This is a genomic window from Pseudomonas sp. UMAB-40 (assembly GCF_900095275.1).
In the GTDB taxonomy this organism is placed as follows: domain Bacteria; phylum Pseudomonadota; class Gammaproteobacteria; order Pseudomonadales; family Pseudomonadaceae; genus Aquipseudomonas; species Aquipseudomonas mandelii_B.
In genome coordinates, this window is record NZ_LT607553.1 from 338,622 (window position 1) to 394,824 (window position 56,203).

A 56,203-nucleotide genomic window follows, 5' to 3' on the forward strand; every position below is an offset into this window, starting at 1 on the left:
CATTTTGCTGATGCGCGGCAGAATCAGACGTTTTTCGGAGTCAGCGCCAATGAGTCACAAGCCTCGGGGATTCGGCCGTACAACGCTGGCGGTGGATTGCAGAATGTGGCGTTGACCCAGAGTTTCGAGTTCCCGCTGGCGCCGCAGTGGTCGTTGTTGACGAGTGCGAGCTGGGTTCACCTGACGGGGGCGGCGGCGGATAGCAGCATTGTCAAAGAGGTGGGGGAGACCAACCAGGGGGAAGTGCAGGCGGCACTGGCCTACAAATTCAATTGAAGGTTCTTGGTTGGCCTGTCTGATGCCATCGCGGGCAAGCCCGCTCCCACAGGTTATGCGCCGTCCATGTGGGAGCGGGCTTGCCCGCGATGGGGTCCTTGAGATCACAAAAATCTATGTTTCTTCACCCTCGGCCAACAACGCAATCCCTCCCATAATCACCGCCACCCCCACCCAGTGCAGCACGCTGATCTGCTCCCCCAGCCCCAGCCACGAGCCGAGCAACACCCCGACAAACACCAGCGAACTCAGCGGAAACGCCAGGGACAAACTGCTGCGCCGCAAGATCAGCATCCACACGAAAAACGCGCCGATGTAGCAGGCAATCGCAAACCACACCCCCGGATTCACCGCCACGGCCAGCAGCCATTGCAGGTTGAAATCCATCTGCCCCAGCTGATCCCCACCGACCTTGGTGGCGATCTGGCCGGCACTTTCAAAACCGATCAACAACGCCCACAGCACCACCGTGCCGAGGCGTTCATGCAGCCAGTCGGTCTTGCCTCTGATCATCGCTTGAGCCTCAGACATGGGTGACACACACGAGCATCACGCCCGCCGTAATCACTAAAGTGCCGAGCCAGCGCCGCCGGCTGACGGTCTCGCCGAGGATCAGTTTGCCGGCCAGCACCACGCCGCAATACGCCAGCGCCGCGGCCGGGAACAACAGGCTCAGTGGCGCCCGGGACAGGGCTTCGAGCCAGACGAAAAATTCGATCACGTAGGCGCCGATCCCGCACCACAGCAACGGCGCGTTGAACACCTGGCCCCAGAACGCATTCAGGCGAAACCCGCCTTCGAGCTCCGGTAAACGGTCCAGGCCGAGCTTGAAACAGAGCTGGCCGATGACGTCCAGCACAATGGAAAACGCCACCAGCACAATCACGGTGAAGGTCATGGAAACAACTCCTCGAACAGATCGATCAACGCCTGGTTGGTCGTCGCGTTGCGCAGCAGATCCGCTTCGCTCCAGCGTTCGGCCGGGGGCTGGTCCGACTTGGCTTCCCAGCGCTTGAGGGCGTTGCTGAAGGCCGGTCGGGCGTACTCGCCGCAAATGTCGATGCCAATGATTCGTTTGCTGGCCGCCAAGGCTCGGATGGCTTGCAGCAAGTGGTTCAGGCGCATGCCGCCCTGGTCCCAATTGGTCGCCGCGTCTTGGCTGGCCAACACGTCCTTGTCGATGGTGATCCACACCGCGCGGGTGGGCAGGCTGGCGATCATCTGTTCGAGAAATACCGGCCAGTCGAGCTCCGCCAGATTGCGCCAGTGCAGCAGGTTTTCCTGTTGTTGATGCCCGGCGCCGTCACCGACCCGGCCCCACACTTTCGAGGGCGGGCGTTGCCACGGAAACAGCTGCAACACGCCGCGTTTGAGCGCCCGGACATTGCCGCCCTTGAGCTGCGGATTCTGCAGGTCATCGCTGCACGGACCGAGGGTGACGATGCGCTGGATGTTCGGCAATTTCAGCGCCTGATTGACCCACGAACCGCAATGCCGGCGCGGGGCGAAGCGAACCCAGTCAGGGTGGTTGTCGAAGTGGATCAGGCTCACCGGTTCCGGCAAATCGGTCAGAAACGCCGGGGTCAAGTGGTGGTAATCACCGGAGCCGACGAAGAAGATTTCCGGCTGCGGGCCGCTGTGCCGGGGCCGTTGCTGCAAGCGTTCGGCGAACCGGCGCCAGGTCCGTTCGCTGGACCACAGCCGCAGTTTCGGGCCGAGGTCGAGCAAGTCGAGGCGTTTGGCACGGCCGCTTTCCAGCAGCCGCGAGATGGGCGCCTGGGCCGTCAGGCTGTGGTCGAGATCTAAAATGTTCAAGGTCGCAATTCACCCTTGGCAGACCCTCCCAGACACCGGCTTCATCCATCATGAAGGCCGGCCGAGGGGGCTTTTGGGGTAAATGCAAGGGACGGGCCAGCCACCAATGATCAGACACCACCAATCCCCTGTGGGAGCGAGCTTGCTCCCGCCGGGATTGGCGGTGGTCAGGCGTGCAGGCGGACCCAGACGGTGACGAGGACGGTGGCCGCCATCAGCCACGCCACTGCCGCCACGGCGAGCGACGCTTCAAGTCGCATCCGGTCGACCATCACATACAACGTCGCCAGGTAAACGAAGTACGGAATGATCGACCACATCCCGAACACGATGGTGGTCTTCAAGTCATCCAGCGAACGCCCTTTGCCGACGATGTAATGCGCAATCAGCGCAAACGTCGGAAACAGCGGCACCAGGCCTGCGATGTAATAGTTTTTGGTCTTGGCCAGCGCGGCGAGGATGACGACCACCGCCGCCCCCAGCGCTGCTTTGAGGATCAGGTCCATCAGTGGCTCAGCCCGTACTTTTTCACTTTGTCGAACAGCGTGGTTTTGGCCATCCCGAGTTCCAGGCTGGCCTGGGTCAGGTTGCCGCCGCTGCGTTGCAAGGCGTCGCTGAGCAGGTTGCGTTCGAACGCTTCCACCGCTTCGGCAAACGCCAGACCCTGATTACTGACACTGGCGCCGGATTTCTTGAAGGCCGGCAGGCCGAGGGCAAAACGCTCGGCGACGTTGCGCAGTTCGCGCACGTTGCCCGGCCAGTCGTGGCTCATCAGGTTCGACAGGGTCTGGTTGTCCAGCTCCGGCACCGCGCGGTCGAAGCGCAGGGACGACTGCTGCAGGAAGTGTTCGAACAGTTGCAGGATGTCTTCGCGACGTTCGCGCAACGGCGGCAATTCGAGGGTCACCACGTTCAATCGGTAATACAAGTCGCTGCGAAACTCGCCGGCCTTGCTCGACTCGTCGAGGTCGGACTTGGTCGCCGCAATCACCCGGCAATCCACGGCCACGCTCTGGTTCGAACCCAGGCGTTCGAGGGTGCGTTCCTGCAACACCCGCAGCAGTTTGATCTGCAAGGGCAGGGGCATGCTTTCGACTTCGTCGAGGAACAGCGTGCCGCCGTCGGCGTGTTCGATCTTGCCGATCCGCCGTTTACCGGCGCCGGTGAACGCGTTAGCCTCGTGTCCGAAGATCTCGCTTTCGAACAGGTTCTCCGGCAGGCCGCCGCAGTTCAGCGCGACGAACTGCTTGGTGTGGCGGCGACTGAAGTCGTGCAGGCATCGCGCAACCAGTTCCTTGCCGGTGCCGGTTTCGCCTTCGATCAGCACGTTGGCCGACGTATCGGCGACGTTGGCAATCAGTTCGCGCAGGTTCTGCATGGCTGGCGAGCGGCCAATGATCCGGCCTTCGAGGGAATCGCGCTCCGCCAGTTGCCGACGCAACGAAGACACTTCCCGGGCCAGGCTGCGTTGCTCCAGCGCACGGCGGGCGACATCGACGAGGCGTTCCGGGGAGAAGGGTTTCTCCATGAAGTCGTAAGCGCCTTTCTGCATGGCGCCGACGGCCATGGAAATGTCGCCGTGGCCGGTGATCAGCACCACCGGCAGGCTACGATCGCGGGCCTTGAGCCGGGTCAGCAGTTCCAGGCCGTCGATGCCCGGCAGGCGGATGTCGCTGATGACGATGCCGGCAAAGTTGTCGCCAACTCGCTCCAGCGCTTCTTCGGCGCTGCCCACGCCCACGCAGGGAATGTCTTCCAGGGTCAGCGCCTGTTGGCAGCCGAGCAGCACATGGGGGTCGTCTTCGACGATCAGCACACTAAGGTCGTTGTTCATATTGGCTCGGCGTGAGTGGGGCTTACCAACGGTAAACTGAGGACGAAGGTGGTGCCACCGCTGGCCGGGTGTTCGACACCCAGGTGCCCGCCGGTGGCGGCGGCCAGGCTGGCGGAAAGCGTCAGGCCCAGGCCCAGGCCTTGTTCGCCGGGTTTGGTAGTGAAGAACGGTTCGAACAAATGCTTGCGCGCTTCGGCGTCGATGCCGTGGCCGTTGTCGCGCACGCGCAGGCGATATTTGCCATCGAATGCTTCGCCTTCCAGCCACAGCTCGGGCAACGGTTGTGCCTGCATGGCGTCGAGGGCATTGCCGATCAGGTTGACCAGGATCTGCTCGAGGCGGGTCTGGTCGATCTGCACCTGCACATCTTTGAAGTCACGATGCAGTTGCAGATGGACACTTTCCACGCGACCGCCGAGCAGTTGCAACGCGGCGTCTACCGCTTTGCCAAGGCACGCCTGGCCTTTGTCGTCACCGCGACGGGCGAAGGAACGCAGACTGGCGGTGATCCGGCCCATGCGGTCGATCAATTCGTTGATGGTCTTGAGGTTGGTGCTGGCCACGTCCAGTTGACCGCGCTCTAAAAAGCGCACGGTGTTGCCGGACAAGGTGCGCAGCGCCGCCAGCGGCTGGTTCAGTTCGTGGGCGATGCTGGTCGACATCTGACCGATGGCGGCGAGTTTGCCGGCCTGCACCAGCTCATCCTGGGCGCGGCGCAGTGTCTCTTCAGCCTGACGTCGTTCGCGGATCTGGCCCTTGAGTCGCTCGTTACTGGCGCGCAGGTCGGTGGTGCGTTCGGTAATCCGACGCTCCAGTTGATTATTGGCTTCCTGCAGGGCTTCACGGGCGGCGAGGCGAGTGGCGATCACCTTGCGCCGCTCGTTCCAGGCGATCAGCAGGAATGCCACCAGGGCAAACGCTACCGCCACCAGAATCCCCTGATTGATCGCTTCACGGCGCAAATCCTGGAGCGGCGTGAGCAGGGTGAAGTTCCACGGGGTGTCGCTCAGGGGGCGGGTCTGCGAGAGGTAGCTGATGTCCTCTTCGTCGGACTCCACTTCACTGTTGGCGGGGAAGGTCAGTTTTTCTTCGCCTTCGGCCAGTTGTTCCCGGGCCAGTGGCTGCAATTCGTTCAGCGGGAACCAGTAGTACTGCAGGCTGCGGGCCAGTTTTTCCTTGGTTTCGTCGCTCAGTGGAACCACCGATTTGAGCCGTCGCGCCGGGTCGCTGGAGAGAATGATGATGCCGTTCTCGTCGCTGACGAAGGCTTCGAGGCGCGCGCGCTGCCAGCGTTCTTCCATGGCTTCGAGGCGTACTTTGACCACGGCGACGCCGATGATCTTGCCGTGTTCTTCCAGGCCGTGGGCCAGGTAGTAACCGGGTTCGCCGTTGGTGCTGCCGATCCCGTAGAAGCGTCCCGGCTGACCGCGCACGGCGTTCTGGAAATAGGCGCGAAAGGACAGGTCTTCGCCCAGGTAACTGTCGACATCGCGCCAGTTGCTGGTGGCCATGACGCGGCCGGTGGTGTCCATCACGTAGATGGCCCGACTGCGGCTGCGCCGGTTCAGGCCTTCGAGGTAATCATTGACCGTCTGCCGGAGTTCCGGTGACGGATCGGCCAGCAGTTTTGAAACACTGGATTCAAGTTCCAGCAGGCTGGGCAGGTAGGTGTATTTGCTGATCTCGCTCTCGACAGCGCGGGCGTGCAGTTCGAGCTGACGCTGGCCGTTCTCGCTGAGGCTGCGAATCCCGTAGTGCTCACTGACCCAGAAGCCGAGGTAACCCAATCCGATCATCAGGGCGATGACCAGGGGGGGCAGGAACAGATGGCGAATCAGACGGGGTTTCACGGCGAGTGATGGCGGCGCGGCGCGATAGAGAGTGGGGTCGCATTTCATCACAGATGCCTTGGGTCAACCACAACACAAATCTCAATACCACCACCGATCCAGTGTGGGAGCGGTGTCTTTCTTAGTGCTGCAGAATCTTGTTAAGGAAGTGCTGGGTACGCTCGGCGCGGTGGGTGATGTCGCCGAAGAAGTCCTCTTTCTTGCAGTCTTCGATGATTTTGCCCTGGTCCATGAAGATCACGCGATCCGCCACTTTGCGGGCAAAGCCCATTTCGTGGGTCACGCACATCATGGTCATGCCTTCGTGGGCCAGTTGCACCATCACGTCGAGCACTTCGTTGACCATTTCAGGGTCCAGCGCCGAGGTCGGTTCGTCGAACAGCATGACGATCGGGTCCATCGCCAGCGCACGGGCAATCGCCACACGCTGTTGCTGGCCACCGGAGAGTTGGCCAGGGTGCTTGTGGGCGTGAGCCGAGAGGCCGACGCGCTCAAGCAGTTGCAGGCCTTTCTTGGTGGCTTCTTCCTTGCTGCGGCCCAACACCTTGATCTGCGCAATGGTCAGGTTTTCGGTGATGGTCAGGTGCGGGAACAGTTCGAAATGCTGGAACACCATGCCGACGCGCGAACGCAGTTTCGGCAAGTCGGTCTTCGGGTCGGCGATGGACGTGCCATCGACCACCACGTCGCCTTTCTGGAACGGTTCCAGGGCGTTGACGCATTTGATCAGGGTGGATTTGCCGGAACCGGACGGCCCGCACACCACGATCACTTCGCCTTTTTTGACCTCGGTGCTGCAGTCAGTCAGTACCTGGAAGTCGCCATACCACTTGTTGACATTCTTGATAGAGATCATACGGCAAACCTTTTTTGCAGACGCTTGACCAGCAGCGAGGCGGCAAAGCTGATTGTGAAGTACGTGAGACCCGCGAAGATCAGGAACTCATTGGAGCGACCGATGATGTCGCCACTGGCACGCGAGGCATTGAGGAAGTCCACCAGGCCGACCGCGTAGACCAGCGAAGTATCCTGGAACAGGATGATGCTCTGCTGCAGCAACAGTGGGGTCATCTTGCGGAACGCTTGCGGCAGGATGATCAAACGCATCATCTGGCCATACGTCATGCCCAAAGCCTGGGCAGCGCCCATCTGGCCCTTGGGAATCGACTGCACGCCGGCCCGGACGATTTCGCAGAAGTACGCCGCTTCGAACATCATGAAGGCCACGATGCAGGAGGCGAACGCGCCGATCGGGGTGTCTTCGCCGGTGATCCAGCGCAGCACGAACGGCACCGCCAGGTAGAACCAGGTGATGACCAGCAGCAATGGAATCGAACGGAAGTAGTTGACGTAGGCACCGGCAAGGTTCGACAGCAGTTTGCTGTGGGACAGGCGCATCAGGGCCAGGATCGTGCCGAGAATGATCCCGCCGACGACGCCCAGCACCATCAGTTGCAGGGTCATGACCATGCCGTTCCACAGGCCCGGCAGGGACGGGACGATGCCCGAGAAGTCGAATTCCATCATTTACCCCCTACGGAGATCAGGCCCGGTACGGCGACTTTCTTCTCGACCGCACGCATCAGCAGCATCAGGCTCATGTTCAGGGTGAAGTAGATCAGGGTAGCCAGAGTGAAGGCTTCGAACAGGTTGGCGGAGAACTCGGCGGTCTGTTTGGTCTGCGCGAGCAACTCCATCAGGCCGATCAGCGACGCCACGGAAGAGTTCTTGAACACGTTCAGGAATTCCGAGGTGAGCGGCGGAATGATGATCCGGTAGGCCTGGGGCAGCAGCACGTTCCAGTAGATCTGTGGCAGTTTGAAACCCATGGCGCGAGCGGCCGCTTCCTGGCCACGAGGCAGCGCCTGGATGCCGGTACGCACTTGTTCGCAAACGCGGGCGGCGGTGAACAGGCCCAGGCACACGACAACGCTCAGGTACGCCGAGGTGGTCGGGTTCAGGTCCTGTTTGTACCAGTCCTGCAGGTTTTGCGGCAGCAGATCGGGCACCAGGAAGTACCAGATGAACAGCTGAACCAGCAGCGGCACATTACGGAAGAGTTCGACGTAGCAGGTCGCGATGCCCGATACGATGCGATTCGGCACGGTGCGCATGACACCCAGAATCGAGCCCAGCATGAGGGCAATGATCCAGGCCACGACGGCGATGGCGATGGTCCAGCCCAAACCGGAGAGGTACCAGTCGAAATAAATTTCGCTGCCCACACCGGTGGACTTGAAGAACACGCTCCAGTCCCAGTTGTAATTCATTAGGGTCTCCCCTCAGATCGTTCGATGTACAAATGCCCGCCTGGGGAAGCTCCGTTCCCGCCTGAACTTGACGATCAGGCACACGCGAACGGCTCGACAGCCACCGGTTCGAGTGTTTCCAAAAATGCCAGCAGGGAGTGACTATCCCCTGAAAGGGCAGTGGCCCTCTCAGGAGATAAGGTTAGTCAGAACTCAGGACTTTTTTTCTACAGGTTTGTCGTCAGCCGCTTTATCGGTCGGATTGGCGATCAGGGCCTTGAGCTCGTTGCTCATCGGGAAGTTCAGGTTCAGGTTTTTTGGCGGAATTGGCTGCATGAACCATTTTTCGTAGATCTTGTTGATCTCGCCCGACTTGTAGGTTGCCACGATCGCGTCGTCGACAGCCTTCTTGAACGGCTCGTCGCCCTTGCGAACCATGCAGCCGTAGATTTCGTAGGACTGTGGAGTGCCGGTCACGGCCCAGTCATCCGCCTTCTTGGCCTTGGCCGCTTCACCGGCCAGCAAGGCGTCGTCCATCATGAAAGCCACTGCGCGGCCCGATTCCAGCATCTGGAAGGACTCGCCGTGGTCTTTGGCAGAGATGACGTTCATGCCCATCTGCTTGTCGGCGTTCATCGACTTGAGGATGCGCTCGGACGTGGTGCCCGCGGTGGTCACGACGTTCTTGCCTTTCAGGTCATCGAAATCCTTGTACGCGGAGTCTTTCTTGGAGAGAAGACGCGTACCGATTTCGAAAATGCCGACGGAGAAGGCAACTTGCTGCTGACGTTCCACGTTGTTGGTGGTGGAACCGCACTCGACGTCGACGGTGCCGTTCTGCACCAGCGGAATACGGGTTTGCGAGGTGACCAGGTTGTATTTGACCTGGAGGTTGGGCATGTCCAGGTCTTTCTTGATGGCTTCGACGATTTTCAGCTGGATATCGTGGGAGTAGCCGACTGGTTTGCCGGAAGCATCAGCGATATAGGAAAACGGGATGGAAGCGTCACGATGCCCGAGGGTGATCACACCGGACTCTTTGATCTTCTTCAGTGTGCCGGTGAGCTCGGCAGCGAAAACTGGAGTGCTAATCAGAGCGGCAGCAATGGCTGCGCCCAGGATATGGGGAACGATGCGCATCAAATTTTCCTCGACATTGTTTTTTTTATGGAGCCAGTTCATCGGCCCTTTTGTGCTTCGAATGCCTGACGGCTCCTGAAGTGGGTGCGCAACAGGCATTCGTCCCAGAGTGTAGAGCATGACTCGTGCCAGGCCAGGCGATATAGGTCAAGTTATTGATTTATAAGGGTATTAAATATTTATGGCGCTGATTTCGGCGAAGGAAAATCCGGTTAACCGAATCGGCCGACAGGTCGCGTTCGGAAAACCGAATGGCGTTTGAGACCGCTAGCGCCACACCGGCAACAAATCCAATGAAAACAGCACATGTGAAATCGCGCTGATCACGCCGAAAAACAATATCAGGGCAATCATGGGCTGGCCTCCCCAGACGCGATACCGCGGGCTGCCAAAGCGCTTGCGTGATGCGCTGGCCAGCAATGCCGGGGTAATGACGGCCCAGAGGGTCGCCGCCAGACCGGCGAAACCGATGGCATGGATAAACCCTTCTGGCCACAACAGCCCGCAGAGCATAGGTGGTAGGAATGTGGTGGCTGCGGTTTTCAGGCGACCTCGCGGGCTGTCGTCAAACCCCAGCACATCGGCCAGATAATCGAAGAGCCCCAAGGACACGCCGAGAAAGGAGCAGGCGACGGCGAAGTTGGAAAAAAGGCTGAGGAATACATCGATTTTCGCACTGTTGAGCATCGCCCCCAGCGCGCTGATCAGCACGTCGATATTGCCGCCACGCTGAGTGATGTCCTTGAACCCGTCCCGGGGAATGTTGCCCATGCTGCAAACCATCCAGACAACGTACAGCCCAAGCGCGATGAGGGTGCCGCTGACCAGGCAGGCACGGATACGCTGCGGGTCTTTGCCGAAGTGTTTCATCAGGCTGGGAACGTTGCCGTGAAAACCGAAGGAGGTCAGGCAGAAGGGCAGGGTCATCAGCAGGTAAGGAAGGTAGTGGCTATCCGTGGCGTTTCGATTGAGCAGTGTCGCCGGTTGCACGTGATCGAGCAGCCCGCCGAAGGTCAGGAAGAACGCGATGATCTTTGCACCGAAGATCACTGTGGTCACCCGGCTCACCGCTGCCGTGCTCAGCCACACGATGAGCGCGACCGTCAGGGTGAAATACAAGCCCCCGGCGCGTGCCGACAGATTCACTCCCAATGATTGGGCGCTGTGATGAATCACCGAACCGCTGGCCGAGATGTAGGCGTAGGTCAGCGTGTACAGGACAAAGACGATGCTCAAGCCGTTCAACACATTCCAGCGACGACCCAACAGGTCTTTGGTGATCGTTGAAAAACTGGCACCGGAACGATAGTTAAGGTTGGCCTCAAGAATCATCAGGCCGGAATGCAAGGTGCAGAACCAGGCAAACAACAGGACCGCGACGGAGCCGTAAAACCACAGGCCGGACATGACGACCGGCAGCGAAAACATGCCGGCACCGACGATGGTGCCACCGATCATCATGGCGCCGCCGAGCACCGAGGGCGAACGTTCGAGTGCGACGGGGGGAGCGGAAGTGGACGTAGAAGTGCTGCGCATGGCAAGGCCTGCATTTGAGTTGTTAGAGGGCTGTTCTTTCGGCGGGCCAGGTTGCAGGCGCGCGTGAGAAAGGATCAGCGCCATTCAGTGAATGGCGCCGACAGCGCGTTAACGCATGGCCAGCAAACGGGATAATTGGCGGGATCTCTCCAGCAGCAAGCTGTCCTGCCCGGGCAACGCGTCGAACGAGAGCCCCACCGGCAGCGAGTGTTTTTCCGCTACCGGCACGGTGACACTGGGCGCCGCCAGGTTGCTCGCCGGGTCGGTGTTGCGCACGAAGGTCTCGAAGTTGCTTTCTGCCTCGCACTCCGTGAGCAACGGTGCCGTACAGCTGACGGTAGGGTAGGCAATCACATCCAGTTGATGGGCGTTGAACAGACGGCTGTATTCACGACTCAGCTGCAGTTTGCTCATCAATGCCTGTACATAGTCGGTGTAGGAAATCGCCGGGCTCTCAAGTTGCGCCGTCAGTATTTTCTTGATGCCCGGGTCCCGGATCTGCGCCAGGATGCTCAAAAATTGGTCGCCCCAGCCTTCTTTCATCAAGAAGCGCGGGAAGTCGATAAAGAACTCGTAAATAGGTAATGGGAATTGAATGCTCTCATTGATTTCCCCGATCAACAGGTCATCGACCGGAACCAGCTCCACGCCCCGATCTGCCAACACCTCGATAGCCGCGAAGCAGTCGCGTCGGACTTTTTCGTCGAGGTCGGCCCAGAAGAATTTTTCCGGTATGCCCACCCGTAGGGGTCTGTTGTCGTCCGGGGGCGCTGGGTGGTTCCCGGTCAGGTGATGGTGGATGTACTGACAGTCTTGCAGTGTGCGGGTCAGTAGCCCTGGCGTGTCCTTGGTCTGGGAAACGGGCACGATGCCGTCCACCGGGTAACACCCCGTGGTGGGGCGAAACCCGACGATCCCGCAGAACGCCGCGGGTATGCGCACTGACCCGCCGGTGTCGGTACCCACGGCGCAGGGCACAAGACCGGCTGCGACGGCTGCCGCACAACCACCGCTGCTGCCGCCCGCGCTGTAGCGTTCGTCAGCCGGGTTGACCACGGCGCCGTAAGTTTGGTTGGCCGACGTCACCCCGAACGACAGTTCATGCATGTTGTTCTTGCCAACGACCCTCGCGCCCAGCGTCTTGAAACGCTCGACAATCCCGGCATCGGACAACGGGTAGTAAGCAGCGAGCCCCGGCGTTCCTGCGGTGGTCGGCATACCGCTGACATTGATGTTGTCCTTGAAGGAAACGGGAATGCCATAAAGGCTCGCCTCCCGGTCGGCCCCGAGGGCAACCTCGAACGCCGTCGGGTCGAACGTGATGAAGCTGTTCAGGTGTTGATGATCAAACTGTTTATCGCGCAGGGATTGGTGCCAGGCATCCAGGCAATGGCGACCACTGCGAAATCCGCTGACGAGTTCTTCAATTGAAAGCTGGCTGTACATAAAACGGTCTCGGCGATAGAGAGGAGGCTTGCGATGAAGGCATCAGCAATAGCGGTATTGAGCGTGCAGTCCGTCCAGCGGATTGTCGGCAATCAAGTCGCCACCCAGACTGCTGATCACCGCACAGGCACCGTTGAGTGCTGTTTGAATGGCGCCTTCCGCCCAGCCACCGGTGAAAGAGCAGCCGCACCCGGCGAGGTACAACCCCGTGTCCTGCTGTGGATCGAGGGCCGTTTTGAATTGATAGAACAAGCGTTCCGAGTAGATATCGTCACCCGGAAAGTTGAGTTTGAAGGCGCCCAGCGAATGCTTGTCGGTCAGCCAGTCATACTCCAGGACATAGCGCTGGTAGTTGCCATTGAGCGGTAGAAGGTGGCTGGCAAACTCAGGTGCGCTCATGGCCAGTTCATCGACAAGGCGCAAGCAGCGTTGAACTTTGTCGGTCATAGAAACCATCTTGTGGGAGTCGTCTTCCCAGGTGTAACTGATCAATACCACGCCCCAGGACTCAGGGTCCTGCGGTGCGTAATCGAGGCAATACACGCCCTTCACCAAGGTGTCTGTCTGGATGTTCTGTGGCAGCCCGTGTTTCAACCAGAACTTGTCTTTGGTCAGGATGAACAGCTTGGACGAACCGACCATGTGGGTTTCGTTGATCGCCCGGGCCACGTCACGATTCACGAAGGCCTGGTTCTGTGTGAGCTTCATGTTCACTTGCAGCGCCCGGGTGGTCGTCGTGGTGATCACCCGGTCGCAGGCATAGGTTTCACCATTGCTGCCGGCCAGCAGGATTTCACCGTTATTGCCCTTGTTGATGGACTCGATGCGGGTGCGGCAGATTCGGTCGCGCAGGGGCATGCCGTGGAATGACGTATCGGCAATCAACTCCGACAGCGATGAGATGCCCATCGGCACCAGCCGTTGATTGACTTCGAGGCCATTGACCACGAGCCGCAGAATCTCGGTAAAGGAGGCGCGGTATACCGATTGGAAACCGCCCGAGCCGATCCCCAGTGAACCGAATAGATGAAAGTCTTCGGGTTTGCGCCACGGTTGTCCGCCGGGCGGGTTGCTGCCGGTGAAAATCTGCACCATGGCCGAATAGAACGAGCTGTCGCCGAAGTAATCCAGATAGCGTTGCCATTCCGGCTGCACTTCCGCGTAGTTGTGTTGCTTGAGTAACTCGGTCAGTAACAACGGTGGCGCCAGGCAGGTGCCGTCATCGAAGGTCACGCCCTCTTTCAAAAACGCACTCCAGCCCCGATGGACCGTGCTGAAAATCGCAGGTGGAGGCTGCATGGCCGCCCAGTGATGAGTCTCACCGCGGTAGTGGATTTCGGTGTCCACGACACCGGGGTCGGGAAACGCTTCAGTGGTTTCGATGCCAAACCGGTTCAGGTAGTGAAACAACCCGACCTCGCTGGGAGGAAAGCGCATCGCGCCCATTTCGGCGATGAATTGCGGGTGGTCATCGTCAAAGCGCTGGGTCAGCAAGCGCCCGCCCAAGTGTTCTTCGGCGGCCTCGAACAGCGTGACTTGCTGGGCACCGGCACGGAGCAGTTCGTAGGCGGCGACCAGCCCGGTCAGCCCGGCGCCGACAATGCCGATGTGTTTATTGGCCGCTTCGGGTGGCAAGTAACCGATCGCATCACTGGCATTGCGCAAAAACTGGCCGTAGTCGTACAACAGGTCGACATACGGAAAAGAACCGGGAAATGTGGCTTCGTCGAAGCCGGTAGTCGTAACGTTCACGTGTGATTCTCGATAAATCAGATGATTAACTGCAGGCTTTCAATCGCTCGGGAGGGATTGAGCAGAAGTACTTTTTTGCCTTGGATTTTCCAGGTGCCTTCGACGTTAATCAGTTGATGCTCGACGGTGACCGGGTAATGCCATTCGCTGTCCCCTCGGGCTTCGCAATAGAGCATGTTGGTGCTACTCGATGCGCTCAGTTCGTCGTCTTCCAGACGGATCAACGAACACTGGGCAATATGCAAACTGCGACTCTTGGGCTGTTGCGAGTAGTTGCGCGCGTTGGCCAATCGGTTGATGCGCAGCGTGGTCAGAAACCGGTCTTCATACAGAAGCGAGGACTCATGAAGAGGGCTGGTCTGTTCTCGTCGCAACGGAATCCAGTAGGTGTAGTCGGGGGTCAGCAGTTGTTGCCAGGCACTGAAGTCTTGTTGGTCCAGTAGCTGGATTTCGCTGGCGATCAACTGTTCGATGGCGTGTTTATTGTTCTGATCGAGTTGCATGGTTATCCCGCATCAAGTGCTGCCAGCTGTTGTAAAAATTGCGCATCGCCATTTCGCTGGTGCCCGAAACCACCTGGGTCCGCTCATAGGATTCGGTCGATTCAAAGAGTCGCGCCACGTTGACCCACTCGTTGGAATCACTGCGCAATCCCTCCGTCGCCCGCTCGTACATTTCCACATCGTCGTGGGCGACCATCGAGCAAGGGGAATTGATCAGGTTGTTGTACTGGACGGTTCGTTCCAGCAACTGGATGGGGGCGCCCACCAATTCAAAGATCCACGACTCGACCACCGTCTCCTGAGCGCTGATCGGCTTGATCACCCGCAACGTCTGGATCGGGCCCTTGACCATCAGGTTCGGGAAATAGACGGTGTTGTGTCGGGTGTCTTCGAGAATCTCGGTGGCCTGGCGTTTGCCATAGCTCTGGACCATCAAGTCCCAATAACCCGGAATATCGGCATAGGCTTTATGGATTGAGTTGCTGACGCCGGTATGCCCGTGGCCGTTGGGCCAGATGCGAATACCCATGTCGGCGAAGAACTCGTAGGACGCCATGAACGGTGAAAATAGCTCGACCGCCATGGGCGAAGGGCTGCTCTGGTCGCTGGTTTCCTTCCACAAGCGAATCGCTTCGCCCGCCGAGGACTCATGGGCAATCATCGGGTGACAGGTGTCGGTCTGGTTATCGACCACCATTTTCCAGTTGCAGCGATGGCGGTGCAGGAGCGGCTGGCCAACGACGCGCAACTGGCCCAGGGGCGAGCGCAGCACCATGTTGTCCAGCGTCGATAACGACTCGCCAAAAAAGGTGTTGAAGTCGATGCCTTCTGCCTGGAGGCGGACAAATACAAAACCGCGATAGTTCTCCACCGCCGCGACGGCTTGCATGCCTTTGTGGGCGGAGCACGCGCTGAGGTCGCAATCGTCGTATTCCTTTTTCACCGGAATACTCAGCAGTTCGCCATCGGTCTTGAAGGTCCACGCATGGTAAGGGCAGCGGATAAACCGACCGACATTGCCGCGAGGCTCGGCCAGCACTTTCACGCCTTTGTGCGGGCAGCGGTTGTGCAGGACAACGATGTCGCCATTTTTTTGCCGGACCATTGCCAAGGGTTGCTGTGCAATGTCGGTGGTGAAAAAGTCGCCGGGCTGCGGGATCAGACTGTCGTGCCCCACGTAACTCCAGCTGGCGGCGAAGACGCTGTGTTGTTCCTGGTCGAAGAGCTGTTGATCAAGGTAGAGCGATTTATGCACTTCTCTGCCGTTGAAGTAATTGTCCAAACGGTGTTCCTCGTTAGATCGCCAGCTTCAGGCGTTGGCTTTTGGCCCGGGAGACGCAGGGATAAATCCTTGCGCTGCAGGCAGCTTCTTTTTCGCTCATGATGAAGTCGCGATGGTCGACTTCACCCTCAAGGACCTCCAGCGCGCAGACACCGCACTCACCGCGTCGGCAGTCGTAGAGCGGATCCAGGCCGGCCGCCTCCAGCGCCTCCAGCAAGGTTTGGTCTTGATTGACGTTGACGCTGATACCCGACTCGACGGCGTCAATCACAAAGACCGACGCATCGTCTTCCCGAACCACGTTGAAGATTTCAAAATGGATGCGCTCGCGCGCCAGGCCACTGGCCTCGGCATGGCAAAACACGTCGTTGAGCATCGCCTGCGGACCGCAGACGTAGAGCCGGTCGTGTGGTGCCAGATCTGCGAGCACCTGACTGACAGCGGGGCGGCCATCGGGTTTATTGGAGAAGTGCAAGTGCAGGCGTTCCTGCAACAGTGCCTGCAGGGGCAAGGCATAGGTCGCGTCGTCGTCGTTCCTGGCGAAGTAGTGCAGGTGTGCGCTTCGATTCAATGACGTCAGGTGATGAAGGATCCCGGTCAGCGGCGTAATGCCGATGCCGCCGGCAATCGCAATGTCCCTGCCGACGCCTTCAGTGAGCGGGTAGGTGAACGTATTGAACGGGCCATCGAGCTGCACCGTGTCGTTGATTGCCAGCGAACGAATGTAGCGACTGCTGGCCGAGTCGGCCGTGAGCCGGATGGCAAAGACGACGCTGCCTTGCGCCGTCATGCGGTCCGCCAGTTGTACCGCCGAGTAGTGCCGCCATTCATTCAGTTCGGGGATGAACCATTTGAAATGCGCGCCCGCATCCAGCACGGCATGCCCTGGTGTTTGCGGGCTGACGGTGATTTCTTTGATAGAGGCCGAGAGCATTCGGCAATCAGTGATTGTGTAGTTCATACGAAAATCAGCTTTCCTGGCTTAGCGGCGTTTCATGCAGGTAGATCCATTGGGCGTTGTGGTGATGCAGGCCAATGATCGCCACCGAAATCCGTGAGCTTTCGCGCTGGTCCAGGCGATGGGTTTCCTTGTAGCGGATCGCCACGCTGGCGCCTTCTTGCCACACCGTCTGCAGGTCGCTGATGACGATTTCCAGGCCCGGTTTGGCGCCGATTGCACCCTTGAACATCTGTTCGACCGTCGCCCGGCTGACGATGGCGGCCGAGGTGGTGACCATGGTGAAGTGCTCGGCGAATGCCGACATCAGCGGCTCGAGCGCGGCCTGCCCCTTACCGTTGGCGTCGGTGAACAGGGTGCGGATCAGCTCGTGCACGTGATGAATGCTGTGGTGCGCCTGTTCAACTATTTTGTTGTGCATGACAGTCCTTTTGAGTGTTCAACTGACTCAGTTGAAAGAGTGGGAACAGGCCCACCAGCGCGGCAATGGCGAACGTCACGTGGTAGGCCTGGGTGGTATCGAAATGCTTCAGGAGCAGGTTGAAAACCATCAGGAAGAGGGCGGCGCCGATGCTGAATGACATCTGTCGGTTGATGTTCCAGATGACACTGGCCTTGTGCGTGTCACTGCCCTCGAAATCCATCAACGACGTGGTTTGTGCTGTGTTGGCTCCGATGCCGCCGCCGATCCCCATCAAGCTGTAGGCGATGACAATCACCAGAAGGTCTGAGGGATTGTTCACCAGTAGCAGGGTGGCAATGCCGGCGCTGTGCAACAGCATGCCGAGGGCAAACAGGCGCTTCGCGCCCATCCGGTTGTAGACCCGGCCACAGATCAGCATCGCGATGAACGCGCCGATGGCGTAGAGGATCATGAACATCCCTGTCAGGCGGGCGCTGAAGTGCAGGGTGTTTTGCAGGAAGAAGATGCTCATCAAGTTGACCCCCGTGAACACACCGGGAATCGCGTAATAGATAAAGATGGAGGTGCTGAGTTTTTTGCTTTTGAGCAGGCTCAGTTCAATGATCGGGTTTTTGCAGGTGCGGTAATGCAGCCCGTACAGCACCACGAAAGCAACGCCGGCCATGACGAAGAGGGCGGCCACCCATGCCGGAGCATCGCCGCCGTACAACGACATGCCCATCAGCAGGCTGCCGAGTGCTGCGCTGACCAGCAGCAAGCCCTTGATGTCGGGTCGGGGCAAACTCGTCGGCCGCGCTTCGTTAATCCAGAACCAGGACAGCACTGCCGCGATCAGCGAGAACGGGATGTTGCTGTAGAACACCCAGCGCCAGGAGCTGCTGTCGACGATGACTCCGCCGATGGTTGGTGAAATGGCGGGCGCTATCAGGGCAACGGCCATGACCAAGGTGGATATTTTCGCCCGCTGCTCACCCTTGAACAGGTTGAACGTCAGCGCCTGGCCGACTGGAATCAACAGGCCACCGCCAATCCCCTGGACGAAGCGCCAGATCACCAGCTCGTTGAAACTGTTGGCCAGCCCGCACATCCACACGGAACCTGTGAACACGAGCATCGAGGCGGTGAGGATTTCCCGGCTGCCAAAACGACCGGCCAACCAGGTGCTGACCGGAATGATCAGCGTCAGTCCCAGAATATAAGCATTGGCCACCCAGGCAACGTCTGAAGTACTAACGTGCAGCGCCGCCGATATACTCGGTAATGCGACCGCTGACATAAAGATGTTAATGCAGTCTATAAAAAAGCCGATGAGAAATATCAGTGAAACTTTGTAGCGATAGGTCATGGTGTTTCCCCTTTGCCGCAAAGCATAGGGGCGGTGGACTTGAGCTGTCGATACGACTATCCTTGAAACAATGTTTGACAGGATTTAACAGTGAGCCATATTGCTATGCACACCCATCTTAATCGGGTCCAGACTTTTCTGGCGGTGGTCGATTTTGGTTCTTACACCAAGGCGGCCAATTACCTGAGCATCAGCAAAGCCATGGCCAGCCTGCATGTCAAGGCGCTGGAGGACGTACTGTCAGCGACGCTGTTGATTAGAAATACCCGAAATATATCCCTCACCGAAATCGGTCAGGACTTTTATGAAGAGTTCAAAGGTATTGTCGCGGACATCGATAACGCCTTTGATAATGTATTAAAAGGGCATAACCGAGTTTCCGGGAAGTTGCGCTTCAGTTCCACCAGTGAGTACGGTGAGGCGTATATTCTGCCGTTGATTCCGCAATTCATAGAGCGCTACCCGGAGATAAAACTCTGTTATAACTTTAACTCGTCACTCAATGACCTGGTGGCGGAAAAGTTAGACCTGGTTATCCGTTTGGGCAACTTGGCGGACTCGGCATTCAAGAGCCGTAAACTGGCGGATTATGAAATTGTCCTGGTGGCTACCGAGGCGTTTCTTGCGCGTCACCCGGTGCAAAATCCTCAGGACCTGAATTCGCTGCCGTGGATTGCCAACAGCAACTTGCAGGCACCGACCCAGTGGACGTTGCGCCATCCACAATTGGGGACTGTCGAGATCAACGGGATCAATCAGTATGAATCCAACTCATCCACGGCCATCCGCTCCATGGCGTTGTCGTCGCTGGGTGTTTCGGTGCTGCCCGCTTGGGTGGTCAAGGATGACATCGCCAGCGAGCGGCTGATCCGTCTGTTGCCCGACTATTCGCTGCCCTCGCAGTCCGTCAGCGTGGTGTTCCCCAACAGCCCGCATCTGCCCCACAAATCGAGGGCGTTCATTGATTTCCTGCTGCTGCATCTGGCGCAATGAGCCCCTGCAAAAAAGCCCCTGAATCGTGAGATTCAGGGGCTTTCGTTCAAGCGGATTGCGATCAGGCCGCTTCGATCTTGCTGCGGTTCTGCTCGACCTTGCTCAGGTAGTCCGCCAGTTTCTGCTGTTCAGCCGGGGTGGTGAACAGGCCGAGCTTGCTGCGGCGCCACAGAATGTCATGGGCGGTGGTGGCCCACTCTTCGCTGCACAGGTAATCGACTTCGCGAGTGTAGAGACCGCCGCCGATGTGTTCGCCCAAGTCGCTGAGGTTCTGAACGCCTTCCATCATGCGCCAGGTACGGCTGCCATAGGTGGTCGCCCAGCGGCGTGAGATTTCAGTCGGAACCCAGTCGAACTTGTCGCGAATCAGCGAGCTCAGCGCCTGCGGAGTGGTCATGTCTTCGCCGCCCGGCAGGCTGGCGCTGGCGGTCCAGCTTGGCTTGATGTGCGTGAAGTACGGCGCCAGTTGTGCCAGCGCCGACTCGGCCAGTTTGCGGTAGGTGGTCAGCTTGCCGCCGAACACCGACAGCAACGGCGCTTCTTCGCCGGTGCCCGACAGTGCCAGGGTGTAGTCGCGGGTGACGGCCGACGGGTTGTCGGATTCGTCGTTGCACAGCGGACGAACGCCGGAATAGCTGTGCAGGATATCGTCGCGGCTGATCTGCTTCTTGAAGTGGGCGTTGACCACTTTCAGCAGGTAATCGGTTTCGCCTTCGGTAATCGCCACGTTGGCCGGATCGCCGGTGTACTCGCGGTCGGTGGTGCCGATCAGGGTGAAGTGATTGAGGTACGGAATGGTGAAGACGATGCGCTGATCTTCGTTTTGCAGAATGTGCGCGTGTTCGCCTTCATACAGTTTCGGCACGATCAGGTGGCTGCCCTGAATCAGGCGAATGCCGTAGGGCGATTCCATCTTCAGGTCATCACGAATGAACTTGGCGACCCAAGGGCCGGCGGCATTCACCAGCGCTTTGGCGCGGATCGAAAACAGGCTGCCATCGGCGCGTTCCAGGTGCAAATGCCACAGGCCCTTGGTGCGACGGGCGCTGACGCAGCGGGTCTGGGTGTGAACGTGGGCGCCTTTCTCGCGGGCAGCCATGGCGTTCAGCACCACCAGGCGCGCATCGTCGACCCAGCAATCGGAGTATTCGAAGCCTTTGGTGATTTCGCTTTTCAGCGGGCTGTCCGGACCGAACTTCAGGCTTTTCGAGCCTTCGAGTTTTTCCCGCTTGCCGAGGTGGTCATACAGGAACAGTCCGGCGCGGATCATCCAGGCTGGACGCAGGTGCGGACGGTGCGGCAGCACGAAGCGCATTTGCTTGACGATGTGCGGCGCCTTGGCCAGCAGCACTTCGCGTTCGGCGAGGGCTTCGCGCACCAGGCGGAATTCGTAATGTTCGAGGTAGCGCAAGCCACCGTGGATCAGCTTGCTGCTGGCCGACGAAGTGTGGCTGGCCAGGTCATCTTTTTCGCAAAGGAACACCGAAAGGCCGCGACCGGCGGCATCCGCTGCGATCCCCACGCCATTGATCCCACCACCGATGACGGCGATGTCGTAGACCTCAGCGAGAGGGGGCGTAGGCAAGGTAGAAGTGGGCATCGGCTGGCCTCGGGCACTTTTGATTTTCTGTATTTGAATTCGAACATTAATGTTCATTTGCGAAAATGGTAGCCCATAAAGTCGCCCACAGCCAGTCAACTTCGATTGAAAATACTGATCGAAGGGCCGGGAAAGGAAAATTTACGAACATTTAGATGTGCGGTATGCCGCGGAGGGTGTGTTACCTGTGCGACTGCTATCGCGAGCAAGCTCGCTCCCACAGGGTTATGCGCAATCTCTGTGGGAGCGAGCTTGCTCGCGATGGCATCGGTATGAACGACGAAGATATGAAGGCGTTAAACGACTTCCAGCCGAATCTTGTGCTGACTCAACAGCTGCGCCAACGCTGGCGATGGTTGTTGGTCGGTGACCAGGCAATCAATCAGGCTGATCGGCCCCAGGCGAATCATGGCGTTGCGCCCGAATTTGCTGGAGTCAGCCGCCAGAATCACCTGCCGGGCATTGGCGATGATCGCCTGGGACACCCGCACTTCCTGATAGTCGAAGTCCAGCAAGCTGCCGTCTTCATCGATACCGCTGATGCCGACCAGGGCGAAATCAACCTTGAACTGGTTAATGAAGTCGACACTCGCCTGACCGACCACACCACCGTCGCGCCGCACATTGCCACCGGTCAGCAGAACGTCGAAGTCGTCCTTGGCGCTGAGCATTGAGGCCACGTGCAGGTTGTTGGTGATGATTTTCAGGTGGTTGTGGTTGAGCAGCGCCCGGGCAATCGATTCGGTGGTGGTGCCGATATTGATGAACAGCGAGGCGTGATCCGGGATCTGAGCCGCAATGGCTTCACCGATACGCTGCTTCTCATCGCGCATCTGGTCGGCGCGCATGGCGTAGGCGGTGTTTTCGACACTGGAATCGTAGGCTGCGCCGCCGTGGTAGCGACGCAACAAATTGGCTTCCGCGAGCTGATTGATATCGCGGCGGATGGTTTGCGGTGTAACGACGAACAGCGTAGCCATTTCCTCGATGCTGACATAGCCGCGTTCGCGGACCAGTTCGAGGATTTGCTGCTGACGGGGAGGCAGATTCATGGGGCTTCCTTTGGCTGCCGTGCAAAATTTGCCCATGATGCCGCAGGAATCTGCTCCCGACCAGTTACAACCCTGTTGTTAGCTTATTCAGCGCCTTCATGCGGTTCCCAGTCGCGGGTGCGGCTGACGGCTTTTTTCCAGCCGGCGTAGAGTTTTTCCTTGGCGGTTTCGTCCAGGGTCGGTTCGAATTCGCGTTCGATCACCGCCTTGCCGCGCAGCTCATCCAGGCTGCCCCAGAAACCACACGCCAGGCCTGCCAGGTACGCGGCGCCCAGTGCGGTGGTCTCGCGCATTTGCGGACGCTCGACCTGAGTGCCGAGGATGTCGGCCTGGAACTGCATCAGGAAGTTGTTCGCAACCGCGCCGCCGTCCACGCGCAGGGATTTCAGACGTTCGCCGGAATCCTGTTGCATGGCGTCCAGCACGTCGCGGGTCTGGTAGGCAATCGACTCCAGGGCTGCACGAATAATGTGATCCACACGCACGCCGCGGGTCAGGCCGAACAGAGCGCCACGGGCATACGGGTCCCAGTAGGGCGCGCCGAGGCCGGTGAAGGCTGGCACCAGATACACGCCGTTGCTGTCCTTGACCTTGTTCGCGAAGTATTCGGTGTCGTGGGCGTCGTTGATGATCTTCAGTTCGTCACGCAGCCACTGAACGGTCGAGCCACCGTTGAACACTGCGCCTTCGAGCGCGTAAGCCACTTCGCCACGTGGGCCGCATGCGATGGTGGTGAGCATGCCGTGCTTGGATTTCACGGCTTTGTCGCCCGTGTTCATCAGCAGGAAGCAGCCGGTGCCGTAGGTGTTTTTCGCCTGACCCGGCTCGACGCACATCTGGCCGAAGAGTGCAGCCTGCTGATCGCCGGCAATACCGCCGATGGCGATGCCGCTTTTGGTGTGGCCGTAGATTTCCGACGAGGACTTCACTTCCGGCAGCATCTCGCGCGGAATATCCAGCACCTCCAGCATCTTCGCGTCCCACTCCAGGGTGTGGATGTTGAAGAGCATGGTGCGCGAGGCGTTGGTGTAGTCGGTGACGTGCACCTTGCCGCCGGTAAATTTCCAGATCAGCCAGCTGTCGACGGTGCCGAACAGCAATTCGCCGTTGCGCGCACGCTCGCGGCTGCCTTCGACGTTGTCGAGGATCCACTTGAGTTTGGTGCCGGAGAAGTACGGGTCGGTGACCAGGCCGGTAGTCTCGCTGATGTATTGCTCGTGGCCGTCGCGCTTGAGCTGCTGGCAGATCTCGGTGCTGCGGCGGCACTGCCAGACGATCGCGTTGTAGATCGGGCGGCCAGTGGTCTTGTCCCAGACCACGGTGGTTTCGCGCTGGTTGGTGATGCCGATGGCCGCGACCTGGTCGTGATGCAGGCCGGCTTGAGCCAGGGCCTCGACCATCACGGCGCTTTGGGTGGCGAAGATTTCCATCGGGTCGTGTTCGACCCAACCGGCTTGCGGGTAATGCTGGACGAATTCGCGCTGGGCGGTGCAGACCACGTTCGCGTCGCGGTCGAAAATGATCGCGCGGGAGCTGGTCGTACCCTGATCGAGGGCAATGATGTAGTTCTTATTCTGAGTGTCGGTCATGTCGATTGCCTTGGACGAAAAAAGGGAGAGAGGTCCGGCGCGCGATCTTTTGGGCAGGATCACGCGCCTACGGTATCAAGAAGTTCTTGGTTTGCCGTCAATGGCCGGTGTTGCGTCCTTTGTAGCAGGTATGGCACTGGGCAGATGACGGGCAATCAGCCCGCGATACGCGGCAGCGCCGAGGCAGGCACCGACAATCGGTGCAAAAATCGGAATCAGGAAATATGGGATATCGCGGCCGCCGGTGAGGGAAATTTCACCCCAGCCTGTGAAGAAAGTCATCAGCTTCGGACCGAAATCACGCGCCGGGTTCATCGCGAAACCGGTCAACGGGCCCATCGAGCTGCCAATTACGGCGATCAGCAGACCGATCAGCAGCGGTGCCAGCGGTCCTTTTGGCAGACCATTGTTGTCGTCGGTCAGGGACATGATTACGCCCATCAGGATGGCGGTGATGATCACTTCAACCAGAAAAGCCTGGGCGGTGGACAGGGCCGGGTTGGGGAAGGTGGAGAACACCGACGCCAATTCTAGGCTGGCCTGGGTGCCACGGACCATATGGTGAGTTTGTTCGAAATCGAAGAATAAATTGCTGTACAGCGTGTAGACCAAAAATGCGCCGCAGAACGCGCCAGCTATTTGAGCGAGGATATAGAACGGCAGTTTGCGTTTTTCGAAGTCGGCGAAAATGCTCAGTGCGATGCTCACGGCGGGATTGAGGTGAGCCCCGGACACCCCGGCGGTCAGGTAGATCGCCATGCTCACGCCGACGCCCCAGATGATGCTGATTTCCCACAGGCCAAAGCTGGCACCCGCGACCTTGAGCGCGGCAACACAACCGGTACCGAAAAAGATAAGCAGTGCAGTGCCCAGAAACTCGGCCATGCATTGGCTTGAGAGCGACGGTTGTTGTAAAGCAGTTGTCATTGAAAACCTCGTTTTTGTTGTTGTCTGGCGCTTCTTTCATCATGGCCAAAGCGCGTTTTCCACCGAGGCAGAATCCCCATTCTGTTCTCGGCCTGCTACTGGGTGCTGCGATGACACATTCGTACAGTATTCAGATTCGAAAAAATATAGACAAGAAACGCTGCTGTCAAAGGTCGAAAGTGAACCGTCAGTCACAATTCAACTATTAGTCACGTGAATGATCGTATCGTTCACGCGGCGGGCCGATCACGGACGAGCGGCAGGCGGCGCTGCCAAACCGTTGAAACATTGGTGCAATAGAGCCTTTTACCGATCAATGTCCTAGAATCCAGCGCAGGATTTTTCTACTGCCGCCCAGTCTGGAGCTGCCATGACCCCCGCATTGGATTTGTTGAAAAAAGTTCGAGCCGAACATCGCGTGCACAGTTATGAACATGATCCAAAGGCCGCGTCCTATGGGCTGGAGGCTGCGGAGAAACTGGGGCTGAACCCGGAGCAAGTGTTCAAGACGCTGCTGGCTGCCAGTGAGAAAGGTGAGTTGCTGGTGGCGGTGGTGCCGGTCGTCGGAAGTCTGGACTTGAAGCACCTGGCTCATGCGGCGGGCGTGAAAAAAGTCGAAATGGCCGATCCTGCCGCTGCGCAACGTGCGACGGGTTATCTGTTGGGCGGGATCAGTCCGTTGGGGCAGAAGAAGCGCTTGCGCACGTTTATCGATAATTCCGCTCAGCCCTTTGCGACCATTTTCGTCAGCGCCGGTCGGCGTGGTCTGGAAGTTGAAATGGCGCCGGCGGTGCTGGCCGAGCACACTCAGGCAACGTTCGCCGATATTGGCCGCGCCTGAATCAGGGAGAAGGTTATGCAGCTTGAGTTTCATCAAGTCGATGCGTTCAGTGATCGGCCGTTCAGTGGCAACCCGGCGATGGTGTATCGGCTTGAGGCCTGGCTCGCCGATGAGTTGATGCAGAAGATTGCCGCCGAGCACAACCTCGCCGAAACCGCCTTCGTGGTGCGCGAAGGGCAGGGCTGGCACATTCGCTGGTTCACCCCGACGACTGAAGTGCCGTTGTGCGGTCATGCGACCCTGGCCAGCGCATATGTGTTGTTTGAAATCTATAAGGAGCCCGTCGAGCGCCTGGATTTCATCTGCAAGTCCGGCCCGTTGAGTGTGAGCCGTGAGGGTGGGAGCCTGTGGCTGGATTTCCCGGCCATTGTGCCGTCTGAAGTGGGTGTGACACTGGATGTCGAACGCGCCTTGGGCGTCCAAGTGGTCGATGTGCTGGGTTCAAATGAGTTGTTTGTCGTGCTGGAATCCGAGCAGGCTGTGCTCGATTGTCAGCCAGACATGGTTGCCCTGGCCAAACTGCCGTGGCCTGGCGCAATCGTCACGGCCAAGGGCGGCAAGCATGATTTTGTGTCGCGGTACTTCGCTCCGGCGATCGGTATTAATGAGGACCCGGTGACCGGTTCGACCCATTGCAGTTTGATTCCGTATTGGTCGAGGCGATTGGGCAAGTCGAGCCTCACCGCGTTTCAATGCTCGAAGCGAGGCGGGGAGTTGTTCTGCAGGCTGGAAGGGGATCGGGTGAAGATTGGCGGGAAGGCGACGCTGGTTGCGAGCGGAACGCTGATGCTCGGTTAATCAAAAATCTAATGTGGGAGCGGGCTTGCTCGCGAAGGCATTGTGTCAGTCAATGATGATGTTGACTGACAGACCGCTTTCGCGAGCAAGCCGCTCCCACATTTTTGTCCGCGTCGTATCAGCTGGCGGTGGCGTAGCGGCGGACACCGGACTCTACAGTCGGAATCTGCGCCGCCGTGCTGCCCGATGCCTGGAACAACACAAGGTGTTCAGCCGCGACACGTATGCCAACCTCTGCACCCACCAAATGGTCAGCGTGGCTCGGAAAAATCGACTCCAATTGCGCCCCGGTCGGCAGCTGCAAACGGTACAACGTCGACGCCCCCTGGAACGACTTCCCGACAATCCGCGCCTTCAAACCGCTGTCGGGTGCATAAACAATATCGTCAGGGCGCAGCAACACGTCCACCGCACCGCCCACGGGCCAGGTGTAGGCACGATTGCCGCGTAACTCACCCAATTCAGTCTGCACCGACTCGGGGCTGCTCAGCTGGCCGCGAATGAAATAACCCTGGCCAATGAAGCTGGCCACAAATGGCGTCAGCGGCTCGTGGTACAGGTTGTAGGGCGTGTCCCATTGTTCCAGCCGACCTTCCTTGAACACCCCGACGTGATCGCTCACCGCGAAGGCTTCTTCCTGGTCGTGGGTCACCAGAATCGCGCTGGTGCCACGGGCCTTGAGAATGTCGCGCACCTCATGGCTGAGCTTGCGCCGCAGTTCGCCATCGAGGTTGGAGAAGGGTTCGTCGAGCAACAGCAATTGCGGTTCCGGTGCCAGTGCGCGGGCCAGTGCGACACGCTGCTGCTGACCACCGGACAACTCATGCGGGAAGCGCTTGCCAAGGTTCTTCAGGTTGACCAGTTCCAGCAATTCTTCGGTGACGCGATCCTTTTGCGGGTGCTTGCGGATCCCGAAGGCGATGTTCTCGGCCACGCTCAAGTGCGGAAACAGTGCGTAGTCCTGGAACACCATGCCGATCCGGCGTTTTTCCGGGGCGAGGGTGAAACCGGGGCGTGAGAGGGTCTCGCCCGCCAGTGTGATTTCACCTTCGTGCACCGGTTCGAAACCGGCAATCGCCCGTAGCGTGGTGGTCTTGCCGCAGCCCGAGGAGCCCAGCAGGCAACCGATGTCACCGGCATTCAAATGCAGGTTGAGGTTCTGCACGACGCGCTGGTCTTGATAGCCGCAGGCGAGGTTGCGCAGGTTGAGCAGTAATGGATGGCTCATGCGTGGTGATACGAAGGCGGGACGAGAAACTCGAGCAGGGCCTTTTGTGCGTGAAGACGGTTTTCCGCTTGGTCCCAGGCGACGGAGCGCTTGTCATCAAGCACGTCGAGGCTGATTTCCTCGCCACGGTGGGCCGGCAGGCAGTGCATGAACAGCACATCCTCGGCCGCCAGGTCGAGCAGGGCGCGGGTCACCTGGAACGGCGCGAACAGCTTCAGGCGCTTGGCGGTTTCTTCTTCCTGGCCCATGGAGGTCCAGACGTCGGTGCTTACCAGGTGGGCGCCACGCACGGCGTCCTTCGGATCGCGGACGATGGTCACGCGATCGCCGGCCTTGGCCACAAACTCAGGATTGGGCTCAAAACCTTCAGGGCAAGCGATGCGCAGCTGGAAGTCGAACTGGATCGCCGCTTCTATATAGCTGTTGCACATGTTGTTGCCGTCGCCGATCCAGGCCACGGTCTTGCCCTGGATCGAGCCGCGATGTTCGAGGAACGTCTGCATGTCGGCCAGCAACTGGCATGGGTGCAGGTCATCGGACAGGCCATTGATCACCGGCACGCGTGAATTGGCGGCGAATTCGGTCAGGGTGCTGTGGGCAAAGGTACGTATCATCACGGCGTCGAGCATGCTCGACATCACGATGGCGCAGTCGCCGATCGGCTCGCCACGGCCCAGTTGCGTGTCGCGCGGCGACAGGAAGATGGCCTGGCCGCCGAGCTGGATCATGCCGGCTTCGAACGAAATACGGGTACGGGTCGAGGACTTCTCGAAAATCATTCCGAGTACGCGGTTTTTCAGAGGCTCGAACAGTACGCCGCGGTTACGCAGGTCCTTGAGCTCAACGCCTCGACGGATCACGCTGACCAGCTCTTCGGGCGTGCAATCCATCAGGGAGAGAAAGTGCCTTGCGCTCATCATTGACTACCTTTTGCAACGGACCGCAGATACTCAAAGCCTTGTTTAACTGAAAAACGGGCGAGACCTGCGGCGTAAGCCGCACGGGGCGACGAAATAGGGGGAGGCGCGATATTGACATTAAATGTCGCGTTTTTCCAATAGGAGGCTTTTTTTCGGCTTCCAACATGTTTCAAGCGTTACAACGCGATCCGCGTTGCAAGCTTGAGAGCAGCATTTGTACACGGTGCCGAAGCTCGATTGCAATCAATGCCGTGATCCGGCTCGCTATCCGGCGAAGAATGGAAGACCGGCTGAACTGCGGTCTCCGGGCCCCTTACAAGCTCGCGGAGTTGTTTGCTGTTACGTTTTCGGGTGCCGGGTATCGGACTGCGCTCAGGTATTATCCGCCCCATTGCGGATTCTCGACTGCGTAAAGTCAAACCCTCCCAGGGAGGGAGCGCTGTATGGCGATCAATAAACCCAGACACACTGGCCTGACACGTCTTCGTCGTGTTTCGCCGGCCTTCGACATGGCTGTCATTTCTACGGTCATGGGCTTCGCAATTATTGCAAGCACGATTTACCCAGGTGTTCCGAGCGCAGTGGTTGGCGCCATCGTCGGCGCTTTTATCGGCGTGAAGAATTTCAGGGATGACGCGATTGCAGATTGATTCGACCCAGTTTTTGGTAGTGGGGGGATTGGTCGCAACTGGAATCTACCTGGGGGCTTCGTTGCTCGCGCGATCGACGCCGGACCTGAAGCATGGCGCTGCCCTGGTGGTGGCGTGGTTCACGGTGGTGAGCGTCATTGATATTGCTTTGCAGGTCTATCAAGCCGAGCCTCATCAGTTGGGCATCCTGGCAAACCAGAAAGCTATCATCCTGATCGGGTCCGGCGTGATGCTTTGGCTGGCGGTTGGCGGAATATGGACGGCACTGGCCTCACCGCTTAAAAAGAAGACGTCGAAGATTTCTCAGCCTCAGTGAGCCTGTCTGTGCGGTCGAACGCATGTTTTGACGAGGTCGTTTCGTGTCTTGTCTGTTGTTCAAGGCGCCGGCGGTCACCGTGTCCTGGATGAAACATTTGCTAATGCAAAGTGCTGGGTTATAACTAACTCACGAGTGACGCAGGAAGCCTTCGGAATGGAATCGAAAGAACAGCTGTTAATGGATTTACTTGGCCTCACGGCCCGCTCCTTGACCCACCTCACCGCTTCCATGACGTCGATGTCCTTCGAATTGATGCGCAGTGAAGACGAAGTGACCAAGGCGGCCGGTCGACGCATGATCGATCGCATGGCAACCATCAGCACCGGGCTCGACGAGCACTGGCGACTGATCGGCGAGCTCACCGGCGTACATATCGCCCAGGAACAGATCGAAACCATTCAGGAGATCCAGTTGCAGGCGCCGCCGCCCAGGTTGCCGCCGAACTGATCGTGCGCGGCCATCGGCTGGCCTGATGGTCGCCGATTCACAAGACGAACGTCGCTGGCGCAGTCGCGGGTCACGCGCCATAGTTTTGTTCCCGCGGCCGATATTGCCCGCCCAGAACAAAAGAGACTGGCCATGACCAAGACTCTCCATCACCGTGCCTGCCACCTGTGTGAAGCCATCTGCGGCCTGACCATCGAGACCTCCGAGGTCGAAGGCAATGGCGTGCAGATCACCTCAATCAAGGGCGACCCGCTGGATACGTTCAGCCGTGGGCACATCTGCCCCAAGGCGGTTGCCCTGCAAGACATCCAGAACGATCCGGATCGCCTGCGTCAGCCGATGTTGCGAGTGGGCAGCGAATGGCAGCCTATTGAGTGGGATGACGCCTTCAGCCTTGTCGCCGAACGCCTGGCGGCGATTCAGGAGCATCACGGGCAGAATGCGGTGGCGGTTTATCAAGGCAACCCCAGCGTGCACAACTATGGCTTGATGACCCACAGCAATTATTTCCTGGGCCTGCTGAAAACCCGAAACCGGTTTTCCGCGACCTCGGTCGATCAGTTACCTCATCACCTGACCAGCCATTTGATGTACGGCCACGGTCTGCTGCTGCCGATTCCGGACATCGACCACACCGATTTCATGCTGATCCTCGGTGGCAATCCGCTGGCCTCCAACGGCAGCATCATGACCGTGCCGGATGTGGAGAAGCGCCTGAAGGCGATTCAGGCCAGGGGCGGCAAAGTGGTGGTGGTCGATCCGCGTCGCAGCGAAACAGCAGCGATGGCCGATCAGCATCTGTTCGTGCGCCCCGGTGGCGATGCGGCGCTGTTGTTCGGGCTGCTCAATACCTTGTTCGCCGAAGGCCTGACCCGCGACAGCCATCTGCCGGTAGACGGTCTGGATGAAGTCCGTCAGGCGATCGCCACATTCACTGCCGACACCATGAGCCCCTTGTGTGCGGTGCCGGCAGAACAGATTCGTCAGTTGGCCCGGGATTTCGCGGCGGCGCCGACAGCGGTCTGTTATGGCCGGATGGGCGTCTCGACCCAGGCCTTCGGCACGCTGTGTCATTGGCTGGTGCAACTGATCAACCTGGTCACCGGCAACCTCGACCGCGTCGGCGGTGCGTTGTGCACCGAACCTGCGGTGGATCTGGTGGCCTCGACGTCGGGCGGGCATTTCAATCTGTGGCAAAGCCGCGTGTCCGGGCGTCCTGAATACGGCGGCGAATTGCCGGTGTCGGCCCTGGCGGAAGAGATGCTGACGGGCGGGGAAGGGCAGGTCCGCGCGCTGATCACCGTGGCCGGCAATCCGGTGCTGTCCACACCCAATGGCCGGCAACTGGAGCAGGCGCTGGACGGGCTGGAGTTCATGGTCAGCATCGACCTGTACATCAATGAAACCACGCGCTATGCCGACCTGATCCTGCCGTCGACTTCGGCACTGGAAAACGATCACTACGACACCACGTTCAACATGTTCGCGGTGCGCAACGTCACCCGTTTCAACCGGGCGATTCTGGCGAAACCAGAAGGCGCGTTGCATGACTGGGAGATCTTTGTCGGCCTGGCCCAGGCTTTTGCGGCGAAGACCGGCAAGGAGCTGAAACCGACTATCGCACCGGCGCAGATGATTGATCGTGGGTTGCGGATGGGGCTGTATGGTGATGCCTCGGAGCACAAGCTTTCGTTGGCGACGCTGTTCGATCACCCGCACGGTGTCGATCTGGGCGCGCTCAAATCAAACCTGGCGCCACGCCTGAAAACCGCCAACCAGCGAGTCCAGGCCGCGCCGGCTGCGATTCTCGCCGACCTTGCCCGCTTCGCCGCACTGCAAGCACCGGCTGCCGACGAATTGCTGATGATTGGTCGTCGCCATGTGCGCAGCAACAACTCGTGGATGCACAACTATCACCGGCTGGTGAAGGGCAAGCCGCGCCATCAATTGTTGATGCATCCGGATGACCTGGCTAGCCGTGGACTCGGTGACGGGCAGCGTGTGCGGGTCAGTTCGCGGGTCGGCGTGATCGAAGTGGAAGTGGTCGCCAGCCTGGACATGATGAAAGGCGTGGTCAGCCTTCCTCACGGTTGGGGGCATGCACGCCCAGGCGTGCAGATGACGATCGCCAGTAGTCAACCGGGCTCCAGCGCCAATGACCTGACCGATGAATGTCAGCTCGACGAGTTGTCGGGGAATGCGGCGTTGAACGGTGTTCCGGTGACGGTGGCGGCGGCTTGATTGTGTCTGTCGGGGAGACCGAGCATGGCGCTCGGGTTTCCGTTACAATGCGCCACCGTGCCGACCTCTGAGTCGGAAAGTTCAGCCGAGGTGCTTCATGGATATCATCGAAACGATTAAAGAGCAGATTGCTAACAACACCATTCTGCTTTACATGAAAGGTTCGCCGAATGCCCCGCAGTGTGGCTTCTCCGCGAAAGCCGCGCAGGCCGTGATGGCATGTGGTGAAAAGTTTGCTTACGTGGACATCCTGCAGAACCCGGAAATCCGCGCCAACCTGCCAAAATACGCCAACTGGCCAACCTTCCCGCAGCTGTGGGTCGGTGGTGAGCTGGTCGGCGGTAGCGACATCATGACTGAAATGTCGGCTGATGGTTCGCTGCAAGCCACGATCAAGTCTGCTGTTGAAAAGGCTGCTGCCAACAAGACCGAAGCCTGATTCCGTCTCTGTAGGCATTAAAAAGCCCCGCCTCTGTAAAAGAGTGCGGGGCTTTTTATTGTCTCGAGTTTAGCGGGCGCTAACTTACTCTTCACCCATCTGCGATTGCAGATAGTTCTCAAGACCGATTTTATCGATCAGGCCCAATTGAGTTTCCAGCCAGTCGATGTGTTCTTCTTCGGACTCAAGGATATCTTCGAGCAATTCACGGCTACCGAAGTCACCCACGGTTTCGCAATGAGCGATGGCAACCTTGAGGTCGGCATGACCGGTTTTTTCGATACGCAGGTCGCACTCCAGCATTTCCTGGGTGTGCTCGCCGATCTGCAGCTTGCCCAGGTCCTGGACGTTCGGCAGGCCTTCGAGGAACAGGATGCGCTTGATCAGCTTGTCCGCGTGTTTCATCTCGTCGATGGATTCGTGGTATTCGTGCTTGCCGAGCTTGTTCAGACCCCAATCTTCGTACATGCGCGCATGCAGAAAGTATTGATTGATCGCGACCAGCTCATTGGCAAGGATCTTGTTGAGATGTTGGATGACTGTAATGTCGCCTTTCATGATGGGGTCCTGCCCTGTATTAGCTGTCAATAAGCCAGAGTTTGAGCCGCACAACTAAGAGTGTCAAACCTAAGTTATTGAAACTTAAATGAAAATTAATCGGAATAAGAATGTTTGTGTTCCGCGTCTAGAGCGTAAGCAGTTGATTTCCAGACATAAAAAAACCGGACATCAAGTCCGGTTCTTTGGAATAGGGTAATTACGCGGCAGTAAATTCTACTGGGAACGGAATCGCAGCCTGGGCCGATTGCAATTTGGTCAGGGTTTCACGCACCACTTCCTTGGCAAGGCAGGCGCATTTACCACATTGGCTGGCTACGCCGGTGGCCTGACGAACTTCTTTGTAGCTGCAGCAACCTTCATAGATTGCATCGCGGATTTGACCGTCGGTGACGCCAGTGCAGAGGCAGACATACATAAGCTAAGAACCGTCGCTGGTGGTGACTCAGTTGCGATGGATCTTAATGTTAACGAGAATGATTGTCAAAGTGGTTTCTGAAAGCTTTGCGTTATAAGCGCGTATGACTGACGAACGGTTTTCATCCAGGCATCTGCCATTACCTGCTGCGATGGCCAATTTGTTGCGCCGATGAAAAACCGTTGAGGACAGCTCAAAAACGCCGTGTATGATGGTCGGTCCTTGCGAAGGGGGTCGTGTCACAGGGCTGTCGCCTGAGGGTGGCAGGCTGACGCGAACCCAGTTCTTCACGATATATAGACCAGGAGATATTCCATGAGCGTACTCGTAGGCAAACAAGCCCCCGACTTCACCGTACCTGCCGTCCTCGGCAATGGCGAAATCGTAGACAGCTTCACCCTGTCGTCGGCCATCAAAGGCAAATACGGCCTGGTGTTCTTCTACCCACTGGACTTCACCTTCGTTTGCCCGTCCGAGCTGATTGCTCTGGACAACCGCATGTCTGACTTCAAGGCACGCAACGTTGAAGTGATCGCCGTTTCGATCGACTCGCACTTCACCCACAACGCCTGGCGCAACACCCCGGTCAACAATGGCGGTATCGGCGAAGTCCGTTACACCATGGCTGCCGACATCAAGCACGAAATCGCCAAGGCCTACGACGTTGAGTCCGAAGGCGGCGTGGCTTTCCGTGGCGCGTTCCTGATCGACGACAAAGGCGTTGTCCGTTCGCAGATCATCAACGACCTGCCGCTGGGCCGTAACATTGAAGAGCTGGTCCGTCTGGTCGACGCTCTGCAATTCCACGAAGAGCACGGCGAAGTTTGCCCTGCCAACTGGAAAAAAGGCGACAAAGGCATGACCGCTTCGACCGAAGGCGTCGCGGCTTACCTGACCGAGCACGCTGCTGCGCTGTAAGGCACGTTCGAGGCATAAAAAAACCGGCCGCTGAGGCCGGTTTTTTTATAGGCGGAAGAAACGCAGGTCTCTGTAGGAGCCGGCTCGCTGGCGATGAACGATGACGCGATCTTCATGTTAAACCGCGTCGCCTGCATCGCGAGCAGGCTCGCTCCCACATCAGTCGTTGAAGTCTTCCCAGCCGCCCATTTGTTTCCAGCGATTGACGATGCCGCAGAACAGCTCGGCCGTCTTCTCGGTGTCGTAGCGCGCCGAGTGAGCCTCACGACCGTCGAAGTCGATGTCCGCCGCCTGGCAAGCCTTGGCCAGCACGGTTTGACCGTAAGCCAGGCCAGCGAGGGTCGCGGTATCGAAACTGGAGAAGGGATGAAACGGGTTACGTTTCATGTCCAGGCGCGCGACAGCGGCGTTGAGGAAACCCAGATCGAAGCTGCTGTTGTGCCCGACCAGAATCGCCCGTTTGCAGCCGTTGGCTTTCAGGGCCTTGCGGATGCCACGGAAAATATCGGTCAGGGCCGTTTCTTCGCTCACCGCCATACGCAGCGGGTGATCGAGTTTGATCCCGGTGAATTCCAGCGCAGCCGCTTCAATGTTCGCGCCTTCAAAAGGTTCGACACGGAAGAAATAGGTGTGATCGGGGTACACAAAGCCTTTTTCATCCATGGCGATCGTGGTCGCGGCGATTTCCAGCAGGGCGTCAGTGGCAGAGTTGAAACCGCCGGTTTCAACGTCGACAACAACTGGCAGGTACCCACGGAAGCGCTCAGCCATCGGGTGGCGCGAACCACCTCCGCCGCCTTGACCGTCCTGTTCGTCGTCGAAATGGTCTTCACTCACGCGTGTTCCTCCAGCAGGCGCCAGCGCAGTTTTTCACCGGCGCGCAGCGGGATTACGGTCAGCTCGCCAAATGGCAGGCTGGTTGGGGCGGTCCACTCATCGCGGACCAGGGTGATGCGATCGGTGTTTACCGGCAGGCCATAGAAGCGCGGGCCGTTGAGGCTGGCGAAGGCTTCGAGCTTGTCCAGCGCGTTGCGTTGTTCAAAGGCTTCGGCGTACATCTCGATTGCCGCATAAGCGGTGTAGCAACCGGCACAGCCGCAGGCCGCTTCTTTGGCGTGCTGGGCGTGGGGCGCGGAGTCGGTGCCGAGGAAGAACTTGTCGCTGCCGCTGGTGGCGGCGTCGAGCAGGGCTTCTTGATGGGTGTTGCGCTTGAGGATCGGCAGGCAATAGAAGTGCGGCCGAATCCCGCCCACCAGCATGTGATTGCGGTTGTACAGCAGGTGATGCGCGGTGATGGTTGCGCCAACGTTGGCCGAAGCCTCATTGACGAACTGCACGGCGTCCGCGGTGGTGATGTGTTCGAACACCACTTTGAGCGTCGGGAAACGCTCGACCACACGACGCATGTGCTCATCGATGAAGATTTTTTCGCGGTCGAACACATCGACATCGCCGCGGGTGACTTCACCGTGAATCAGCAAGGGCATCCCGACGTCGGCCATGGCCTCAAGTGCAGGGAAGATCTTGTCGATACTGGTGACACCCGAGTCCGAGTTGGTGGTCGCGCCGGCCGGGTACAGCTTGGCGGCGTAAACGAATCCGCTGGCCTTGGCCTCGCGAATTTCGTCGGGCTGGGTGCGGTCGGTCAGGTACAGCACCATCAACGGTTCGAAACGACTGCCGGCCGGACGTGCAGCGAGAATCCGCTGGCGATAGCCGTCGGCTTCAGCGGCGTTACGCACCGGAGGTACCAGGTTGGGCATGATGATGGCGCGACCAAAGGTGCGCGCGACATCCGCAACGGTATTGGTCAACACAGCACCATCGCGAAGATGAATATGCCAGTCGTCGGGACGCAGCAGGGTCAGGCGGTCGGACATGAGGGGATTCCAGGCGGGTCAAACTCTGGGGAATGCTACCGGAAAAGACTCTCTCAGGCACTCGCTATCAAGTTTTGCAGGAAGCTTCCGATATCCAACAGGTATGCCGGAAATATGTGTGTCGGTCTTTTTGTTGTAGAAGCCAGTGGAGCCTCCCGTGCGCCAGCGTTATTTAGCCTTGCTCAGTGTGTTTGCCAGCCTCCCTGCGATGGCGCTCACTTTCCAGACACGTCTGGAGAGCATCGAGTGGACGGTCGAAGGTGACAAGTTCGAATGCCGCCTGACTCAACCGATCACCGATTTCGGTTCGGGTGAATTCGTGCGCCGCGCCGGCGAACAGGCGACGTTTCGTCTCAAAGCTTACAACGCGATGATCGGCGGCGGTTCAGCGACCCTGCTGGCGGCCGCTGCACCGTGGCAACCGGGACGTGGCGACATCAACCTGGGTTCGGTGAGAATCGGCAGCGGCAACGTGTTGTTCAACAGTTCGCAAGTTCAGGCCGGGCGCCTGATCAGCGGGTTGATGGACGGCCGCAGTCCTGTCATCCGACATTCCTCTGGCGATGGCCGCGTCTCTGAAGTGCGCTTGTTGCCGGTCAAGTTCAGCAAGGCCTTCAACGACTATCAGGGCTGCGTGGCGAAACTGCTGCCGAAGAATTTCGAGCAGGTCAAACAGTCCGAGATCGGCTTCCCGGGTGAAGGCGTTGATCTCGATCCGCAAGCCAAGGCGCAGTTGCAGGTGATGCTGGAGTTCATGAAGGCGGATCCGACGGTCAATCACATTGAACTCGACGGGCACTCCGACAACAGCGGCAACCGCCTGACCAACCGCGAGCTGTCACGCCGCCGGGCGTTGGCGGTGATGGACTATTTCAAGGCCAATGGCATCCAGGAATCGCAGATCACCCTGCGTTTTCACGGTGAGCGCTACCCTGTGGCGCCGAACACCAACGCCAGCAACCGCGCGAAAAATCGCCGGGTCGCCGTGCGCCTGGAACGGGTAGCGCCGACCGAGAAAGTCGCGCCTCAAGTCGCTACGGGCAGCACACCGGCTACTTCCTGACTCGCCGGTCATCGTCGCTCGCTCGACAGAATCTGTCGCTTCGTCGTCATAAGCTGTCGCGCCTCTGTAAATTATTCCGTATGACCGGTAGACTTCACGGCTTTCCGTAGAACCCCGTGGAGTGATGGCATGGCGGACGTAAACAAGGTCGTTCTGGCGTATTCCGGCGGCCTGGACACTTCGGTGATCCTCAAGTGGCTGCAGGATACTTATAACTGTGAAGTGGTGACCTTTACCGCTGACCTGGGTCAGGGCGAAGAGGTCGAACCTGCACGCGCCAAGGCTCAGGCCATGGGCGTGAAAGAGATCTACATCGACGATCTGCGCGAAGAATTCGTGCGCGATTTCGTTTTCCCGATGTTCCGCGCCAACACCGTTTACGAAGGCGAGTACCTGCTGGGTACTTCCATCGCTCGTCCGTTGATCGCCAAACGCCTGATCGAAATCGCCAACGAAACCGGCGCTGACGCCATTTCCCACGGTGCCACCGGCAAGGGTAACGACCAGGTTCGTTTCGAACTGGGCGCCTACGCACTCAAGCCAGGCGTGAAAGTGATCGCCCCTTGGCGTGAATGGGACCTGCTCTCCCGTGAAAAGCTGATGGATTATGCTGAAAAGCACAACATCCCGATCGAGCGCCACGGCAAGAAAAAATCCCCGTATTCGATGGATGCCAACCTGCTGCACATCTCCTATGAAGGCGGCGTGCTGGAAGACACCTGGACTGAGCACGAAGAAGACATGTGGAAATGGACCGTCTCCCCGGAGAAGGCTCCTGACAAGGCGCAGTACCTGGAACTGACCTACCGCAACGGCGACATCGTTGCATTGGACGGCGTCGAAATGACCCCGGCCACCGTGCTGGCGACCCTGAACCGTATCGGTGGCGAACACGGTATCGGCCGTCTCGACATTGTCGAGAACCGTTACGTGGGCATGAAGTCCCGTGGTTGCTACGAAACCCCTGGCGGCACCATCATGCTACGCGCTCACCGTGCGATCGAATCGATCACCCTGGACCGCGAAGTGGCTCACCTCAAAGACGAGCTGATGCCTAAATACGCCAGCCTGATCTACACCGGTTACTGGTGGAGCCCAGAGCGTCTGATGCTGCAACAGATGATCGATGCGTCCCAGGCTCACGTGAACGGCGTTGTGCGCCTGAAGCTGTACAAGGGCAATGTGATCGTCACCGGTCGCAAGTCTGACGAATCGTTGTTCGATGCCAACATCGCGACCTTCGAAGAAGACGGCGGCGCTTACAACCAGGCCGATGCGGCGGGCTTTATCAAGCTCAACGCCTTGCGCATGCGCATTGCTGCGAACAAAGGCCGGAAGCTGTTCTGAGACCTTTGAAGCGGCCACGAAGGTAATGGAAATGTGGCCTTGTCGGTGACAAGGCCACAATTCTGAAAGAGGGATTTTTCCTGCCAGGTATCATGTTTCAACTTTCTTGTTGTTGTTACAAATAAGCTTTCGTCTGCTTTGCTCTCCGATTGCCCTTCGAGAGCTGTCTTCTGCTATTGGCGCTCAAGCCATCGTCGTCATGCCATGTGAGCTCAAATTGTAGGCAACCCAGAACGCAGTGCTGTTGCGTTTCTTTGTTTGTTTCGAATGCTTGTGTGCGCCTTCCTTCAGCAACGCCTCTGAATCAGTACACGTTAGAAACACGATCACGCGCGCAGGGTTTTCCTGTGGTTGCTGGACCTTTTCCATCAAGGTATTGAAATCCATTTTGTTGTTCATCCATCGAGCATCGACAATGTGCAGATCCTTTAGCAACACCGTTGCGCGTAAGGGGGGCTCCAAATGCTCGGGTGTATTGACTTGCGAGTAATCGGCATCGGCCATGGCCTTGATGAAGTGCTTACCTTTCTCAAAATCAGAGGGCGCGTAAAGCGATCGATAGTTGAAGTTGAGTGTGACGAAGAATAGAAAGAGCAAGTAAAAGGGGAAGCTGATAAGAAACCAGATATAGATCTCCCGTTCCTTATTGTCGAGAAAGGGAAGAGAAATAGCAGCTGAAGTTTCAGACAGTGTTGCGAATATCGCAATGATTGTCATGGGGTTGGAAATTCTTGTTTTGAATTTGTTCATGTTGTTTGCTCATGAAAGATTGTCTGTTCTCGATCAATTTATGGAGAGGTTCCGGTTTTTGGTAAGTCGCTGTGTTTGGGAGGGAGGTCTACTGTTTTGGTGGTGTCCTTTTAATGGGTTTGTTAACGGTTATCATAGTAGCTGTATTGTTTGCGTCTCGGGTATTTTTGTTGTTCTTGATTTAATAAGTGCAGGGTTGATTGCTGTTTCTGAAGTGTTGCCTGGTGTAATGGTTTTAGTTGGAAGGTCTGGGTTTTAATGAGCGGGTGTGAATGCTCGCCTGACAATATCGGTTACTTTTTAAGCGTAGTTCAATCGTCAGCGTTTGTCGGATGCTTCGGCCAGCCTCTGGTTTCTTTGATTTCCTGATGTAAATCGATACGAAAACAGGTTTAAAAGCACCGTGCCGACGGGTCGGTAAAATTTAAGACACACAGTACTCGTGTGATTTTTGTAAGACATGTCCTGCTTGTTTGTAGGGAATGTCTCTCGCTGCGGGTGGCCGAGGGGACCGGCATGCCACGGATGAAACGACTAGGCTATTGTGCGGGCTCTAAAAATTCGAACAGCGAAATTGGACTTGCCCATGAATAAAGTGCTGATCGTGGATGATCACCCCGTCATTCGTCTTGCGGTACGTATGCTGATGGAGCGTCATGGCTACGAAGTCATTGCAGAAACAGATAACGGTGTGGATGCGTTACAACTTGCCCGCGAACTTATGCCGGATATTGTCATTCTGGATATTGGAATACCGAAGCTGGACGGGTTGGAAGTCATTGCGCGTCTGACAACAACGGCGATACCTCTTAAAGTGCTGATATTGACTTCTCAGGCCCCCGGACATTTTTCAATGCGTTGCATGCAGTCGGGAGCCGCCGGGTATGTCTGCAAACAACAGGATCTCACTGAGTTGCTCAGTGCGATAAAGGCCGTACTTTCGGGTTACAGCTACTTTCCGAATCAAGCGCTGCACACCGTTCGTTCCAGTCTCGGGAATGCCAGTGAAGCCGATATGGTGGATCGTCTGTCCGGGCGCGAAATGATGGTGTTGCAACAGTTGGCTCGAGGAAAGACAAACAAGGAGATTGCCGATGGAATGTTCCTCAGCAATAAAACCGTCAGTACTTACAAGACACGCCTGTTGTTGAAGCTCAATGCTCGCTCTTTGGTGGATCTGATCGAACTCGCTCAACGCAATGGACTGGTATGAACGCACTGGCGATTGACGAGGCGCGATGAAAGGGCGTTCATCGGGGGGGCGGCACTCAGTAAAAAGCCTCCGTTTCGGGAGGCTTTCAGGTGTCAAAGGTCAAAATCGTAATCGGCCAATTGCTTTTGCAGTCGGCGCTCCTCCAGCAGATTGTCGATGGTGCGGCGTTTGCTCAGGTTGGTCTTTGCCACTTCAACCACCGGTTCAGCGTCATCGGCCTCAACGGGTGTGAAGTCGTCTTCTACGTCCAATTGCTCTTTGCCAGTGCTCATAAAGTCAACTCCAGGCTAAGACTGCCTTTGGCGCTCCTTATATCGACAAACTCCCGGCGGGTAAAAAAGATTTTTTCAATCGATGGATCAATAAATCTAATAGCGCCTCAATCGTCCGAGGTCTTTTGCTTGTATTCGCACAGGTCTTCGATCCGGCAGCTCCCGCAACGAGGCTTGCGGGCCAGGCAAACGTAGCGTCCATGAAGGATCAGCCAATGGTGTGAATCGAGCAGGTATTGCTTGGGGACAAACTTCATCAGCTTCATCTCCACCTCGACCACGTTTTTGCCCGGTGCAATGCCCGTGCGGTTGCTGACCCGAAAAATATGGGTGTCCACGGCCATGGTCAGTTGGCGAAAAGCGGTATTGAGCACCACGTTGGCGGTCTTGCGGCCGACGCCGGGTAGCGCTTCCAACTCCTCGCGGGTCTGCGGAACCTCGCCGCCATGACGCTCCACCAGCAAACGACAGGTTTCGATCACGTTTTTCGCTTTGCTGTTGAACAGGCCGATGGTCTTGATGTATTCCGACAGCCCTTCAACGCCCAAGGCATGAATCGCCGCCGGCGTATTGGCCACCGGGTAGAGTCTGGCGGTGGCCTTGTTCACGCCGACATCGGTCGACTGGGCGGACAGAATGACGGCAATCAGCAATTCGAACGGCGAGGAATAGGCCAGTTCGGTCTTCGGTTCCGGGTTGTCTTCGTGAAACCTGCGGAAAATTTCCAGACGTTTTGCGGCATTCATGGACAGTACGTTTCCTCGAAGTCGGTCAGTGTGAGGGAGTCGGTCGGTGCCAGGCCTGCCAGGCGGCGATCAGCAGGCCCAGAAGGATGAATCCGCCGGGGACCAGCGTAGCGAAGTGCAGGCCGCTGTTGCCGATCAGCTCGCGCACCAGGCCAAGGCCCACCATCAGCGCGCCAAACAGGCCGCAGAGGCGCAAGCGATCAAGCCGCGGTTCCTGGAAAAAACCATTGTGTTCCAGCACCACGCATTGCAGGGCGATCAATCCTGCATAGATCCCCGCGTGCTGATGCCATTGAAGTGAGCCGACCTGCGCAGCCAGTTCCGCGCAACTGGTCAAGGTGGCCGCCAAGAGGATACTCGCAAGCAAGCGGGTGGACGGGATCAGCCGTGATCGCAAGGCGGCCATGCTGACGTCATAGGCATTGATCACCACGAAGAACATCAGCCACAGGCCGAGGGCGGTCAGCCAGGCTTCCGTAGCGCCGATCAGAGGCGCAAGCATCAGAGCGTTTCGCAGTGTCGATGTCTTATTCATGCGCGCTGCTCCCGATCAACTGTTGCGGGTGTTCGTCGAAGAAACGCAACGCGTCATGAACGGCGCTGATCACCGCTCGTGAAGTAATGGTCGCGCCCGCTATCTGATCGAATTGACCCTGATCTTTTTTCAAGGCCCAGCCGGTGTCGCCGGGGTCGTTTCGAGACTTGCCGGTAAACACCTGAAGCCAGGTATTGGGCCAGTCGGCAATCTTGCCGCCCAGCGCGGGGGTTTCCGATTGCTTGAGGGTCTTGACCCCCAGCAGCTTGCCGTTGGCGCCGATGGCGATCAGCAGCTCGATGGAGCCCTCGTAGCCCAGGGTCTGGCTGCGCAGCAACACCGCGCTCGGTTGGCTGGCCTTGGTCGCCAAATAGCCGCCCAGCAGCGTGCTGTTGGGCAGTCGAATATTTTCGAGGACGAGTGGCTGGTCCAGCGGTTGATTGTCGTAGCTGTCTGGCGTTAGCAGGTCAAGCAGGGTGCGACTGTCGATCAAGCGCTGTTGCGCACTGATGCGCGGTTCGCTGGCATGTTGCACGAAGTACGTCACGCCAATTCCCAGCCCGGCCAGCAGCACCAGAATCACAACGCTCGTCGCTCGGTTCATGGGGCAATCTGCTCCTGCCTGGACGCGACTAACCGCTCCAGCGCCGGGACACACAGGTTCATCAGCAACACGGCAAACGCCAAGCCGTCCGGGTAACCGCCCCAGGTACGAATCAGGTAGGTGAGTAATCCCACGCCGGCACCGAACAGCAGTCGGGCACCGGGGCTTTTTGCGCCGGACACCGGTTCGGTGGCTATAAAGAATGCACCCAGCATGGTCGCGCCGGTGAGCAAGTGAAACAGCGGCGAGCCATTGGAGTCGGAACCCGAACCGTTCCAGCACAGCAGGCTGATGATGAACAGACTGGCAAGCATGCCGACCGGTGCATGCCAAGTGAACACCCGCCGTTGCAGAAGAAACGCGCCGCCGGCGAGAAAGGCCAGGTTGACCCATTCCACACCGCGCCCGCCGAAATGACCGAACGCCGGCTTGCTCGAGAAGAGTTCATCCATGGTCAGGCTTTTGTTGATCCGCAGGCTGTCCAGCGCCGTGGCCTGGACCCAGGCATCTGGCGCCTGGCCGAAGCCGAAGACCTGTTGCAAGCCACCGAGCAGATTCATGCCGTGGGCCGACGGCCAGAGGGTCATTTGCTGCGGAAAGGCCACCAGCACCAGGGCAAAACCGAGCATCGCCGGATTGAACGGATTCTTGCCGACGCCACCGTAGAGGTGTTTGCCGAGCAGCGCGAATGTCGCCGCACTGACCGTCAGCCACCACGGGCAATAAGGTGGCAAGGCCAGGGTCAGTAACGTCGCGCTGACCAGAGCGCTGCCGTCGCTCAAGGTCGGTTTGATCGATTGCTTGCGCAGTTGCAATACCGCGGCTTCAACCGCCAATGCGGTCAGGACCGCCAGAAACAGGTTGATCAATACGCCCCAGCCATACAACCAGAACAACGCCAGCATGCCCGGCACCGTGGCCAGCAACACCAGCTTCATGGCCTGCTGAAGGCGTTCGTCCACCGATTCAAGGGGCGACATAGGCATCGACCTGACGCTCGGCGTCCATCACCGCGTGTTCCAGCGCTGCAATCAGTTCAGCCGCAGCTTCGCCGGTTCGCGCCTTGTTGAGTTCGGCGCGGCGCATGGCCAGCTGGATCTTCGCCCGTTTCAGTTCGGCGTCCTTCGCAGGCGCCGCTGGTGCCGGAATTGGCGGCGCGTTGTTTTCCAGCTTCGCCAAGGCTTGCTCCGCCACTTCGAATTGCTGTTGCAGCACGATCAGTTGCGACTGCTGCTCGAAGGTCGGCGGATGCCCGAACGCCTTGAGCGACTTGTTCAGTTGCGCACGACTCATCGCCAGGTCGATCTTGGCTTTTTTCAACGCCGCATCAGCGTTTGCCGCTTTCTGCGCACGCACCCGTTCAAGTGCAGCCTGAACCGGGTCGAGCGTCGGCACCTCGCTGTGCGGCAGGGCGCGTTGAGCGCGGGCCTGGCGTTCGGCGAGCTTCTGCTCTTCCTCACGGCGCAAGCGGGCGTTGCGTTGTTCGAAGCGACGCCGCGCATGATTGCGTTTGGCGGTGCGCGCCCGTTGTTCCTCAAGGCTGAACGCCAGGCCACCGACAATCGGCAGCACCGTGGCCAAGGGCAGTGGCCGCATTTCGATGCAATCCACCGGGCACGGCGCGACACACAGGTCGCAACCGGTGCATTCGTCGACGATCACCGTGTGCATCAATTTTGCCGCGCCGACGATGGCATCCACTGGGCACGCCTGGATGCACTTGGTGCAACCAATACACTCCGCTTCACGAATATAGGCGATCTGCGCCGGTGCCGAGCCGCGACTGACGTCCAGTTCCAGTACCGGCACTTGCAGCAACTCGGCCAGCGCCGAGATGGTTTCGCTGCCCCCTGGCGGGCACTTGTTGATCGGCTCGCCGCTGGCGATGCCTTCGGCGTAAGGCTTGCATCCGGGGTGGCCGCACTTGCCGCATTGGGTCTGCGGCAAGAGGGCGTCGATGCGTTGAATCAGACTCATGTTTTGATCAGCCCGCTGAACCCGAGAAAAACCACTGCGATCAGTCCGGCGCCGATCAGTTCGATCGGCAGGCCACGAAAGGGCAGGGGAACATCGTTATCGAGAGTGCGCTGGCGCAAGTCGCTGAACAGGCTCAGCACCAGCCAGAACCCCAGCCCGGCACCGAGGCACAGGGCAGTGGCGTGAAAGAATCCCTGGTCGTGCGTGGTATTGAGCAATGTCAGCCCCAGCACACCCGCGTTGCCCAGCAGCAACGGCCATAGGCCATCGAATGAACGTTTGGGAAGTAAGCGCGACAGCAGTTTCAACAGTGGACCAATCAGCAGAACGCTCAATGGCAGGAATACGAAAAGGCGCAGCGAAGTCAGCTCCAGCGGCACCAGCAGCCAGTAATAGGCCGAGTAGCCCAGCATGCCGACCATCAGCATCAGGCACGTCGTCGCAATACCCAACGCATGAACCTGATCGCGCTCGCTGCCCAGCAGCGGATCGACGCCCAGCGGCCAGTGCAACACGAGGTTGTTGATCAGGGCAGCGCTGATAAGCGTAAGAAATATCTCGGTCATGATCGTGCCGGTAGAAAGAGGGCTTTTTAACGGAGCGGTCTAAAAAGCTTAGGCATTATCCGGCAAGGACGGAGGGTGGGGCCAGATATGAAAATCCCACAGTCGCACCAGGCACGGCTGTGGGATCGATTTAGCGCAGAAACTTACTTGATGCGCTGACCCGGCCTGGCGCCGCTGTCCGGGCTGAGCAGGTAGATTTCTTCACCGCCAGGGCCCGCCGCCATCACCATGCCTTCGGAGATGCCGAACTTCATTTTCCGTGGCTTGAGGTTGGCGATCATCATGGTCAGACGGCCATTGAGCTTGGATGGATCCGGGTAAGCGCTCTTGATCCCCGAGAACACATTGCGTTGCTCGTCACCGATGTCCAGGGTCAGGCGCAGCAGTTTGTCGGCCCCTTCCACGTGTTCAGCCTTGACGATCAAGGCGACGCGCAAGTCGACAGCGGCAAAGGCGTCGAACTCGATTTCCGGCGACAGCGGATCCTTGGCCAGTTCGCCGTTGCCGGCAGGCGCAGCATTGCCCGTGTCGGTTGCGCTGGCGGTCAGGTCTTCTTTCGATGCATCGCTCATGGCTTGCACTTTTACCGGGTCGATACGGGTCATCAACGGCTTGAACTCGTTCAGTTGATGGTTGCTGAGCAAGGTGGCGTGGTCGTTCCAGGTCAGCGGCGCGACGTTCAGGAATGCCTCGGCGTCGGCGGCCAGCAGCGGCAGTACCGGCTTGAGGAAGATCACCAGTTGGCGGAACAGGTTCACGCCCAGGGCGCAGATGGCCTGGACTTCGTCCTGCTTGCCTTCCTGTTTGTTCAGCGACCACGGCGCCTTGTCGGCGATCCAGGCGTTGGCACGGTCGGCCAGGCCCATGATCTCGCGCATGGCACGGGCGAAGTCGCGCGCCTCGTAGGCCTCGGCAATGCTTGGCGCAGCGGCGAGGAACGCGTCGGTCAGTTCCGGTGCGGCGTTGCCGGCCACCAGCACACCGCCGTTACCCTTGTGGATGAAACCGGCGCAACGGCTGGCAATGTTGACGACTTTACCGACCAGGTCGGAGTTGACCTTCTGCACGAAGTCTTCGAGGTTCAAGTCCAGGTCATCGACGCCACGGCTCAGCTTGGCCGCGTAGTAGTAACGCAGGTATTCCGGCGACAAGTGGTCCAGGTAAGTCCGGGCCTTTATAAAGGTGCCGCGGGACTTGGACATTTTCTGACCATTGACGGTCAGGTAGCCGTGCACGTTGATACCGGTCGGCTTGCGGAAACCGGCGCCTTCGAGCATGGCTGGCCAGAACAGGGCGTGGAAGTTGACGATGTCCTTGCCGATGAAATGGTACAGCTCGGCGGTGGAATCCTTGCCCCAGAACGCGTCGAAATCCAGTTCCGGACGGCGGGCGCAGAGGTTCTTGAAGCTCGCCATGTAGCCGATCGGCGCGTCCAGCCAGACGTAGAAGTATTTGCCCGGCTCGTCGGGGATCTCGAAACCGAAATACGGCGCGTCGCGGGAAATGTCCCACTGTTGCAGGCCGGCATCCAGCCATTCGGCGATCTTGTTCGCCACGGCTTCTTGCAGGGTGCCGCTGCGGGTCCAGGCTTGCAGCATTTCCTGGAAGTCCGGCAGCTTGAAGAAGAAGTGCTGGGAATCCTTGAGCACCGGAGTGGCGCCAGAGATCGCCGACTTCGGATCCTTCAGGTCGGTGGGTGCGTAGGTTGCACCGCATTTTTCGCAGTTGTCGCCGTACTGGTCTTCAGTGCCGCATTTCGGGCACGTGCCTTTGATGAAGCGGTCGGCCAGGAACATTTTCTTTTCCGGGTCGAAGTACTGAGTGATCGAGCGCTGGGCGATGTGCCCGGCGTCGCGCAGCTTCAGGTAGATCTGGCTCGACAGCTCACGGTTTTCTTCGGCGTGAGTGGAGTGGAAGTTGTCGAAGTCCACCAGGAACTCGGCAAAGTCGGCGCTGTGTTCAGCCTGGACGTTGGCGATCAGTTGTTCCGGGGTGATGCCTTCCTTTTCCGCGCGCAGCATGATGGCCGAACCATGGGCGTCGTCGGCGCAGACATAAATGCATTGGTTGCCGCGGTGCTTCTGGAAGCGCACCCACATATCGGTCTGGATGTATTCCAGCATGTGGCCAAGATGGATCGAACCATTGGCATAGGGCAGGGCGCTGGTGACGAGGATCTTGCGTGGCTCGGACATGGGGCTCGGCTACTTGATGAAACGGAGGTCGGCCACTATAAAGCGCCGGCGCATATTTTTCACCCCGTGCGCCTGTTTCCGGTTGCATCGGATGCCCAAACCTGTGAACAGGCAGTTTGAGGGCGAAAGTGCCATTGTGGCGAGGGAGCTTGCTCCCGCTGGGTGGCGAAGCCGCCCCAAACCCTACAACTCGGCTCTGTCAGAAGGATCGCGTCAACCAGATTGCGACTGCTGCGCAGCCGAGCGGGAGCAAGCTCCCTCGCCACAGGAATGTGTTTGCCACAAATCATCGGTGGGCATGCCGTCCATGACCTAGAACGGTTAGGATACCCGCCTGATTTTCCAGTCTTGCTATCGGAGTTGCCCATGAGCGCCGTCAATCGCGCAGCGGTGGAAGCCGTCCTTCGCCAATACACCGACCCTTATCTGAACCAGGACCCGGTCAGCGCCGGGTGCGTGCGCAGCATCGACATCCAGGGCGATCGCGTCAGCGTGCAGCTGGAGCTGGGCTACGCCGCCGGTCTGTTCAAAAGTGGCTGGTCGCAGATGCTGCAAATGGCGATCGAAGGCCTCGACGGCGTGACAAGCGCTCGCGTTGACATCACCAGCGTGATCGCCGCGCACAAGGCCCAGGCGCAGATTCCGGGCCTGGCGAACGTCAAGAACGTGGTCGCCGTGGCGTCCGGCAAGGGCGGCGTGGGCAAATCCACCACCGCCGCCAACCTCGCGCTGGCCCTGGCCCGTGAAGGCGCCAAGGTCGGGATTCTCGACGCGGACATCTACGGCCCGAGCCAGGGCATCATGTTCGGCATCCCTGAAGGCACCCGACCGAAGGTCAAGGATCAGAAATGGTTCGTGCCAATCGAATCCCATGGCGTGGAAGTGATGTCCATGGCGTTCCTGACCGACGACAACACGCCGATGGTCTGGCGCGGGCCGATGGTCTCCGGCGCGCTGTTGCAACTGGTCACGCAAACCGCCTGGGGCGATCTGGATTACCTGGTCATCGACATGCCGCCAGGCACCGGTGACATCCAGCTGACCCTGGCGCAGAAAGTCCCGGTGGCCGGTGCCGTCATCGTCACTACCCCGCAAGATCTGGCGCTGCTGGACGCACGCAAAGGCGTGGAGATGTTCCGCAAGGTCAACATCCCGGTACTGGGCGTGGTGGAAAACATGGCCGTGCACATCTGCTCCAATTGCGGGCATGCCGAGCATCTGTTCGGTGAAGGGGGCGGTGTGAAGCTGGCCAATCAATATGGCGTCGAACTGCTGGCGTCGTTGCCGCTGGCAATGGCCATCCGCGAGCAGGCCGATGGCGGCAAGCCAACGGTGATCGCCGAGCCGGACAGCCCGATTGCGCTGGTGTACCAGGAACTCGCCCGTCACGTCGGCGCGCGGATTGTGTTGCAGGAAGCGGCATCGCCTGCAATGCCGAACATCACCATCAGTGACGATTGATACCCTTCGGATAACACGCAAAACCTGTGGGAGCGAGCTTGCTCGCGATGGGGGTGTCACATTCACCAGTGATGGTGACTGACACACCGCTATCGCGAGCAAGCTCGCTCCCACAGTGGTTTTTGGCAGGTCTTAGATGCGCAACCCGCCATCCATTTCCAGAATCCGGCCGGTGTAATAGTCGTTCTCGAAAATGTACGCCGCCGAATGGGCGATCTCTTCCGGTTTGCCCATGCGCTTGAGTGGAATCCCGGCCGTCATCTTCTCCAGCGCTTCCGGCTTCATGCCCAACGTCATCTCGGTTTCAATAAAACCCGGTGCGATGCCCGCCACGCGAATGCCATAACGCGCCAGTTCCTTGGCCCAGGTCACGGTCGCAGCAGCCACGCCAGCCTTGGCGGCGGAGTAGTTGGTCTGGCCGACGTTGCCGGCGCGGGAGATCGAGGAGATATTGATGATCGCGCCGCTGTTGTTCAGCTCGACCATTTTTGCCGCGACTTCACGGGTGCACAGGAACACACCGGTCAGGTTGACGTCGATGACCGCCTGCCATTGGGCCAGGCTCATCTTGGTCATTTCGCCATCCTTGACCTTCAGCAGCAGGCCGTCGCGCAGGATGCCGGCGTTGTTGATCAGGCCATGAATCGCGCCGAAATCTTCGGCCACCTGGGCGACCATATGCGTCACTTGCTCTTCGTTGGCGACGTTGCACAGGTAAGCCCGAGCCTCTACGCCCTTGGCTTTGCACGCCGCGATGGTGTCGTCGAGCTTTTCCTGGTTCAGGTCCACCAGCGCCAGCTTCGCGCCTTTACCCGCGAAATACTCGGCCATGGAACGGCCTAAACCCTGGCAACCGCCAGTGATAATGATTACTTTGTCAGTGAGTTGCATTCGCATGCCCCAATAGCAGGTTCAGAGTGGTTTCCTTCCTAGAGGGCCTCTCGATCTGCACCTGATGTGGCCTGGTTGCACATGAGAACTGCCCCGATGGCGTACTGGAACTTATCCCCAGGCGCCTGTCCGTTTTTTCGACGAATTCTATATAAGGAGTCATAAATTGAGCGTTGAAGCGGCCAAGAATGCCCGAGAATTGCTTCTCAAGGAATACCGCGGGGTGCTGTCGACGCACTCCAAGTCGATGCCCGGTTTCCCGTTTGGCTCCGTGGTTCCGTATTGCCTGGACGAGCAGGGCCGGCCGCTGATCCTTATCAGCCGCATCGCCCAGCACACCCATAACCTGCAGAAAGATCCGAAATGCTCGTTGTTTGTGGGCGAACGTGAGGCCGACGACGTACAAGCCGTTGGTCGCCTGACTTATCTCGCCGAAGCAGAAAAGCTCGAAGACGAGGCCGCGATCGAAGCCGCAGCCGAGCGTTACTACCGCTATTTCCCGGAGTCGCAGAGCTACCACAAGGCCCACGATTTCGATTTCTGGGTGCTTAAACCTGTGCGTCACCGTTACATTGGCGGTTTCGGCGCGATTCACTGGGTCGATCAGCTGACCCTGGCCAACCCGTTCGCCGGCAAAGCCGAAGTGAGCATGGTCGAGCACATGAATGCCGATCACGCCAAAGCCATCGCCCACTACGTCGACCTGGCGGGGCTGCCGAAAACCGAACCGGCGCAACTGGCCGGTATCGACACAGAAGGCATGCACCTGCGCATTGGTCAGGCCCTGTACTGGCTACCGTTCCAGGCACCCTGTAATACGCCGACACAAGTGCGCGAAGCCTTGGTTTTCCTGGCTCACGCCGAGCAATGGCCGAAAAATGAAGTGGCCGACGCTTGAATTCACGAAGCGGCGACGTCATCTAGGGAAGACTGGCAAGGCATTCTTGCGTTGAGGAACCATTTGATGCGCCCTTTTTTATTGCTCTTTGTACTGTTTCCGGTGTTGGAGCTGTTCGTATTCGTCAAGGTCAGTGGGGCTATCGGGTTTTTCCCGGCCCTGCTGCTGATCATTCTCGGCTCGATGCTCGGCGTGTTCGTGCTGCGCATCGCCGGTCTGGCCACTGCGTTGCGTGCGCGTGAAAGCCTGAACCGCGGCGAGTTGCCGGCCCAGACCATGCTGGAAGGTTTGATGCTGGCCCTGGCCGGCGGTTTGTTGATCCTGCCGGGCTTCGTCACTGACGTGCTGGGCCTGATCATGCTGCTGCCGATCTCCCGTCGACTGCTGGCCAATAAAATGCGCCAGCGCGCCGAAGAGGCCGCGATCCGTCAGCGTGCGTTTGCCGATGATCTTCAACCACGTGGCGGTCCTGCTCCTCAGCAGCCGCTGGGCCGAGAGCCCAACGTGATCGAAGGCGAGTTCGAACACCGCGATTCCAAGTAAAGCGTTTCAGCTGCACGGCACCTTCGGGTGCCGTGTTCGTTTTCGGGGCATTGATGCAAAAAATTTCGATCCCCGCCCTTGTAATAAGCTTATGCGCCCTTATGTAACGGTCACCGCAAGGTTTCTGGCGATCACGCCAGACAGACTTCCGCGGTTCGCTTGACGAACCGCACCCGGCACCGCCGGATTTGTTAAACCCGCCGGGAATACACCGGCCGATGAAAACCACAATTAGGAGAGATCGACAATGAAGCTTCGTCCTCTGCATGACCGCGTCGTCGTCCGTCGCAGCGAAGAAGAAAAGAAAACCGCTGGCGGTATCGTCCTGCCAGGTTCGGCTGCTGAAAAGCCAAACCAGGGTGAAGTTCTCGCCGTAGGCCCAGGCAAAGCACTGGAAAACGGTGAAGTGCGTGCACTGGCTGTGAAAGTGGGTGACAAGGTTGTGTTCGGCCCGTACTCCGGCAGCAACACCGTGAAAGTCGACGGCGAAGACCTGCTGGTAATTGGCGAGAGCGAAATCCTCGCCGTTATCGAAGGCTGATTCCCCGCTCATTTTCCCGCTACTACAAAGTATTTAAGGAATATCGATCATGGCTGCTAAAGAAGTTAAATTCGGCGATTCCGCCCGTAAGAAAATGCTCGCCGGTGTCAACGTCCTGGCTGACGCAGTAAAAGCGACCCTGGGCCCTAAAGGCCGTAACGTGATCATCGAGAAGAGCTTCGGCGCTCCGACCATCACCAAGGACGGCGTGTCCGTCGCTAAAGAAATCGAGCTGAAAGATCGCTTCGAAAACATGGGCGCGCAGCTGGTCAAAGACGTTGCCTCCCGTGCCAACGATGACGCAGGCGACGGCACCACCACCGCTACCGTTCTGGCTCAATCGATCGTCAACGAAGGCCTTAAAGCCGTCGCTGCCGGCATGAACCCGATGGACCTGAAACGCGGTATCGACAAAGCGACCATCGCTATCGTCAAAGAGCTGAAAGCCCTGTCCAAGCCTTGCGCTGACACCAAGGCCATCGCTCAGGTCGGCACCATTTCGGCCAACTCCGACAGCTCCATCGGCGACATCATTGCCGAAGCCATGGAAAAAGTCGGTAAAGAAGGCGTGATCACCGTTGAAGAAGGCTCGGGCCTGGAAAACGAACTGTCGGTTGTTGAAGGCATGCAGTTCGACCGTGGCTACCTGTCCCCGTACTTCGTGAACAAGCCAGAGACCATGACTGCCGAGCTCGACGGTCCGCTGATCCTACTGGTCGACAAAAAGATCTCGAACATCCGCGAAATGCTGCCAGTACTGGAAGCCGTTGCCAAAGCCGGCCGTCCACTGCTGATCGTGGCCGAAGACGTTGAAGGCGAAGCCCTGGCGACTCTGGTTGTGAACAACATGCGTGGCATCGTCAAAGTCGCAGCCGTCAAGGCTCCAGGCTTCGGCGACCGTCGCAAGGCCATGCTGCAGGACATCGCTGTCCTGACGGGCGGTACCGTTATCTCTGAAGAGATCGGTCTGAGCCTGGAAAGCACTACCCTGGAACACCTGGGTAATGCCAAGCGCGTGATCCTGTCCAAAGAAAACACCACCGTGATCGACGGCGCCGGCGTTGAAGCTGATATCCAGGCTCGCGTTCTGCAGATCCGTCAGCAAGTGGCTGACACTTCGTCCGACTACGACCGTGAAAAACTGCAAGAGCGTCTGGCCAAGCTGTCCGGCGGCGTTGCAGTGATCAAGGTTGGCGCTGGTTCCGAAGTAGAAATGAAAGAGAAGAAAGCCCGCGTTGAAGACGCCCTGCACGCTACCCGTGCAGCCGTTGAAGAAGGCGTGGTACCTGGCGGCGGCGTGGCACTGGTTCGCGCTCTGCAGGCGATCTCCGAGCTGAAAGGCGACAACGATGACCAGAACGTTGGCATCCAGTTGCTGCGTCGCGCTGTTGAAGCGCCACTGCGTCAGATCGTTGCCAACTCCGGCGACGAGCCAAGCGTAGTTGTAGACAAGGTCAAGCAGGGTTCGGGTAACTACGGTTACAACGCTGCGACCGGTGAATACGGCGACATGATCGAAATGGGCATCCTGGACCCGGCTAAAGTGACTCGTTCGGCTCTGCAAGCGGCTTCGTCGATTGCCAGCCTGATGATCACCACCGAAGCCATGATCGCCGAGATCAAGGAAGACGGCCCAGCTGGCGGCGGTATGCCAGACATGGGCGGTATGGGCGGCATGGGCGGCATGATGTAAGCCAGCCTTACCCCGTACATAAAACCCCCGCCGGCGATGAGCCGGCGGGGTTTTTTATTGCGCGGCATAAAGTGGTGTGGTTTTTAAGGGCCTCTTCGCGGGCAAGCCACGCTCCCACAGGTTCGGCGCAATCCCTGTGGGAGCGTGGCTTGCCCGCGATGCTCAGACGCTGACGGGTCTGCTTTGACGACCTTTTCAGCCCTGGAAGCCGGTCGATACAGGATGTAGTAGTAAGACCCCAGACAAATCAGCCAGCAAAAAATCGCCGTCCACACGTTATGCGAAAAGAAGTGCGCCCCCTGCATCATTCGGCTCACGGAAAACACCGTCCCCAGCGCAAACGCAAACACAAACGCCTGGCGCGCCAGTCGCGGACGACGGTCTCGCAACACAAAAAACAGCGCGAACAAGGTAAACCCGGTGGCCGCATGGCCCCCGGGCCAGCAACGCCCTGGCTTGTCGGTTTGCGGGCGCGGGCTGAGCAGTTCGCTGTAGGTTTCGTGGCCGCCGAATTGCTCGAGGCTCCAAGGGCATTGCACCGCCGTCACCGCTTTCATTGGGGTCACGAACGAGGTCGCCAGCGCCAGCGACATCACCAGACAACCCAGTTCGCGTTTGAACGGCTTGAGCCTGGCGATGAAAAACGAGCCGATAAAGCCGATGATCGCAAACACCGAAAAAGCGATGACCAATTGCTTGGCGCGGTCATGCAGGATGTCTTCAAGGAAGTAACTGTGGCGTCCGATGAAGTCTCCGGCGACCGGGTCGTAGAACAGTTTGGCCAGGTCCATGTCCAGGGACGTCAGTTCAAGCAGCAGCAGAATGATTGCCGCAATGGCGGGGACACCCAGGCACACCCAGAAGTTGAGCGGGCGAGAGGCGGGACGGACAGCGGTTGATGACATGACGGATCCTGAACAATGGAAAACGCCCCGGGGCATCAGCCCGGGGAGATTGGATTAACGTTCACTGACTTGGTCGGTGCCCTCCATGGGCGCCTTCCAGCCAAGCAGCTGTTGCTTGAAGCCATAACTGGCGGTTTGGTAATAGGTGATTGCTCGTGTGATCAAGGGATCACTGCCAGTGGCGCGTGACTCGCGACTTTCGGTAAGTGCCTCATCATGACGGCGCAAACCCTGGCGTGGACTCAGGATCGCCAGATCTTGCCCGTCGAACAAGCCCAGGTGCTGGTAATTGCCAACTACCACACGCGGCGGCAGCGGATTGTCTTGCAACAGGTCACGACCGAAGAATGTCGACTGATAGTCCAGATTCAGCAGACCCAGCAGCGTCGGGGCCAAATCGATCTGGCTGGCCAGTTGCGCCGTCTCCCGAGCATCAATCAGCTTCGGTGCATAAATGAACAGCAGAATCTGATAGTTGCTGATCGGCAAGTCCTCTCTGCCTGCGCTGCCGGCCGTGTGGTCGGCAACGAAGACAAAGACGGTGTTATCAAACCACGGCTTCTGGCGTGCCTGATCCAGGAACTGACCGATGGCGTAATCCGTGTATTTCACCGCGCCGTCGCGACCATTGCCGGATTTGATATCGATCCGGTTGTCCGGATAGGTATAGGGACGATGGTTGGACGTGGTCATCAATTGCAGAAGGAAGGGTTGTTGTTTGGCGTAGTCGGCGTCGGCCAGCTTCAGTGTCTGGGTATAGAGGTCTTCATCGGCCATGCCCCAGGCATTTTTGAAGTGGATTTCAGACTCATCGACACTGCTCTGGTCGACCACACGGTAACCGTTGCCGCTGAAGAACGCGTTCATGTTGTCGAAGTATCCGCGCCCGCCATAGACGAACACGCTGTCGTAGCCCACGGCACTGAGTTGCTGGCCCAGGCTGGCGAAACCGCTTTCACGGCCCACACGCTTGACGATCGAACGTCCCGGCGTCGGAGGGATTGCCAGGGTGATGGCTTCCAGCCCGCGATCGGTGCGGGTGCCGGTGGCGTAAAAGTTGTTGAAATACAGGCTCTGCTTGCGCAAGGCGTCAAGGTTGGGGGTCAGGTTGCGGTTATCACCGTTGCTACCCATGTACTTGGCGCTGAAGCTTTCGATGGTCACCAGCACGATATTGGGTTTTCGCAGGGTGCCGGGATTGTCGATCATCCGGCGAATGTCTTGCGGGTCTTCGCCGATGAAGCGGGCGTTGGGTTCGCTCAGTTCGTCACGGATTTGCTGCGCCACAACCGCAGGTGGCAGGCTGCTGTAGAACTGCGGGTAATCCAGTTCATTGTTACGGAAGGCGGCGAAAAACTGATACGGTCCATTGCTTGCCAGTTCGTTCTGATAGGCGTTCCCACCCTGGGCGCGCGGAGCATCCTGGCTCAGCAACTGCGAGCTTAGCCCCGCAACGACCAGCAGGCCCAAGGCATTCAATAGACGGCCGCGCAAGGAGGGCAACGGTGCATCGAGCGCGGCATTGAAGGGTTTGCGCAATGCCAGGCTCAGGGCGATGGCAAGTGCGGCGAGGATGCTCATCAGTGTGCCGATCGGGTAGGACTCGAGCAGGTTGTTCAACACTTCATCGGAGTACACCAGATAGTCGACGGCGATGAAGTTGAAGCGCACACCAAACTCATCCCAAAACAACCATTCGGCTACGGACGTGAACAACATGGCGAACAGGCTGATCGTCAGCAGCCCCTGAAGCACCCAACGGTGGCCACGGCGGC

The 56,203-nt window shown here is 58.5% G+C and carries 57 protein-coding genes and 1 pseudogene (1 of these 58 running past the window's edge); 18 read left to right on the forward strand and 40 right to left on the reverse strand.

Going from position 1 to position 56,203, the window contains the following annotated elements; translation table 11 throughout:
• Positions 1–276 (forward strand): MipA/OmpV family protein (locus K0F88_RS32255; RefSeq protein WP_257605193.1); only part of this gene is annotated, 276 nt, incomplete at its 5' end.
• A 114-nt stretch (positions 277–390) separates the two neighbouring features.
• On the opposite strand, the gene K0F88_RS06150 is transcribed toward K0F88_RS32255, so the two are convergent.
• From K0F88_RS06150 to K0F88_RS06235, 18 genes are all read right to left on the reverse strand, one after another.
• The gene (locus tag K0F88_RS06150; protein ID WP_176457759.1) at positions 391–789 is read right to left on the reverse strand and encodes a transporter; all 399 of its coding nucleotides are present in this window, start codon (positions 787–789) and stop codon (positions 391–393) included.
• 10 nt (positions 790–799) lie between these two features.
• Positions 800–1,174 carry an EamA family transporter gene (locus K0F88_RS06155; RefSeq protein ID WP_094470876.1) on the reverse strand — a complete coding sequence of 125 codons (375 nt, stop codon included), beginning with the start codon at positions 1,172–1,174 and terminating at the stop codon, positions 800–802.
• Positions 1,171–2,091 carry an arginase gene (locus tag K0F88_RS06160; RefSeq protein ID WP_094470877.1) on the reverse strand — a complete coding sequence of 307 codons (921 nt, stop codon included), beginning with the start codon at positions 2,089–2,091 and terminating at the stop codon, positions 1,171–1,173. Before K0F88_RS06160 ends, K0F88_RS06155 begins: the two co-directional genes overlap by 4 nt.
• 167 nt (positions 2,092–2,258) lie before the next feature.
• The gene (locus tag K0F88_RS06165) at positions 2,259–2,588 is read right to left on the reverse strand and encodes a GlpM family protein (RefSeq protein WP_219094616.1); all 330 of its coding nucleotides are present in this window, start codon (positions 2,586–2,588) and stop codon (positions 2,259–2,261) included.
• A gap of 8 nt (positions 2,589–2,596) precedes the next feature.
• Positions 2,597–3,925 carry a sigma-54 dependent transcriptional regulator gene (locus K0F88_RS06170; RefSeq protein ID WP_219094575.1) on the reverse strand — a complete coding sequence of 443 codons (1,329 nt, stop codon included), beginning with the start codon at positions 3,923–3,925 and terminating at the stop codon, positions 2,597–2,599.
• On the reverse strand, positions 3,922–5,823 hold the full coding sequence (locus K0F88_RS06175) for a sensor histidine kinase (RefSeq protein ID WP_219094576.1): 1,902 nt from the start codon (positions 5,821–5,823) through the stop codon (positions 3,922–3,924). The genes K0F88_RS06170 and K0F88_RS06175 overlap by 4 nt, the downstream gene beginning before the upstream one ends.
• A gap of 73 nt (positions 5,824–5,896) precedes the next feature.
• Positions 5,897–6,631: an amino acid ABC transporter ATP-binding protein gene (locus K0F88_RS06180; RefSeq protein ID WP_219094577.1), complete on the reverse strand. Its 735-nt coding sequence runs from the start codon at positions 6,629–6,631 to the stop codon at positions 5,897–5,899.
• On the reverse strand, positions 6,628–7,299 hold the full coding sequence (locus tag K0F88_RS06185; protein ID WP_219094578.1) for an amino acid ABC transporter permease: 672 nt from the start codon (positions 7,297–7,299) through the stop codon (positions 6,628–6,630). Before K0F88_RS06185 ends, K0F88_RS06180 begins: the two co-directional genes overlap by 4 nt.
• Positions 7,299–8,045 carry an amino acid ABC transporter permease gene (locus tag K0F88_RS06190; protein WP_219094579.1) on the reverse strand — a complete coding sequence of 249 codons (747 nt, stop codon included), beginning with the start codon at positions 8,043–8,045 and terminating at the stop codon, positions 7,299–7,301. Before K0F88_RS06190 ends, K0F88_RS06185 begins: the two co-directional genes overlap by 1 nt.
• Positions 8,046–8,237: 192 nt before the next feature.
• Positions 8,238–9,164 (reverse strand): glutamate/aspartate ABC transporter substrate-binding protein, encoded by a 927-nt coding sequence (locus K0F88_RS06195; protein ID WP_219094580.1) that lies wholly within the window; start codon positions 9,162–9,164, stop codon positions 8,238–8,240.
• 267 nt (positions 9,165–9,431) lie between these two features.
• Positions 9,432–10,700 carry a tryptophan permease gene (gene mtr, locus K0F88_RS06200; RefSeq protein WP_219094581.1) on the reverse strand — a complete coding sequence of 423 codons (1,269 nt, stop codon included), beginning with the start codon at positions 10,698–10,700 and terminating at the stop codon, positions 9,432–9,434.
• Positions 10,701–10,808: 108 nt separating this feature from the next.
• Positions 10,809–12,146 carry an amidase family protein gene (locus tag K0F88_RS06205; protein WP_219094582.1) on the reverse strand — a complete coding sequence of 446 codons (1,338 nt, stop codon included), beginning with the start codon at positions 12,144–12,146 and terminating at the stop codon, positions 10,809–10,811.
• A 42-nt stretch (positions 12,147–12,188) separates the two neighbouring features.
• Positions 12,189–13,898, reverse strand: coding sequence for an NAD(P)/FAD-dependent oxidoreductase (locus K0F88_RS06210; protein WP_219094583.1), 1,710 nt, complete (start codon positions 13,896–13,898; stop codon positions 12,189–12,191).
• 17 nt (positions 13,899–13,915) lie between these two features.
• Positions 13,916–14,401: an aromatic-ring-hydroxylating dioxygenase subunit beta gene (locus tag K0F88_RS06215; RefSeq protein WP_219094584.1), complete on the reverse strand. Its 486-nt coding sequence runs from the start codon at positions 14,399–14,401 to the stop codon at positions 13,916–13,918.
• Entirely contained in the window at positions 14,379–15,683 is a 1,305-nt protein-coding gene (locus K0F88_RS06220; RefSeq protein ID WP_219094585.1) for a Rieske 2Fe-2S domain-containing protein, read from the reverse strand. The genes K0F88_RS06215 and K0F88_RS06220 overlap by 23 nt, the downstream gene beginning before the upstream one ends.
• A gap of 13 nt (positions 15,684–15,696) precedes the next feature.
• Positions 15,697–16,644 carry a flavin reductase family protein gene (locus tag K0F88_RS06225; RefSeq protein WP_219094586.1) on the reverse strand — a complete coding sequence of 316 codons (948 nt, stop codon included), beginning with the start codon at positions 16,642–16,644 and terminating at the stop codon, positions 15,697–15,699.
• Between the two features lie 7 nt (positions 16,645–16,651).
• Complete coding sequence (locus K0F88_RS06230; protein WP_094470887.1) at positions 16,652–17,062, reverse strand: DUF4440 domain-containing protein; 411 nt, start codon at positions 17,060–17,062, stop codon at positions 16,652–16,654.
• Entirely contained in the window at positions 17,043–18,410 is a 1,368-nt protein-coding gene (locus tag K0F88_RS06235; protein WP_094470888.1) for an MFS transporter, read from the reverse strand. The genes K0F88_RS06230 and K0F88_RS06235 overlap by 20 nt, the downstream gene beginning before the upstream one ends.
• Before the next feature lie 105 nt (positions 18,411–18,515).
• Between K0F88_RS06235 and K0F88_RS06240 the strand changes: the two genes are divergently transcribed.
• Entirely contained in the window at positions 18,516–19,403 is an 888-nt protein-coding gene (locus tag K0F88_RS06240) for a LysR family transcriptional regulator (RefSeq protein ID WP_094470889.1), read from the forward strand.
• A 61-nt stretch (positions 19,404–19,464) separates the two neighbouring features.
• Here K0F88_RS06240 and glpD read toward each other — a convergent pair whose 3' ends face one another.
• The 4 genes from glpD to K0F88_RS06260 form a co-directional block, all read right to left on the reverse strand.
• Positions 19,465–21,003, reverse strand: a complete 1,539-nt coding sequence (gene glpD, locus K0F88_RS06245; protein WP_219094587.1) for a glycerol-3-phosphate dehydrogenase — start codon at positions 21,001–21,003, stop codon at positions 19,465–19,467.
• A 296-nt stretch (positions 21,004–21,299) separates the two neighbouring features.
• The gene (locus K0F88_RS06250) at positions 21,300–22,055 is read right to left on the reverse strand and encodes a DeoR/GlpR family transcriptional regulator (RefSeq protein ID WP_219094588.1); all 756 of its coding nucleotides are present in this window, start codon (positions 22,053–22,055) and stop codon (positions 21,300–21,302) included.
• Positions 22,056–22,138: 83 nt separating this feature from the next.
• Positions 22,139–23,644, reverse strand: coding sequence for a glycerol kinase GlpK (gene glpK / locus K0F88_RS06255; protein ID WP_219094589.1), 1,506 nt, complete (start codon positions 23,642–23,644; stop codon positions 22,139–22,141).
• A 75-nt stretch (positions 23,645–23,719) separates the two neighbouring features.
• Complete coding sequence (locus K0F88_RS06260) at positions 23,720–24,571, reverse strand: MIP/aquaporin family protein (protein WP_219094590.1); 852 nt, start codon at positions 24,569–24,571, stop codon at positions 23,720–23,722.
• 370 nt (positions 24,572–24,941) lie between these two features.
• On the opposite strand from K0F88_RS06260, the gene ybaK reads away from it, so the two are divergent.
• Positions 24,942–25,412: a Cys-tRNA(Pro) deacylase gene (gene ybaK, locus K0F88_RS06265; RefSeq protein ID WP_219094591.1), complete on the forward strand. Its 471-nt coding sequence runs from the start codon at positions 24,942–24,944 to the stop codon at positions 25,410–25,412.
• Between the two features lie 15 nt (positions 25,413–25,427).
• Complete coding sequence (locus K0F88_RS06270) at positions 25,428–26,210, forward strand: PhzF family phenazine biosynthesis protein (protein ID WP_094470895.1); 783 nt, start codon at positions 25,428–25,430, stop codon at positions 26,208–26,210.
• A gap of 118 nt (positions 26,211–26,328) precedes the next feature.
• Here the strand turns inward: K0F88_RS06270 and K0F88_RS06275 are convergent, their stop codons facing one another.
• Both K0F88_RS06275 and argF read right to left on the reverse strand, forming a co-directional pair.
• Positions 26,329–27,438, reverse strand: coding sequence for an ABC transporter ATP-binding protein (locus K0F88_RS06275; RefSeq protein ID WP_219094592.1), 1,110 nt, complete (start codon positions 27,436–27,438; stop codon positions 26,329–26,331).
• Positions 27,435–28,355, reverse strand: a complete 921-nt coding sequence (gene argF, locus K0F88_RS06280; RefSeq protein ID WP_219094593.1) for an ornithine carbamoyltransferase — start codon at positions 28,353–28,355, stop codon at positions 27,435–27,437. The genes K0F88_RS06275 and argF overlap by 4 nt, the downstream gene beginning before the upstream one ends.
• Before the next feature lie 446 nt (positions 28,356–28,801).
• Here argF and K0F88_RS06285 point away from each other — a divergent pair, with 446 nt between their 5' ends.
• The 5 genes from K0F88_RS06285 (at position 28,802) to grxD (ending at position 32,454) form a co-directional block, all read left to right on the forward strand.
• Positions 28,802–29,008: a hypothetical protein gene (locus tag K0F88_RS06285; protein ID WP_094470898.1), complete on the forward strand. Its 207-nt coding sequence runs from the start codon at positions 28,802–28,804 to the stop codon at positions 29,006–29,008.
• Entirely contained in the window at positions 28,989–29,324 is a 336-nt protein-coding gene (locus tag K0F88_RS06290) for a hypothetical protein (protein ID WP_094470899.1), read from the forward strand. Before K0F88_RS06285 ends, K0F88_RS06290 begins: the two co-directional genes overlap by 20 nt.
• Before the next feature lie 156 nt (positions 29,325–29,480).
• Positions 29,481–29,774, forward strand: coding sequence for a hypothetical protein (locus K0F88_RS06295; protein WP_077749897.1), 294 nt, complete (start codon positions 29,481–29,483; stop codon positions 29,772–29,774).
• A 132-nt stretch (positions 29,775–29,906) separates the two neighbouring features.
• Positions 29,907–32,015 (forward strand): molybdopterin oxidoreductase family protein, encoded by a 2,109-nt coding sequence (locus K0F88_RS06300; RefSeq protein WP_219094594.1) that lies wholly within the window; start codon positions 29,907–29,909, stop codon positions 32,013–32,015.
• A gap of 97 nt (positions 32,016–32,112) precedes the next feature.
• Entirely contained in the window at positions 32,113–32,454 is a 342-nt protein-coding gene (gene grxD, locus K0F88_RS06305; protein ID WP_219094595.1) for a Grx4 family monothiol glutaredoxin, read from the forward strand.
• 84 nt (positions 32,455–32,538) lie between these two features.
• Here grxD and bfr read toward each other — a convergent pair whose 3' ends face one another.
• On the reverse strand, positions 32,539–33,012 hold the full coding sequence (gene bfr, locus K0F88_RS06310; RefSeq protein WP_010457685.1) for a bacterioferritin: 474 nt from the start codon (positions 33,010–33,012) through the stop codon (positions 32,539–32,541).
• A 199-nt stretch (positions 33,013–33,211) separates the two neighbouring features.
• Positions 33,212–33,430: a bacterioferritin-associated ferredoxin gene (locus K0F88_RS06315; RefSeq protein ID WP_007943567.1), complete on the reverse strand. Its 219-nt coding sequence runs from the start codon at positions 33,428–33,430 to the stop codon at positions 33,212–33,214.
• 315 nt (positions 33,431–33,745) lie between these two features.
• On the opposite strand from K0F88_RS06315, the gene K0F88_RS06320 reads away from it, so the two are divergent.
• A complete protein-coding gene (locus K0F88_RS06320) occupies positions 33,746–34,348 on the forward strand; it encodes a peroxiredoxin (RefSeq protein WP_128605461.1) in 603 nt (200 codons plus the stop codon).
• A gap of 159 nt (positions 34,349–34,507) precedes the next feature.
• On the opposite strand, the gene rnt is transcribed toward K0F88_RS06320, so the two are convergent.
• Both rnt and pyrC read right to left on the reverse strand, forming a co-directional pair.
• A complete protein-coding gene (gene rnt, locus K0F88_RS06325; RefSeq protein ID WP_008155580.1) occupies positions 34,508–35,185 on the reverse strand; it encodes a ribonuclease T in 678 nt (225 codons plus the stop codon).
• Entirely contained in the window at positions 35,182–36,228 is a 1,047-nt protein-coding gene (gene pyrC / locus K0F88_RS06330) for a dihydroorotase (protein ID WP_219094596.1), read from the reverse strand. Before pyrC ends, rnt begins: the two co-directional genes overlap by 4 nt.
• A gap of 157 nt (positions 36,229–36,385) precedes the next feature.
• Here pyrC and K0F88_RS06335 point away from each other — a divergent pair, with 157 nt between their 5' ends.
• Positions 36,386–37,291: an OmpA family protein gene (locus K0F88_RS06335; protein WP_219094597.1), complete on the forward strand. Its 906-nt coding sequence runs from the start codon at positions 36,386–36,388 to the stop codon at positions 37,289–37,291.
• A 129-nt stretch (positions 37,292–37,420) separates the two neighbouring features.
• A complete protein-coding gene (locus K0F88_RS06340) occupies positions 37,421–38,638 on the forward strand; it encodes an argininosuccinate synthase (RefSeq protein ID WP_007898502.1) in 1,218 nt (405 codons plus the stop codon).
• Between the two features lie 183 nt (positions 38,639–38,821).
• Here K0F88_RS06340 and K0F88_RS06345 read toward each other — a convergent pair whose 3' ends face one another.
• Entirely contained in the window at positions 38,822–39,388 is a 567-nt protein-coding gene (locus K0F88_RS06345; RefSeq protein WP_094470907.1) for a hypothetical protein, read from the reverse strand.
• Positions 39,389–39,974: 586 nt separating this feature from the next.
• Here K0F88_RS06345 and K0F88_RS06350 point away from each other — a divergent pair.
• Positions 39,975–40,601, forward strand: coding sequence for a response regulator transcription factor (locus K0F88_RS06350; protein ID WP_094470908.1), 627 nt, complete (start codon positions 39,975–39,977; stop codon positions 40,599–40,601).
• A 92-nt stretch (positions 40,602–40,693) separates the two neighbouring features.
• On the opposite strand, the gene K0F88_RS06355 is transcribed toward K0F88_RS06350, so the two are convergent.
• From K0F88_RS06355 to metG, 8 genes are all read right to left on the reverse strand, one after another.
• Positions 40,694–40,873 (reverse strand): PA3496 family putative envelope integrity protein, encoded by a 180-nt coding sequence (locus tag K0F88_RS06355; RefSeq protein ID WP_007898493.1) that lies wholly within the window; start codon positions 40,871–40,873, stop codon positions 40,694–40,696.
• Between the two features lie 107 nt (positions 40,874–40,980).
• Entirely contained in the window at positions 40,981–41,619 is a 639-nt protein-coding gene (gene nth / locus K0F88_RS06360; RefSeq protein ID WP_219094598.1) for an endonuclease III, read from the reverse strand.
• A gap of 25 nt (positions 41,620–41,644) precedes the next feature.
• Positions 41,645–42,154 carry an Rnf-Nqr domain containing protein gene (locus K0F88_RS06365; protein ID WP_094470910.1) on the reverse strand — a complete coding sequence of 170 codons (510 nt, stop codon included), beginning with the start codon at positions 42,152–42,154 and terminating at the stop codon, positions 41,645–41,647.
• On the reverse strand, positions 42,147–42,758 hold the full coding sequence (locus K0F88_RS06370) for an RnfABCDGE type electron transport complex subunit G (protein WP_094470911.1): 612 nt from the start codon (positions 42,756–42,758) through the stop codon (positions 42,147–42,149). The genes K0F88_RS06365 and K0F88_RS06370 overlap by 8 nt, the downstream gene beginning before the upstream one ends.
• The gene (locus K0F88_RS06375; protein WP_094470912.1) at positions 42,755–43,738 is read right to left on the reverse strand and encodes an RnfABCDGE type electron transport complex subunit D; all 984 of its coding nucleotides are present in this window, start codon (positions 43,736–43,738) and stop codon (positions 42,755–42,757) included. The genes K0F88_RS06370 and K0F88_RS06375 overlap by 4 nt, the downstream gene beginning before the upstream one ends.
• Positions 43,725–44,735, reverse strand: a complete 1,011-nt coding sequence (gene rsxB, locus K0F88_RS06380) for an electron transport complex subunit RsxB (protein WP_219094599.1) — start codon at positions 44,733–44,735, stop codon at positions 43,725–43,727. Before rsxB ends, K0F88_RS06375 begins: the two co-directional genes overlap by 14 nt.
• Positions 44,732–45,301 (reverse strand): Rnf-Nqr domain containing protein, encoded by a 570-nt coding sequence (locus K0F88_RS06385; protein ID WP_094470913.1) that lies wholly within the window; start codon positions 45,299–45,301, stop codon positions 44,732–44,734. Before K0F88_RS06385 ends, rsxB begins: the two co-directional genes overlap by 4 nt.
• A 143-nt stretch (positions 45,302–45,444) precedes the next feature.
• On the reverse strand, positions 45,445–47,496 hold the full coding sequence (gene metG / locus K0F88_RS06390; protein WP_219094600.1) for a methionine--tRNA ligase: 2,052 nt from the start codon (positions 47,494–47,496) through the stop codon (positions 45,445–45,447).
• Between the two features lie 366 nt (positions 47,497–47,862).
• Here metG and apbC point away from each other — a divergent pair, with 366 nt between their 5' ends.
• Entirely contained in the window at positions 47,863–48,957 is a 1,095-nt protein-coding gene (apbC, locus tag K0F88_RS06395; RefSeq protein ID WP_219094601.1) for an iron-sulfur cluster carrier protein ApbC, read from the forward strand.
• 132 nt (positions 48,958–49,089) lie between these two features.
• On the opposite strand, the gene K0F88_RS06400 is transcribed toward apbC, so the two are convergent.
• A complete protein-coding gene (locus tag K0F88_RS06400) occupies positions 49,090–49,848 on the reverse strand; it encodes an SDR family oxidoreductase (RefSeq protein ID WP_010457649.1) in 759 nt (252 codons plus the stop codon).
• 166 nt (positions 49,849–50,014) lie between these two features.
• Here K0F88_RS06400 and K0F88_RS06405 point away from each other — a divergent pair, with 166 nt between their 5' ends.
• The 4 genes from K0F88_RS06405 to groL all read left to right on the forward strand — a co-directional run bounded on the left by K0F88_RS06405 (position 50,015) and on the right by groL (position 53,523).
• Entirely contained in the window at positions 50,015–50,746 is a 732-nt protein-coding gene (locus K0F88_RS06405) for a HugZ family protein (RefSeq protein ID WP_219094602.1), read from the forward strand.
• Between the two features lie 66 nt (positions 50,747–50,812).
• Positions 50,813–51,289: an FxsA family protein gene (locus tag K0F88_RS06410; RefSeq protein ID WP_010457646.1), complete on the forward strand. Its 477-nt coding sequence runs from the start codon at positions 50,813–50,815 to the stop codon at positions 51,287–51,289.
• A 247-nt stretch (positions 51,290–51,536) separates the two neighbouring features.
• Positions 51,537–51,830 (forward strand): co-chaperone GroES, encoded by a 294-nt coding sequence (locus K0F88_RS06415; RefSeq protein ID WP_008155545.1) that lies wholly within the window; start codon positions 51,537–51,539, stop codon positions 51,828–51,830.
• 49 nt (positions 51,831–51,879) lie between these two features.
• On the forward strand, positions 51,880–53,523 hold the full coding sequence (gene groL / locus K0F88_RS06420) for a chaperonin GroEL (protein ID WP_008155543.1): 1,644 nt from the start codon (positions 51,880–51,882) through the stop codon (positions 53,521–53,523).
• Between the two features lie 173 nt (positions 53,524–53,696).
• On the opposite strand, the pseudogene K0F88_RS06425 reads toward groL, so the two are convergent.
• Both K0F88_RS06425 and K0F88_RS06430 read right to left on the reverse strand, forming a co-directional pair.
• Positions 53,697–54,428 (reverse strand): annotated as a pseudogene (locus tag K0F88_RS06425) (phosphatase PAP2 family protein); the annotation flags it as partial.
• 54 nt (positions 54,429–54,482) lie between these two features.
• Positions 54,483–56,203, reverse strand: partial view of an LTA synthase family protein gene (locus K0F88_RS06430; protein WP_219094603.1) — the 3' portion only. It continues 229 nt past the right edge of the window; only the last 1,721 of its 1,950 coding nucleotides appear in the window; the start codon falls outside the window, past its right edge; its stop codon occupies positions 54,483–54,485.

Bases quoted from the DNA above. Each gene is read 5' to 3' on its own strand.
- K0F88_RS06235 (WP_094470888.1), bottom strand. From the start codon at position 18,410: ATGACCTATCGCTACAAAGTTTCACTGATATTTCTCATCGGCTTTTTT.
- nth (WP_219094598.1), bottom strand. From the start codon at position 41,619: ATGAATGCCGCAAAACGTCTGGAAATTTTCCGCAGGTTTCACGAAGAC.
- K0F88_RS06320 (WP_128605461.1), top strand. From the start codon at position 33,746: ATGAGCGTACTCGTAGGCAAACAAGCCCCCGACTTCACCGTACCTGCC.
- mtr (WP_219094581.1), bottom strand. From the start codon at position 10,700: ATGCGCAGCACTTCTACGTCCACTTCCGCTCCCCCCGTCGCACTCGAA.
- K0F88_RS06175 (WP_219094576.1), bottom strand. From the start codon at position 5,823: ATGAAATGCGACCCCACTCTCTATCGCGCCGCGCCGCCATCACTCGCC.
- grxD (WP_219094595.1), top strand. From the start codon at position 32,113: ATGGATATCATCGAAACGATTAAAGAGCAGATTGCTAACAACACCATT.
- K0F88_RS06240 (WP_094470889.1), top strand. From the start codon at position 18,516: ATGCACACCCATCTTAATCGGGTCCAGACTTTTCTGGCGGTGGTCGAT.
- K0F88_RS06185 (WP_219094578.1), bottom strand. From the start codon at position 7,299: ATGGAATTCGACTTCTCGGGCATCGTCCCGTCCCTGCCGGGCCTGTGG.
- K0F88_RS06365 (WP_094470910.1), bottom strand. From the start codon at position 42,154: ATGAATAAGACATCGACACTGCGAAACGCTCTGATGCTTGCGCCTCTG.
- ybaK (WP_219094591.1), top strand. From the start codon at position 24,942: ATGACCCCCGCATTGGATTTGTTGAAAAAAGTTCGAGCCGAACATCGC.
- K0F88_RS06195 (WP_219094580.1), bottom strand. From the start codon at position 9,164: ATGCGCATCGTTCCCCATATCCTGGGCGCAGCCATTGCTGCCGCTCTG.
- rsxB (WP_219094599.1), bottom strand. From the start codon at position 44,735: ATGAGTCTGATTCAACGCATCGACGCCCTCTTGCCGCAGACCCAATGC.
- K0F88_RS06150 (WP_176457759.1), bottom strand. From the start codon at position 789: ATGATCAGAGGCAAGACCGACTGGCTGCATGAACGCCTCGGCACGGTG.
- K0F88_RS06205 (WP_219094582.1), bottom strand. From the start codon at position 12,146: ATGTACAGCCAGCTTTCAATTGAAGAACTCGTCAGCGGATTTCGCAGT.
- pyrC (WP_219094596.1), bottom strand. From the start codon at position 36,228: ATGTCCGACCGCCTGACCCTGCTGCGTCCCGACGACTGGCATATTCAT.
- K0F88_RS06315 (WP_007943567.1), bottom strand. From the start codon at position 33,430: ATGTATGTCTGCCTCTGCACTGGCGTCACCGACGGTCAAATCCGCGAT.
- K0F88_RS06400 (WP_010457649.1), bottom strand. From the start codon at position 49,848: ATGCAACTCACTGACAAAGTAATCATTATCACTGGCGGTTGCCAGGGT.
- K0F88_RS06290 (WP_094470899.1), top strand. From the start codon at position 28,989: ATGACGCGATTGCAGATTGATTCGACCCAGTTTTTGGTAGTGGGGGGA.
- K0F88_RS06385 (WP_094470913.1), bottom strand. From the start codon at position 45,301: ATGACCGAGATATTTCTTACGCTTATCAGCGCTGCCCTGATCAACAAC.
- glpD (WP_219094587.1), bottom strand. From the start codon at position 21,003: ATGCCCACTTCTACCTTGCCTACGCCCCCTCTCGCTGAGGTCTACGAC.
- K0F88_RS06285 (WP_094470898.1), top strand. From the start codon at position 28,802: ATGGCGATCAATAAACCCAGACACACTGGCCTGACACGTCTTCGTCGT.
- K0F88_RS06260 (WP_219094590.1), bottom strand. From the start codon at position 24,571: ATGACAACTGCTTTACAACAACCGTCGCTCTCAAGCCAATGCATGGCC.
- K0F88_RS06415 (WP_008155545.1), top strand. From the start codon at position 51,537: ATGAAGCTTCGTCCTCTGCATGACCGCGTCGTCGTCCGTCGCAGCGAA.
- apbC (WP_219094601.1), top strand. From the start codon at position 47,863: ATGAGCGCCGTCAATCGCGCAGCGGTGGAAGCCGTCCTTCGCCAATAC.
- K0F88_RS06300 (WP_219094594.1), top strand. From the start codon at position 29,907: ATGACCAAGACTCTCCATCACCGTGCCTGCCACCTGTGTGAAGCCATC.
- K0F88_RS06230 (WP_094470887.1), bottom strand. From the start codon at position 17,062: ATGCACAACAAAATAGTTGAACAGGCGCACCACAGCATTCATCACGTG.
- K0F88_RS06270 (WP_094470895.1), top strand. From the start codon at position 25,428: ATGCAGCTTGAGTTTCATCAAGTCGATGCGTTCAGTGATCGGCCGTTC.
- K0F88_RS06190 (WP_219094579.1), bottom strand. From the start codon at position 8,045: ATGAATTACAACTGGGACTGGAGCGTGTTCTTCAAGTCCACCGGTGTG.
- K0F88_RS06275 (WP_219094592.1), bottom strand. From the start codon at position 27,438: ATGAGCCATCCATTACTGCTCAACCTGCGCAACCTCGCCTGCGGCTAT.
- K0F88_RS06340 (WP_007898502.1), top strand. From the start codon at position 37,421: ATGGCGGACGTAAACAAGGTCGTTCTGGCGTATTCCGGCGGCCTGGAC.
- K0F88_RS06155 (WP_094470876.1), bottom strand. From the start codon at position 1,174: ATGACCTTCACCGTGATTGTGCTGGTGGCGTTTTCCATTGTGCTGGAC.
- bfr (WP_010457685.1), bottom strand. From the start codon at position 33,012: ATGAAAGGCGACATTACAGTCATCCAACATCTCAACAAGATCCTTGCC.
- K0F88_RS06355 (WP_007898493.1), bottom strand. From the start codon at position 40,873: ATGAGCACTGGCAAAGAGCAATTGGACGTAGAAGACGACTTCACACCC.
- K0F88_RS06180 (WP_219094577.1), bottom strand. From the start codon at position 6,631: ATGATCTCTATCAAGAATGTCAACAAGTGGTATGGCGACTTCCAGGTA.
- groL (WP_008155543.1), top strand. From the start codon at position 51,880: ATGGCTGCTAAAGAAGTTAAATTCGGCGATTCCGCCCGTAAGAAAATG.
- K0F88_RS06345 (WP_094470907.1), bottom strand. From the start codon at position 39,388: ATGAACAAATTCAAAACAAGAATTTCCAACCCCATGACAATCATTGCG.
- K0F88_RS06215 (WP_219094584.1), bottom strand. From the start codon at position 14,401: ATGCAACTCGATCAGAACAATAAACACGCCATCGAACAGTTGATCGCC.
- K0F88_RS06350 (WP_094470908.1), top strand. From the start codon at position 39,975: ATGAATAAAGTGCTGATCGTGGATGATCACCCCGTCATTCGTCTTGCG.
- K0F88_RS06225 (WP_219094586.1), bottom strand. From the start codon at position 16,644: ATGAACTACACAATCACTGATTGCCGAATGCTCTCGGCCTCTATCAAA.
- K0F88_RS06250 (WP_219094588.1), bottom strand. From the start codon at position 22,055: ATGAATCTGCCTCCCCGTCAGCAGCAAATCCTCGAACTGGTCCGCGAA.
- glpK (WP_219094589.1), bottom strand. From the start codon at position 23,644: ATGACCGACACTCAGAATAAGAACTACATCATTGCCCTCGATCAGGGT.
- argF (WP_219094593.1), bottom strand. From the start codon at position 28,355: ATGAGCGCAAGGCACTTTCTCTCCCTGATGGATTGCACGCCCGAAGAG.
- K0F88_RS06295 (WP_077749897.1), top strand. From the start codon at position 29,481: ATGGAATCGAAAGAACAGCTGTTAATGGATTTACTTGGCCTCACGGCC.
- K0F88_RS06410 (WP_010457646.1), top strand. From the start codon at position 50,813: ATGCGCCCTTTTTTATTGCTCTTTGTACTGTTTCCGGTGTTGGAGCTG.
- K0F88_RS06370 (WP_094470911.1), bottom strand. From the start codon at position 42,758: ATGAACCGAGCGACGAGCGTTGTGATTCTGGTGCTGCTGGCCGGGCTG.
- metG (WP_219094600.1), bottom strand. From the start codon at position 47,496: ATGTCCGAGCCACGCAAGATCCTCGTCACCAGCGCCCTGCCCTATGCC.
- K0F88_RS06375 (WP_094470912.1), bottom strand. From the start codon at position 43,738: ATGTCGCCCCTTGAATCGGTGGACGAACGCCTTCAGCAGGCCATGAAG.
- K0F88_RS06170 (WP_219094575.1), bottom strand. From the start codon at position 3,925: ATGAACAACGACCTTAGTGTGCTGATCGTCGAAGACGACCCCCATGTG.